Below are 55,868 nucleotides of genomic sequence, written 5' to 3' on the forward strand. Positions count from 1 at the left end.
GGCTGATCGCCCCCGGCGAGCGCACCGGCATCCTGGGCGTCAACGGCGCGGGCAAGTCCACGCTGCTCGGCCTGGTCACCGGGGAGGTGCAGCCCACCAGCGGGCGGGTCAAGCGCGGGAGGACCGTGAAGATCGCGACCCTGACCCAGCAGCTGTCCGAGCTGGAGGACGTGGCGGAGGACCGGGTCTCGGACGTGGTCGCCTCGAGGCGCACCAGCTACCTGGCCGACGGCAAGGAGATGACCCCGGGACAGCTGCTGGAGCGGCTCGGCTTCACCAACGAGCAGCTGGCCACCCCGGTCAAGGACCTCTCCGGCGGGCAGAAGCGGCGCCTGCAGCTGCTGATGATCCTGCTCGACGAGCCCAACGTGCTGATCCTCGACGAGCCGTCCAACGACCTCGACACCGACATGCTCACGGCCATGGAGGACCTGCTCGACACCTGGCCGGGCACCCTCCTGGTGGTCTCCCACGACCGCTACCTCCTGGAGCGGGTCACGGACCAGCAGTACGCCGTGATCGACGGCCGCTTCCGGCACCTGCCGCGGGGCGTGGAGCAGTACCTGGAGCTCGCCTCGCAGTCCCGCACCGGCACGGCCGCCGGGTCCGCGAGCGCCTCGAACCCGCTGGCGGCCACGGGGGCCGCCTCGAACGGGGCGGGCGGGACGACGGCGCAGGGCGGCACCAGGCTCTCCGGGGCCCAGGCCCGCGCCGCGCAGAAGGAGGTGGGCGCGATCGAGCGGAAGCTGGAGAAGCTCACCGCGAAGGTCGAGTCCATCCACGCGGAGATGGCCGCCCACGACCAGTCCGACTACACCGGCCTGGCCGGGATCGGCGCCCGGCTGACCGCGGTCCAGGACGAGATCGAGGAGCTCGAGCTGCGCTGGCTCGAGCTGTCCGAGGACCTGGTCTAGGCCGGCAGCGCGGGACCGGTGCCGGCCGAGCCCGACCGCGCCCGACCGCGCCCGGCCGGGGTCGGCGGTTTCGGAGCGGAACCGCCGCGGGCCGAGCCCGCAGCCGGGGCCGCTGCTCCCCGCCGGGGTCGTCCCCGGCGCGGACGGCCCAGCGCAACGACGGCGGCGGCAGGACCAGGATCCCGCCGCCGCCGCCGTCCCGCTCCTACCCCTCCGCGGGCTCGACCGGATCGACGCGGTAGGCGTCCGAGAAGTCCAGCTCCCAGACCGCGCCGCCGCCGACGGCCGTGCCGACCGGGTTCTCCGGTCCCGCCGCGATGCCCTCGGCCGGGGCCACGCTGTTCACCGAGGCGTAGACGCTGCCGTGCCGGCCGACGGCCAGGCCCGCGGGCAGCGGGACGTCGACCGCCCACCGCTGGGCGTCCTCGTGGTGCCGGTGCAGGACCACCACCTGGCCGGGCACCTCGCCGGAGGCCGGCGGGGCCTCGTCCGCCGGGGTCTCCCCCGGAGGCAGGGGCGGGGTCGGGCCGAACAGCTGCGAGACGTACAGGTGGTGGTCGTCGACCGCCACCCCGGTGATCCCGGTGAAGCCGTCCCACCGGTCCAGCTCGACGCCGTCCGCGGAGAACTTCACCACAGAAGCCTCACCCGGCCGGATCGATCCCAGCCCACCCACGTAGACGTTGCCCTGCTCGTCGGCGGCGATTGACGTCGGCACGAACTCGGCCGGTCCCCCGGGATCGTCCGTGCCGTCGGGCAGGACGGTGGTGGGCCACGTGGCCCACGCGGTGACCTCGTACTCCGGTGGGGCCTCCTCCGTCTGTGTGGAGAAGTCCGGCTCGACCTTCCAGACGGTGTTCGCTCCGGCGTCGGCCACGAGCGCGTAGCCGTCCGGCGACGTCTCGTCGTCCTCGTCCACGTACAGGACGGCGTACGGGTTGGAGTCGACCTGCGCGCCGTCCGGGTTCAGCTCCTCCTCGGCCGCCTGCAGGTCCGCGTAGGCGAGGACGGAGGTCACGTCCGACGCCTCGGCGACCGCCACCAGCAACGATCCGCCCCGCGCCGTGGGCACGGCGGGATCGAACCGCGCCGGGTCGTAGCCCGCGACGATGTGCTGCCCCTCCACGTCCGTGGTGTCAGCACCCGCGGCCCCCTCCGCGAAGGCCCCACCCGGCACCGCCGCGGACAGCAGTCCCTCGACCGGTGTCGAGACCGTGGGCGTGCGGTACCACGGGTTCTCGATCAGCGTGACCGCACCGGTCGGTCCCGTGCATCGGGCGTCGACGCACTCCGGTCCGCCGCGGCCCGCCTCGGCCACGACCAGCGACCTGTGCTTCTGGTCCCAGTTCAGCTGCCGCGGATTGTCCAGGCCCTCCGCGACGACCCGCGGCCCCGGCGGCTGCTCGCCGCCGTGCGCCAGTGCCGCGGGCACCGGTCCCACCAGCACCACGGCCGCCGTGACGACACCTGCTCGGATCTTCTTCATGACCCACCCCCGGTCGGACCCGCCGCGCGCGAGCCGCGCGACAGGCTCAGGCTAGGACCGGCTTTTCGACTCCGACCAGGAGGGACGGGCAACCGTGACGCCCTCGTCACCTACCTGCGGGTATGTGTCGGAGGGCCCGCGCTCCCCGGCGTCCGCCGCCACCGTCACAGCGGGCAAAGTGCTTGACTCCCCACCGCACCGGGCGTCCACTCGAAGGCATGAAGCCCCGAAACCTGCCCCGCACCACGCCCAGCACGGTCCTGCTGCGGCTGGCCCTCGCGCTGGCCCTCGCGCTCGCCGGCCTCCTGCTGGCCGCCCCGGCCGGCGGAGCCGCCGAGGTGCGCGGCGAGGACAGCGTCCGGGTCGCGGAGGGCGAGGTCGTCGACGACGACCTGTACGTGGCCGCGGGCGAGGTCGTCGTCGACGGCACGGTGCGCGGGGACCTCGTGGTCGCCGCGGGCCAGGTGCGGATCAACGGCACGGTCGAGGGCGACCTCCTGGCCGCCGCGCAGACCGTGGTGATCGAGGGCACCGTGGGCGACGACGCCCGGATCGCCGGGCAGATGCTCTCCCTCGGCGAGCGGGCCCGGGTGACCGGGGACCTCGTCGCGGCCGGCTACAGCCTGCAGACCCGCCCCGGCACCGTGGTCGGCGGGGACGTGCTCCTGGGCGCCTACCAGGCCCTGCTGGCGGGCGGCATCGACGGGGACGTGACCGCCGGCGCGGGCGGACTGGCCCTGGCCGGCGAGATCGGCGGGGACGTGGAGGCCGAGGTCGGCAGCCGCGACGAGATGCAGGCCGCCTGGGCACCGGCCACCGAGTTCCCCGTGCCGCAGGTCGAGCCCGGGCTGACGCTCACGGACGGAGCCCGCCTGGCCGGGGACCTCTCCTACCGCTCGGGCACCGAGGCCTCGATCGCACCGGGCGCCGAGGTCGCCGGGAGGATCAGCTACGAGCAGGTCGCCGTGGACGAGGTGGAGCCGGCCGGCCCCACCGGGCCGCTCACCCTGCTGCTGGACGGCCTGCGGAGGTTCGTCACGCTGCTGCTGGCCGGGCTGCTGGCCCTGTGGGTGATCCCCCGGGCCGTGACCGGTGCGGCCTCCGTGCTGCGGGCCCGCCCCCTGCTCAGCCTCGGGTGGGGCGCGCTCGCGATCGCCGGGACCGCCGTGGCCGTCCTCGTGGTCCTGTTCACCGCGATCCTGCTGGGCATCGCCCTGGGTCTGCTCACCCTCGGCGGACTCGCCGCCGCGGTCGTGGCCGGCGGCGTGGTGCTCGACGTCGTGCTCGTGCTGGGCCTGGTCCTGGCGATCGCCCTGGTGGCCCCGGTCGTGGCCGGCCTCACCGGCGGCGGGCTCCTGCTCCGGGACCCCGCGCCGGCCGGTTTCGGCAGGCGCGTGCTGGCCCTGGCGCTCGGCCTGCTGGTCTACGTGCTGCTGCGGTCGGTGCCCTACCTGGGACCCGTGGTCGCCCTGCTGGTGGCGCTGCTCGGCGTCGGGGCCCTCGTGGTGTGGGCCTGGGACGCCGCGCGCCGTGCCCGGGCGCACCGGGGCGGACGCGGAGCGGGTCCGGTGCGCGGCCCGCAGGCCGGCGCCGGCCCGGCGTACCCGCAGACCACCGGCCCGGCGTACCCGCAGGTCGGCGGGCCGGAGTCCCGGGCCGGTTCCGCACCGCGTCCGCAACCGGAGCCGGGCCCGCTGCCGGAGGGGCCCCCGGGCGCGTCGTCGTCGCGCGCGGGCTCGACGACCGCACGGCCGCCGTGGGCCACGGGCGGACCCGGCCCCGAGCCCGGGCCGGACGCCCGTCCCGACGCGCGTCGCTGACCGGTCAGGCAACCGGCAGCGAGAGCACCTCCAGGGCGGCGCGCAGCTTGGTGGAGGAGGTGTGCACCGTGTACGGGAAGTACACGACCTCCACCCCGACCGCCGCGAACTCCTGCTCGAGCCGCTCCCCCTTCGGGGTGCCGCGCCAGTCGTCGCCCTTGAAGAACACGTCGAAGCGCAGCTCCTGCCACGTGTCCAGCTTGTCCAGGAGCACCTCGGCGTGGACCTGGTCCACGTAGCGGATGTGCTCGACGATCTCCATCCGCTCCCGCAGCGAGACCACCGGACGGTGGCCCTTGGTGATCTCGATCAGGTCGTCGGAGACCACCCCGGCGATCAGGTGGTCGCAGTGCTGCCTCGCCTGGCGCAGGATGTTCAGGTGTCCCACGTGGAACAGGTCGAACGCCCCGGCCGCGTATCCCACCCTCGGTGCGGACTGGTTGGTGCTCATCTCGCTCACTCCCCCTCGTAGCTCGCCGGGACGTCCCGCGCCCCGGCCCGGTGGACCGCCCGGCCCCCGCCGGGAGTCCCTGTCGGACTGTCCGCCGCGCACCCTCCCGGTGCGCGGCGCGAAAACTGTGTGCCGGCCCCCGCCGATCCGGTTCCCGCCGGCTCAGCCGGCGGGCTGACCCGCGGGCCGAACCGCGGGCCGGCCGGCGAGCACGGCCGCGGCGGGTGCGGCCGCACGTCCCCGGCGGCGGTGGTGCCAGCGGGCCACGGGCTCCTCCACGAACCACCAGCACGCGATGCCGGCGGCGGTGCCCAGCACCACGTGCACCGCGACACCGCCCGGGCCGGGGAGCTCGCCCACGAGCGCCGTGAGCAGGTGCCGGGTGCCCAGGTGCAGCAGGTAGATGCTGTAGCTGGCCAGGCCCAGCAGCTGGATCGGCCGCCACCGCATCACCGCCAGCGCACGGGCGCCCAGGGCACCGGTGGGCCCGTGCAGGCCCCACAGCACCACCAGGCAGGCGGCGAGCGCCTGGACCGAGTAGCGCACGGTCTCGCGGAACAGCTCGTCGCGGATCAGCAGCGAGCCCAGGTACAGCAGCAGGGCCAGCACCAGCACCCGGTCCCGGCCCCACCACGCCGGGGCGCGAGCGCCCTCCCGGGTGGTGCGGGCGTACCACAGCGCGGCGAGCACGCCGATCGCGATGGCCTCCAGCCGGGTGTCCGTGCCGAAGTAGATCCGGTCCGCGCTCGCCCCGCCCAGGTGCAGCACCAGGCGCGCCGCCGCCGAGGTGACGGCGGCGATCCCGGCCAGCACGGCCAGCGCAGTGGCCGGGCGGCGGCGGCCCACCAGCAGCAGCCAGACCAGCGCGAAGGCCACGTAGAACTGCTCCTCGATGGACAGGCTCCACACCACGATCGAGCCGGGCAGCACGTCCACCTGCGAGTCGACGTAGCGCCAGTTGAAGAAGAAGAAGACCTGGCCCAGGACGTCGCCGAGGTCCACCGGCCGCACCAGCCAGGCGTAGAGCGCGGTGGGCAGCACGAGGGCCACCAGCAGCGGCGGCGCCAGCTTCAGGGCCCGCCGGCGGTAGAACCCGCCGATGTCGAAGCCGCCGGTGCGCCGGTGCTCCTTGAGCACCAGGTGCGTGATGATGAAGCCCGAGATGACGAAGAAGATCGTCACCCCGCTGCCCCCCGGGACCAGCTCCAGTCCCGCATGGGCGAGCACCACGAGCATCACCGCGGCGGCCCGCATCGCATCCAGGTGCGCGAACTGCCGCACGGGCAGCTGCGCCCGTCCTCCTCGGCGCACCGCTGCCGGTTCCGGCACTGCTGTCTCCCCCGCCACCACGCCCCCCTGCGTCACATCGCGGACGAGGCGCTCCCCCGAGCGCCGGCCGTCCCGCTTCCCGTCCGAGCCCCCCGTCTTTGCATCCGGGAACCTCGGTGATCGCCTCACCCTACTCCCGGGATATCCGCGTTTGCATCTGAATGAGCGGGTCACAAAAGGGGACACCGACGATCGTTCCCGATAGTGAATCCCGGGGTTAGACTCCATGCGATCCAATGAATCCGGGCGGGGGGTCGTCCGGAGCACCGCGGGGGTCCCTCGACCCGCTGCCCGCGGAGGATCGCACACGGCACCGGCCGATCCGTGCCGGAGCTCAGATCTGGGGGGAACTGACATGATTCTTGACCCGTCGTGCCCATCGAGCACTCGAGGTCCCACCGTCCACACCGTGCGCGGCGTCCTGGGCGGACTCGTGCTCGCCGGGCTGCTCACCGCCTGCGGCACCGCCGGGGCGACCGACGAGCCGGCGGCCGACGGCAGCCCGTCCGCGGCGGCCCAGGCCGAGCAGAAGGCCGCCGAGCCGAAGGACTCGGGGAAGAAGGACGCCGAGCAGAAAGCCGCCGAGCAGAAGAACGCACCGCAGAAGGACGCCGGTGGGAAGAACGGCACGGACGACGGGAGCAGCGGCGACGCGCGGGACGACAACCGCGCCGTGGAGCTGGAGACACCGCTGGACGTCCTGGCCTCGGACCTGCCCTCGGCGAAGCCCGTGGCCACCGACGCGCCGCAGGTCGAGCAGATCGCGGCCGTCTTCGATGCCCAGGAGGCCTTCGTGCCGTCCGACGCCCCGGTCCGGGAGAACCCGCAGTCCGCGGCCGAGCAGGAGACCACCGAGCTGGACCCCGCCGCGGTCGCGGCCGTCGAGAGGACGGCCGACGGCTCCGCGCTCCAGGAGGTCGTCGCGTCCCTGACCGAGTTCGAGCACCAGGGCTGGGAGCAGCGCGGGGTGCCCGTCGTCGTCGGCGAACCGATCTCCGCCCCTCTGCCGGCCGAGGACGGCGAGGCCGTCCGCGTGACCGTCTGCCTGGACTCGTCCCGGGTCACCGTCGTGGACCGCGACGGCAACGTGGTGCGCGGCGCGCAGAAGGACCGCCGCGCGCTGCACAACTACGACCTCTTCCGCCACCCGGGCCAGTCCTGGCAAGTCGTCCAGCACGGCTTCCCCGGCGACCCGACCTGCTGACCCGTCCGCACGAACCTGTTGAGGAACCAGACCATGGGAAACACGAACACCCCGCCCCCGGCGGACCGGGCCCGGCGCCGCGCGCGCACGGCCCGCGGCAAGGCCTCGCTGGGCATCGGCACCGTGCTGGCCGTCACCGCGACGCTCCTGAGCTTCGCCCCGGTGGGGGCGGCCACGCCGCCCCCGGTGGACGGGAGGACGGCGGCCACGGCCGCGGCCTCCTGCTGGGAGATCAAGCAGAGGGACCCGGCGTCCGCCTCGGGCGTGTACTGGCTGGTCACCCCGGCCATGACCGCGCCCGAGCAGTTCTACTGCGACCAGGTGACCGACGGCGGCGGCTGGGTCATGGTGGGCCGCGGCCGCAGCGACTGGAAGGAGTACTACCAGGGCGTGGGCACGCCCAAGGACGTCTCCTCGACGGTCACGGGCACCGCGGCGTTCGCGCCGAAGCAGCTGTCCTCCGAGCTGGTCGACGACCTGCTCAACGGCCAGCGACCGGACTCCCTCGAGGACGGGATCCGGCTGCGCCGGGCCCGGGACGCCCAGGGCTCCACCTGGCAGGAGGGGCGGATGAAGATCTCCGCCAAGCCGTACTGGAACTGGGCCTTCGGCTCCCGCACCCCGGTGACCTCCTACTCGTTGCGGTACGGCACGAGCGTGGTCTCCGGGACCACCGGCACCACGAACGACTTCGGCACCACCGGCACCGCCCGCGTGCGCTTCGCGGACGTCGCCGAGACCAGCTGGCAGCGGGGCTTCCGCTACGGCGACGAGGTGCTCGGCAGCAACACCTCGACCACCTACCTGTGGTCCCCGGCCACGGGCGGCAAGGGCGCCATGCCCTTCACCCAGATGTACCTGCGGCCCAAGGTCACCCAGCAGGCCTTCGACGGCAAGGCCATCCCGGACGCCGGGACCGCCGCGATCGCCCAGCGGGCCCTGCCCGAGAGCGGGGCCCAGCCGACCAAGTGGGGCGCCGTCGAGCGCGCCGACGGGCAGAGCGGCGAGATGAACACCGAGGTGCAGGCCCTCGAGCAGATCGGGAGCACGGTCTTCACCGGCGGCAACTTCAAGGCCATGCAGCGGACCCAGGCCGGCACCGGGCGCGTGGCCCAGTCCTACCTCGCGGCCTTCGACGTCAACACCGGTGAGCTGCGCACCGACTTCCGCCCGGTCTTCGACGGCCAGGTCAAGGCCCTCGCGGAGCTGCCGAACAACCGGCTGGCGGTGGGCGGGCGCTTCAGCACCGTCAACGGCGTCAGCACCCCGGGCTTCGTGGTGCTCGACGCGACCACCGGCAAGGTGGACACCGCCTGGAAGCTCAAGGTGGAGAACCTGCTCACCAACGGCGTCCTGCAGGTCCGGGCCCTCGACGTGCAGGGCGACTGGCTCTACCTGGGCGGCGCCTTCACCCACGTGAGCGGCGGCACCGAGACCAACCGTCTCTACGCCCGCGGCGGTGCCCGCGTGAAGATCTCCACGCGCACCCCGGACGCCGGCTGGAACCCGGAGTTCAACGGCACCGTGACGAGCGTCGACGCCTCGCCCCAGGGCGACCGGCTCTACGCGGCCGGCTACTTCAACCAGTCCCGGGGCGCCTCCGCGTTCCGCCTCGCCGCGGTGCGCACCAGCGCCGGAGCCGCCGTGGACCCCTGGACCTGGGAGCCGTCGATCGACATCGACTACACGAACCCGGGTGAGAAGGGGTTCCAGCTCGCCGTGCGCGAGCAGGGCGCCACCGTCTGGGCCGGCGGCGCCGAGCACTCGATGTTCGGCTTCGACCGCTCCACCTTCCGGCGCACCTCCGCGGGCATCACCACCTCCGGGGGCGACATCCAGGCGATCACCTCGACCGACGACACCGTCTACGGCGCGTGCCACTGCTTCAACTGGTTCAACGCCGGCGCCACGAAGTGGACCCGGCTCGCGACCCAGCCGACCACGGTCGCGGACCGGATCAACGCCATCGGTGCCTGGGACGCCAGGAGCGGACGCTACGTCCCCGGGTTCAACCCCGAGATCAAGGGCTTCGGCGGCTGGGGGGTCTGGGCCGCGCTGATGGACAGCAACGGGGTCCTGTGGACCGGCGGCGACATCAACCGCAGCATCTCCTCCACCGGCGCCGCCCAGTGGTCCGGCGGCTTCCTCCGCTTCGCCCCGCGCGACGCCAAGGCCCCGGCCTCGCCCACGGGCCTGAAGGTCGCCCTGGACGGCGCCTCCGACGCCCTCACCTGGACGGCGGCCCCCGAGACGGGGGTGAGCTACCAGGTGCTGCGCAACGACCGCCCCATCGGCACCGCCACGGGGACGACCCTGAAGGTCCCGCACGTGGACGGCGCCCGGTACGCCGTGCGCGCCGCGGACCGTGCGGGCAACGTCTCCGCCTCCACCCCGGTGGTCGTGGCCGGCGCGGCACCGGCTCCGGCGCCAGCACCGGCACCGGCACCGGCACCGGCGCCCGAGCCTGCGCCTGCGCCCGCGCCCGCGCCCGCGCCCGCGCCCGGGACGAGCACCCTGATCGCCGAGGGCGCCGTGTGGAAGTACCACCACGACCGCGCCAATCCGCCGGCCGCCGGCTGGTCCGGCACGGCCTTCGACGACGCCGCCTGGAAGCAGGGCTCGGCCGTGCTCGGCTGGGGCGACGCCTCGGTGAAGACCACGCTCGTGGCCGACGGCACCCGCCCGCTGACCACCTACTACCGCCGGACCGTGGACGTGGCCGACGCCTCGAAGGTCGCGAAGCTGACCCTCACCACCCGGGCCGACGACGCCGTGGCCGTCTACGTCAACGGCAAGGAGGTGGTCCGCTCCAACCTCCCCCAGGGCGAGCTGACGTCCGGGACCTACGCCTCGTCGGCGCGCCGGACCGCCACCGCGGTGGCCGAGCCGGTCGTCGTCGAGGTCCCCGGATCGGCGCTGAAGAGCGGCAAGAACGTGATCTCCGCCGAGGTGCACTCCAACTGGGCCAGCACCACCGACGCGACCTTCGACCTCTCCGCCGTCGTGACCGCCGGCACGCAGCCGGCGCCCCCGGCGGAGGAGCCTGCTGCCGAGGAGCCCGCCGTCGCGGACGCGCTGGTCGCCCAGGGGGCGGTGTGGAGGTACCACCACGACCGCGCCAATCCGCCGGCCGCCGGCTGGTCCGGCACGGCCTTCGACGACGCCGCCTGGAAGCAGGGCTCGGCCGTGCTCGGCTGGGGCGACGCCTCGGTGAAGACCACGCTCGTGGCCGACGGCACCCGCCCGCTGACCACCTACTACCGCCGGACCGTGGACGTGGCCGACGCCTCGAAGTTCGTGGAGCTGACGCTCACCACGAGGGCCGACGACGGCGTGGCCGTCTACGTCAACGGCAAGGAGGTGGTCCGCTCCAACCTTCCCGACGGCGCGCTGACGTCCGGGACCTTCGCCTCGTCGGCGCGCCGGACCGCCACCGCGGTGGCCGAGCCGGTCGTCGTGCAGATCCCCGGGTCGCTGCTGCGCAACGGCAAGAACGTGATCGCCGCCGAGGTGCACTCCAACTGGACCAGCACCACCGACGCCACCTTCGACCTCGAGCTGGCGCCCCGCACGGAGGGGAACGCCTGATGAGCACCGCCACCGCCGCACCGCGGCACCGCCCCGACTACCAGGAGGCCCTGGCCGGGCTGCGGGCCGCGCAGAAGCCCGGCCAGGGGGTCCCGGCCTACACCCGGTGGGTCAACCGCCCGCTCGCCCGCTTCGCGGCGGCCCGGGCGGCCGCGGACGGGCTCACCGCCAACGGGGTGACCGGCGTGAGCGCGGCGCTGTCGGCCACGGGCCTGGCCGTGCTCGTCGCGGCCCCGCCCACGCCCCTCACCGGTCTGGTGGTGGCGGTGTTCCTGGCCGCCGGCTACGTCATGGACTCCGCCGACGGCCAGGTGGCCCGGCTCACCGGCACGGGGTCCCCGGCCGGTGAGTGGCTGGACCACGTGGTCGACTCGGTCCGCACCCCGGCGATCCACCTGGCCGCGATGGCCTCCTGGCTGCTGCACGGGGGCCCGGACGGCACGGCACCGGCCCTGCTGGTCGTGCTGCCGGCGCTGTTCGTGCTGGTCGGGACCGGGCAGTTCATGAGCCAGATCCTGGCCGAGCAGCTGCGGCGGCGCGACCGCGTGGCCGGGCCCTCGACCGGGGGCCCGCTGCGCTCCTTCCTCAACCTGCCCACCGACGCCGGGGTCACCTGCTGGATCTTCCTCCTGTGGGGCTTCCCCGCCGTGTTCCTCCCGGCCTATGCCGCCCTGCTGGCGGCCCTGGCCGCGATCAGCGCGGTGTCCATGCGGCGCAAGTACGTCGGGCTGCGCGCCCGGCCCGCCGTCTCCTCCGATCCCATCGCATCCTCAGACGACAGGAGCACCTCCCATGTCCGCTGACGCCCTCGCCCCGGCCGCGACCGCGGCCTCCACCGCCCACCCGTCCGTCTCCGTGCTGGTGGCCACGGCCGGGCGCCCGCAGATGCTGCGCGACGCGGTCCGCGCCATCGTGGAGCAGGACTACCCCGGGCCCCTGGAACTCGTCGTGGTCTTCGACCGCATCGAGGTCGACCCGCTCGAGGACGTGGCGGTCCCCGCCGGGGTGGTACTGCGCACCGTGCCCAACACGCGCACCCCCGGCCTGGCGGGGGCCCGCAACACCGGCATCCACGCCGCGACCGGCGAGCTCGTCGCCTTCTGCGACGACGACGACGCCTGGGCGCCCGGCAAGCTGGCCCGGCAGGTCGGCTTCTGGGCCGAGCACCCGGAGGCCTCCGCCGTCGCGGGCGGGATCCGCATCGTCTCCCACGCCCGCACGGTCGAGCGCGTCCCGCCGGCCGTGGCCACCTTCGAGGACCTCCTGGTCTCCCGGACGGTCGAGATCCACCCCTCCGCGCTGGTCTGCCGCCGCGCCGACCTGTTCGGCGCCGTGGGCCTGGTCGACGAGGACCTGCCCTCCTCCTACGGGGAGGACTACGACCTGCTGCTGCGCCTGGCCCGGCAGGCCCCCGTGCACTCGGTGCCCGAGACGGTGCTGACCGTGCGCTGGGACCGCCCGTCCTTCTTCTCCGAGAAGTGGGAGAACATCGCCGCGGCCCTGACCTACCTGCTGCGCAAGTACCCGGAGTTCGAGACCACGGCGAAGGGCACCGCGGAGATCACGGGCCAGGTGGCCTTCGCCCACGCCGCGCTGGGCCGGCGGCGGGAGGCCGTCCGCTGGGCCGGGACCACGCTGCGCCGCAACCCGGTGCAGCTGCGGGCGTGGGGCGCGCTGGCCGTCGCGAGCGGCGCGGTGAGCCCGCAGCGGCTGCTGGACGCGATGCACAACCTCGGCCGGGGGCTGTGAGGCCGCCGTGGCGCTCCTGACGTCCCCGGTGGCCCGGCCCGCGCCGGCCGGACCCGCCGCCCTGCCGGCCTGGCCGCTGCTGACGCTGTTCTACGGCCTGCCGGTGATCTGGGCGCTCGGAGCCCTGCAGTTCGCACCCACGCTGCTGGCACTGTTCATGCTGGTGCTGCTGGTGCTGCGGCGCAGCGTCGTGGTCCCCGCGCCCGCCTGGATCCTGGCGGTCTTCCTGCTGTGGGCGGCGGCCGGCTCCGTGCAGATCGAGGGCCTCGGCTCCTGGCTGGGGTTCGCGCTGCGGTGGGTCAACATCTTCTCCGCGACCGTGTTCTTCGTCTACTACTACAACGCGCGGGAGCACCTGGACCACCGCCGGGTGCTGCGGGCGGCCGTGGCCGCCTGGACCACCCTGGTGGGCCTGGGCTGCCTGGCCCTCGTGATCCCCGAGGCGCGGCTGACCACCCCGGTGGGCCTGCTGCTGCCGGAGGTGCTCACCGCCAACGAGCTCGTGCAGGACTTCGTGTTCCCGCCGCTGGCGGAGGTCCAGCAGCCGTGGGGCGCGCCGGAGCCGTACAACCGGCCCTCGGCCCCGTTCCCGTACACCAACGGGTGGGGCTCCGGCTTCGTGATCCTCACCCCGCTCGTGCTGGCGTACCTGACCACCGTGCGGTTCCGGGCCCGGCACCTGCTCGTCGTGGCCGGCCTGACGGTCTCGCTCGTGCCCGCCGTGGCCACCACGAACCGCGGGATGTTCCTGGGCATCGGACTGGCCATGGGCTACGTCCTGGTCCGCTGGGCCCTCCAGGGCCGGGTGCTGCCCGCACTGTTCGGGATCGCGGTCGCGGCCGCGGTCGCCGGATGGCTGGTGGCCAGCGGATCCGTCGAGCGGATCCTGGGCCGCCAGCAGTACAGCGACAGCACCGGGGACCGCGGGGAGCTGTACACGGACACGTTCCTCGCGACCCTCGACTCGCCGCTGCTGGGCTACGGGGCGCCGCTGCTGGACGAGACCGTGGGCATCCACATGGGCACCCAGGGCTATCTCTGGACCCTGATGTTCTGCTACGGGTTCGTGGGCCTGGGGCTGTTCATGGCCTTCCTGCACGGCGGCACCCTGGCCACCCTGCGCGTGCGCTCCAGCACCGGCATCCTCGTGCACGCCGTGCCGGTGGCGGCCTGCGTCTTCTTCGCCTACTACGGCCTGGACGCGGTCCAGTTCATCCTGATCTGCCTCAGCCTGGCCGTGCTGCTGCGCGCCCAGCGGTACGGGGAGCAGCTGTGAACCCGCACCGGCTGGCCCGCTCGGGCTCGCTCACCTTCGCCTTCGTGGTGACCGGGGCGGTCCTGGCGTTCACCGCCACGCTGGTGGTCTCCAACGCCTCGGGCGCGGCCGCCGCCGGGCAGTTCTTCCAGGTGGTGGCGCTGCTGGCCATCGCCACCACCCTGTCCACCTTCGGCGCGGACACCGGGCTGGTCCGGGCGGTGCCGGCCCTGACCGCCCGCGGCCGGGCCGGCGGCATCCCGGAGGTGCTGCGGATCGCGGGGAAGCCCGTGCTGGTGCTGGCCACCGCCGTGGCCGGCACCACCGCCCTGGCCGTGGCCGTGCCCGGGCTGGTGCCGGTGCCCGCGGAGGTGCGCTCGGCGGTGCTGCTGGCCACGCCGTTCCTGGTGCTCGGCGCCGCGATGAACCTCGCCTTCGGCGCGCTGCGCGGCCTGCACCGCGTGCCCACCTTCTCGTTCCTGCAGAACGTGCTGCTGCCCTGCCTGCGGGTGCTCGCGGTCGTCGCCGTCGTCGCGCTCGGCGGCGGGCTGCTGTCCCTGACCGCGGCGTGGACCGTGCCGGTGCTCGTCGTCGCGGTCGTGGCCGTGGCGCTGGTGCGCCGCGCCGTGACCGCCCCCGCCGATCCGGCGGCGGCACCGGAGGAGGTGCGGGAGCGGTCCCGGGCGTTCTGGTCCTTCGCCTCCGCCCGCGGGGTCACCGCCGTGGTCGAGGCCCTGCTCGAGTGGCTCGACGTGCTGCTCGTCGCGTTCTTCCTGGGCCCGGCCGCCGCGGGCGTGTACGGGGTGGTGAACCGCTGCATCCGGGTGGGGACCATGCTCGACCACACCGCCCGCATCGTGACCGGCCCGTCCATCAGCGCCGCCCTGGCCGTCGGCGACGTCGCCACGGCCCGCTCCGTGTTCACCCGCACCACCGCCGTGCTCGTGGCCGGTGCCTGGCCCTTCTACCTGACGCTGATCGTCTTCGGCCCGGCGGTCCTGTCCTTCTTCGGCGAGGGCTTCGACGCCGGCTACCCCGCCCTGCTGGTGATCGCCTCGGCCATGCTGCTGGCGGTCTCCGCCGGCGGGGTGCAGTCGCTGCTGCTGATGGCCGGGCGCAGCCGCTGGCAGCTGCTGAACAAGTCCGCGGCCCTGGCCGTCGCCGTGGCCCTGAACCTGTGGCTCATCCCGCAGTGGGGTCTCGTCGGCGCCGCCACGGCGTGGGCCGCCTCCGTGCTCACCGACACCGGCCTGGCCCTCTTCCAGTCCGTGCGGCTGCTGGGCATCGCCCCGCGCTGGTCCGTGGTGGGTGCGATCGCCCTCACGGCCGCGGCCGTGGCCGGCGGCGGGGGGCTGCTGGTCCGGGCCCTGCTCGGGGCCGGGACCACGGGTCTGCTCGTGCACGCCGGGCTCCTGGGCCTGCTGGTGGGCGGCGCCGTCGCGGTCCTCGTCGTCCGCCGACGCGGGGACACCCGGGCCCGGCTGTCAGCCGAAGAGGCCACGGCCGGCCGCGGCCGGACCGTGGTCACTATGAATTTGCACAAGTAACATTCGTATCGATCGACATTCAGGACGCTGCCGCCGGGACGACCCCGGCAGCCGTCCACAGGGGGGACGTGGCCCCGCAGTGCGCGCCGGGGGGCGGGCAGGGGCCACGACCGATCAACGAGGGGGAAGTTCCACATGAGCGACACGCTGAGCACGATCGGCGCCGACCGGCGCAGAACCAGGGCGCACGCCGCGCGGGAGACCGCCCGCCACGCTCCGCCCGCCGACCTGGGCGCGCAGTGGCGCCGGACGCTGCGGCGCTGGCCCACCATCCTCGCGACCTGGCTGGTGGTCGCGGCCCTGGCCGTGCTGGCCGGTCTGCTGTGGCCGCCGTCCTACCAGGCCACCGCCTCCCTGACCGTGACCCCCGCCGCCGTGAACCCGCTGACGGGCGAGTCCGGGGAGGAGAAGATCGAGATGCACACCGAGGCGGCCACGCTGTCCTCGCAGCAGGTCGCGCTGCGCGCCGCGGCGGAGCTGGAGGACGTCCCGTTCGAGCGGGCCGACCCGAAGCTCGCGGAGGAGCTGCTCGAGGCCGCCGACACCGAGGCGCCCTCGCAGAGCCAGGTGCTCCGGGTGACCGTCTCCGACACCGACCCGCAGGAGGCCGCCGACCGCGCCAACGCGCTGGCCGCCGCCTACCTGGAGGACCGCGCCGGGACCGTCACCGCCGCCGCCGAGGCCGCCGTGGAGCGCCTCGACGACTCCATCGCCAGCCTGTCCAAGGACGACACCCAGGACTCCGCCGTCGAGCAGCTGCGCGAGCAGCGCACCGCGGCGTCCCTCATCGCGCCGACGCCCGGGCGGATCATCAGCGACGCGGTGGCCCCCGAGAACCCGTCCTCGGCCGGGCTGCTGCTCTTCACCGCCGGCGGGCTCGTCGGCGGGCTGGTCCTGGGCGTGCTCGCCGGCCTGCTGCGCGAGCGCACCGACCGCAGCGTGCACCGCCCCGAGCGGCTCGCCGAGGCAGGGACCGCCTCCGTGGTGACGCTGCGCTCCGAGGACGACGAGGACGGCGCCCTCGAGCTGCTGCGCCTCCTGGCCCGGGACGGGGAGGGCTCCGTGCCCGGTCCCGGCTCCCGGCTCGCCGTGCACTCCGCGAGGCCGGGCCAGGCCGAGGTCGCCGTCCGCGCCCTGCGCTCCGTGCTCGAGCAGTGGGGCGGGACGGTCGAGCTGGTGGACGAGGAGACGCTCACCAGCGCGGTCGGCCCGCTCGACGACTGGCTGACCCTGCAGGACGCGCCGCCCACCGTGCTGCTGGCCGTGGTGCCGCCGCGCACCAGCACCGCGCAGCTCGCCGCCCTCACCGACCGGATCGACGGCCTGGTGGTCACGGTCGACGCCCGCAGCGAGCTGTCCCGCTCCCGGGGCCTGCTCGACCGGCTGGCCGGGCGCCGCGCCGCCGTGGTCCCCGCGTTCGTCCTCCAGCGCCAGGCGCGGCCCGCCCCGGCCGGCACGACGGGAGCCTGACCGTGCGTCTCATGATGGTCTCCTCCGGCGGCGGGCACCTCGCGCAGCTGATGAACCTCGAGGAACTGTGGCGGGCCCACGAGCGGTCCTGGGTCACCTTCGACCTGCCGGAGGTGCACGCCCTGCTCGAGGGCGAGACCACCCACTGGGCCCACTTCCCCACCACCCGCAACATCCCCAACGCCGTCCGCAACGCCGGGCTCGCCTGGCGGCTGCTGCGCGCGGAGCGGCCCGACGCCGTGCTGACCACCGGGGCCGGCGTGTCCGTCCCGTTCTTCCTGGTGGCCCGGCTGCTGGGGATCCGGACGGTCTTCATCGAGTGCTTCGACCGGATCACGATGCCGACCCTCAGCGGGCGCCTGTGCTACCCCCTCTCGGACGTCTTCGCCGTCCAGTGGGAGGAGCAGCGCAAGCACTTCCCCGACGCCGTCAACATCGGCGCACTGATGTAGCCGCACGGCGCACCGGCACCCACCCAGCACCCCAGGAGGAACCATGGACACCATCGGACCCGACGGCCGGGGCACCACCTACGACGTGGTGGTCTCCCTCGGCACCGACCACCACGTCTTCGACCGGCTCGTCGACTGGGTCGACGACTGGCTCGTCACCCGCCCGGACGTGAGCTGCCTGCTGCAGCACGGCTTCAGCCGGCCCTCGAACCTGGCCGTCTCCGTCCCGCGGCTGCCGCGGGCGGACCTGCTGGAGCACTACCGGCGGGCCTCCGCCGTGGTGGTCCAGGGCGGACCCGGCTCGATCCTCGACGCCCGCGGGCTCGGGCTGATGCCCTTCGCCGTGCCCCGGCTGGCCCGGCTCGGCGAGCACGTGGACAACCACCAGGCCGTGTTCACCGCCTACATGGTGGGCCAGGGCGAGGCCCTGCGCCCGGACACCGGCGACGCGCTCGCCGGTCTGCTGGACGCCGCGCTGGCCCGCCCGGCGGAGTTCCGCACCGAGCCCCGCCGCGCCCACCCCGAGCTGGCCACCCGCCGGCTCGGCTCGGCGCTCAGCCGGGCCGGGCACGGCGCCCGGCACCGCGGGGACGTGCTGCGGCGGCTGCTGTGGACGGCGCGGGAGTCCTTGCCGCAGGCGCAGTGATCGTTCCCGGCGCCACCCGGACCCGGGAGGCCAGCACGAGGCGCTGGCGGCTGGCAGCCGGGGCTCAGGGAGCCCGCACCGCGAGGGCGGGCGCTCCCCGGCCCCTGAGCCGTCCGGCCAGGTCCTCGGCCGCGGAAGCGTCCGCCACCAGGTGCGCCACGGTGGGCCCGGAGCCGGACACGAAGCTCGCCAGGGCCCCGGCCGCCACGCCGGCGGCCAGCACCGGCTCCAGCCGGGGGGCGAGCGAGAGGGCGGCGGGCTGGAGGTCGTTGCGCAGCAGCGGTGCCAGCTCCCGCCGCGCTCCGGCGGCCAGGGCCTCCTCGAGACCCTCCGGCAGCCGGGGCGGCGGGACGTCCTCGTCCGTGCGCAGCCGGTCAAGCTCGGCGTAGGCGGCCGGCGTGGAGAGCCCGGCCGGGGCCGCCACGAGCACCAGGTGCAGCGGCGCCCCGACCGCCGCCGGCCGCAGCCGGGCCCCCGTGCCGGTGCCCACCGCGGCGCCGCCCGTCAGCGCGAACGGCACGTCCGCGCCGAGACCGGCGGCCAGCTCGAGCAGGGCGCCGTCGTCGAGCCCCGGCGCCCTGCAGGCCCGGGCGGCGAGCCGGTTCACGGCGGTCAGCGCCGCGGCGGCGTCCGCGGAGCCGCCGCCCATGCCGCCGGCCACGGGCACGGCCTTGTCGATCTGCAGGTGCAGGCCGCCGGGCAGCTCCGGGAAGCGCTCGAGCACCGCGCGGGCCGCTCGGACGGCCAGGTTGGAGCCGTCCGTGGGGACCGCGTCCAGGCGGAAGGTGCCGAGGCCGATCTGCTGGGCCACGAGCGAGCCGGGGACCGCGGCCACGCCCACGGCGATCCCGGTCCCCGCGGTGAGCGTGGCCGTCACGGTCTCGACGGTGCTCACCGCGCAGTAGAGGCTGGCCACGTCGTGGTAGCCGTCCGGGCGCGGCGGGCCGGCGGCGAAGAAGAGGTTGACCTTGCCGGGGGCCTGGGCCTGCTCCGTGAGCGCCGTCGTGCTCATGCCCCGCGCGCCCCCGCCGTGAGCCCGGCCGCGGCGCCGGCCTGCGCGATCCGGGCGAACTCGGGCACGCCCAGCTTCTCGCCCCGCTCCGCCGGGTCGATCCCGGCGGCCTCGAGCACCTCGCCCGCCGCCGCGGCGGACCCGGCCCACCCGGCCAGCGCCGCGCGCAGGGTCTTGCGCCGCTGGGCGAACGCGGCGTCCACGGCGGCGAAGACCAGCTCCCGGTCCACGTCCGCCACCGGCTGCTCCCGGCGCACGAAGCGCACCAGCCCGGAGGCGATCTTGGGAGCCGGCCAGAACACGTTCTTGCCGATCGTCCCGGCCTTGGTGACCTCGGCGTACCAGGCCGCCTTGACCGACGGCACCCCGTAGACCTTGGACCCGGGCACCGCGGCGAGCCGGTCCGCCACCTCCTCCTGGACCATGACCAGCCCGTGGCGGATCGAGGGGAAGCGGGCCAGCAGGTGCAGCAGCACCGGGACGGCCACGTTGTAGGGCAGGTTGGCCACCAGGGCCGTGGGCTCCGCCGGCAGCTCCAGGACGCGCATGGCGTCCTGCTCGAGCACGCTCAGCCGGTCCGCCAGCTCCGGCCGGAAGCGCTCCACGGTGTGCGGCAGCTGCGCGGCCAGCGGCGGGTCGATCTCCACGGCCACCACCCGCTCGGCGGCGTCGAGCAGCCCGAGCGTGAGCGAGCCCAGGCCCGGCCCCACCTCGAGCACCGTCTCCCCGGCCCCGAGGCGGGCCGCGGCGATGATCCGCCGGATCGTGTTGGGGTCGATCACGAAGTTCTGCCCGAGCGTCTTGGTCGGCCGGATGCCCAGCTGCTCGGCGAGCGCGCGGATCTCCGCGGGCCCGAGCAGGGGGCGGACGGCAGGTCCTGGAGGGGTGGATTCTGTCACCGGGATATCGTATCGGCCGCCCCGCTCCCTCCCCTGCGCCTCCCCTTTGCGTCTCCCATGCACCGAGTCCCCAGTCCCGTGGCAGATCCCCAGCGTCCGTCCTGGGGATCTGCCACGGGACTGGGGACTCGCGGAGGGTTCGGTGTCACTGCCCACGGCAGGCCGGCAACTGTGGGCGCCGGGTCCTCTCCACAGTGGCCGGGCCACCCGGCCCGCCGCTCCGCGAGCACGACTATCCACGAGCCATGACCACGCTGCGCAGCACGGCTGAGCTCCTCGACTCCGGGACCAGCAGCCGCGAGATCCATCGCCTCGTCCGGTCCGGCCGACTCGTCCGCGTCCATCCCGGCTACTTCACGGACGCGGCGCCGTACCGGGAGCTGAGGCCCGAGGAGCGCATGCTGCTCAGGTACGAGGCGTTCTGCCGTGCGGCATCGGTGCCGCCGGTGCTGTGCCTTGCCTCGGCCGCACTGGTCCTCGACCTGCGCCTGCGACGGGTGCCCACCCGGATCCACACGATCTCCGCTCCCGAGCACGGCACGCACAACGGCTACGCCGGTGTGGTCCGGCACCAGGCGATCCTGCCGGAGTCGGACGTGACACAGGTCGAGGGGATCAAGCTCACCTCCGGCGAGCGCACGCTGCTGGACTGCGCCCGCTACCTGCCCTTCGTCGACGCCGTGGTGCTGGCCGATCAGGCACACCGGTTCGGCCTCTCCCGTGCTCGGCTCGAGGGACGACTGACCGAGTGGAGGGGCCAGCGGGGTGTGCGGCGCGCACGGGCCGTCCTCCGGGCCATGGACACCAGGTCCGAGTCCGTCGGCGAGACGCTGGCCAGGCTGATGCTGGCGGAATCAGGGCTGCCCACGCCGGAGCTGCAGTGGGTCGTCAGGGGACGGACGGGTTCGTACCGGGTGGACTTCGCGTGGCCGGAGTGCATGCTCGTCCTCGAGTTCGACGGCGAGGTCAAATACGCGGATCCCGGCACGATCGCCACCGTGATCCGGGCCGAGCGACGCCGCGAGGTCGAGATCCAGGAACAGGGTTGGACCGTGCTCAGGATCGGGTGGGACGACGTCGTGCGCACTCCCCACGACACCGTCGCCAGGATCGAGGCAGCGATGCGACAGGCCGCCGGAGGCCGCTGAAGCCGTGCCGGGTGCCACACCGGGCCCGCATCGGCAACCCGTGTGTGTGTCGCGAGTCCCCAGTCCCGTGCCGGATCCCCAGCGGAGACATTGGGGATCCGGCACGGGACTGGGGACTCGACGCGGGGACGCGAGGGGCCAGGGACCCGGGACCCGAGACCCGAGACCCGGGGTCAGAAGTTGCCGTACACCTCCACCGTGCTGGCCCAGATCCGCTCGCACAGGGGCTCCAGCTCCTGCTCCAGGATCTCGGCCATCCCCCGCACCGTGTAGTTGACCACGTAGCTGGCGTTGGGCCGGCCCCGGTACGGGTGCGGGGTGAGGAACGGGGCGTCGGTCTCGGCGAGCACGAGCTCGGGGCGGGCGGTCCGCAGCGCGGCCTTGAGGTCGTGGCTGTTCTTGAAGGTCACGGTCCCGGAGAAGGACATGTACCAGCCGTGCTCGTTGCAGGTCCGGGCGAGCTCCGCGTTCCCCGAGAAGCAGTGGAAGACGGTGCGTTCGGGGGCGCCCTCCTCGAGCAGGAGCGCGACGACGTCGGCGTGGGCGTCCCGGTCGTGGATCTGCAGTGCCTTGCCGGTCTCCTTCGCGAAGCGGATGTGCTCCCGGAAGGACCGCTTCTGGTGCTCCCGCCCCTCCCCCTCGGTGCGGAAGTAGTCGAGACCGGTCTCCCCGAAGGCCCGCACCCGCTCGTGCTCCCCGAGCGCCCGGATCTCCGCGAGCGCCTCGTCGAGGGTCCCGGCCGCCGCGAGTCCCGGCGCCTCGTTGGGGTGCAGGGCCACCGCGGCCAGGACCCGGGGGTCGGCCTGGGCGGCGGCCACGGCGAAGCGGGAGGACGGGACGTCGCAGCCGACCTGCACGAGCCCGCCCACCCCGGCGAGCGCGGCGGCGTCCGCGGCGTCGCGGACCGAGACCTGGACCTGCCCGTCCTGGAGGTCGAGGTGGGTGTGGTTGTCGGCCACCGGGTGCGGCAGCGGCTCCGGCGCCGGCGGGTGGGCGAGGTTGCGGCGGCGTCCGTCGTCGCCCTGGGCGGAGCGGCGCCGGGTGCCCTCCCCGGCGGGGGCGTCCTCGGGCACGGCGTGGTGCTCGGGCGCGTAGGCGGCGGGGGCCGCGCCGGGAGCCGGTGCGGGCCGGGTCGCGGGGTCGGGCCACAGGGAGGCGGTCAGGAGGGTGGCGTTGGGGTCGGTCACGGGCGGCACCTCGGCAGGGGTCGGGGAAGGGGCGGGAAACACGCGGGCACGGACCAATCTACGAGGTGGGGTCGGACAGACATACTGGGGGCAGAAGCCCGAGCAGGAAGCCGAGGAGCCCATGGAGTCCTTCCCCCAGTACACGCAGGCGATCCTGGACCGGATCAACGCGGTGATCGACGGCAAGCCCGAGGCGGCGCGCACCGCCCTGAGCGTGCTGCTGGCCGGAGGCCACCTGCTCGTGGAGGACGTGCCGGGCGTGGGCAAGACCATGCTGGCCCGCACGCTGGCCACGGCGGTCGGCGGGACGGTGGCGCGCATCCAGTTCACCCCGGACCTGCTGCCCACGGACATCACCGGGGTCTCGGTCTACGACCAGGCGCGGCGGGAGTTCGAGTTCAAGCCCGGTCCGGTGTTCGCCAACGTGGTGATCGGCGACGAGATCAACCGGGCCTCGGCCAAGACCCAGTCCGCGCTGCTCGAGTGCATGGCGGAGGGACAGGTCACCGCGGACGGGACCACCTACCGGCTGTCCACCCCGTTCATGGTGGTGGCCACGCAGAACCCGGTGGAGATGGACGGGACCTTCCCGCTGCCCGAGGCGCAGCGGGACCGGTTCACGGCCCGGATCTCGATGGGCTACCCGGACACCGCCGCCGAGATGACGATGCTCTCCGACCACGGGGGCGGGTCCCCGCTGGAGGGCCTGCGCCCGGTCGTGCCCCTGGAGGAGGCGGCCCGCCTGGTCGCCCACGTGCGCGGGATCCACGTCTCGGACGCCGTGCGCGCCTACGTGGTGGCCCTGGGCCAGGCCACGCGCTCGCACCCGCAGATCCGGCTGGGCGCGAGCCCCCGGGCGCTGCTCCAGCTGCAGGCCGCGGCCCGGGCGGAGGCCGCGCTGAGCGGACGGGAGTACGTCCTGCCCGACGACGTCCGGGCCGTGGCGGTGCCCGTGCTCGCCCACCGGCTCATCCTGGACCGCCGCGCCGGCACCGACTCCGCCGAGGAACTGGTCCGGTCGGTGCTGGACGAGGTCCGGGTCCCGGCCGAGCCCACCTCCCGGTCCCGATGAGCCGTCGGCCGGGACCCGGGCCGGCGGAGGACGGCGAGCAGGCGGAGCAGCCCATGGACTCCCGGGCGCGGTTCACGGGCCGGGGCTGGGCGTTCCTCGGGGCCGGGGCGCTGTGCCTGCTGCTGGCCACCTGGCTGGGCCGCAAGGACGTGCTGGCGCTGGCGCTGTTCCTGGGCGGGGCCCCGCTGTTCGCGGCCCTGTCCCTGTACGTCGTCAAGCCCCGGGTGCTGCTCAAGCGCGGGGTGGACCCCGCGCTGGTGACCGCCGGGGACCCCGCCGTGGTGCGGCTGCGCGTCCGGCACCGGTCCCGCCGCGGCGGGGACGCCTCCGGTGCCGTCGCCGTGCACGAGCGGGTCCCGGAGCCCCTCGGCGGGGACCGGGAGCTGAGCGTGGAGGCCGGCGGGGAGCCGGCCGTCTACACCGTGCGGCCGCGCCGGCGCGGGGTCTACGCGCTGGGCCCGGCCACCGTGCGGGTCGCCGACCCGTTCGGCCTGGCCGCGGAGCTGCTCGACGCCTCCGAGCGCACCTCCCTGCACGTGGCCCCGGACCCCGTGCAGCTGCCGGAGATCGGCGCCGACCGGCTGCGGGACTCCGGCACCGACCCCGCCCGCACCGCGCAGCCGCAGCCCGGGCCCGACAACGTGACGGTGCGCGAGTACCGGCAGGGGGATCCGATGCGACGGGTGCACTGGGCCGCCTCCGCCAAGCAGGGCACGCTCATGGTGCGCCAGGAGGACCCCCGCAGCACCCGGCGGCTGAGCCTGCTCCTGGACCTCGACGAGTCCGCGTGGCCGGGCGAGCGGCGCTGGGCCGGCGTGCTGCCCAGCACGGCGGAGTTCGAGTGGGCCGTGTCCTTCACCGCCGCGGTGCTCGAGCACCTGACGCAGCGCGAGACCGCCGTCCACGCCCTGGACACCCGCGGCCGTCCCCTGCCCCGCGGCGGGGAGGACGACGACGCCCCCGCCCGGGCGCGCGTCACCGCGGTCGACGACGACGGCGCCGAGGACGCCCGGCACGGACTGGCCCGGGTGCGGCCCCTGCCCGCGCCCGGCGGACCGCCGGGCCCCGGCGCGCGCCCGGGTGCGGACGACGGCGACGACGACGGGCTGGCCGACCGGTTCGACCGCGACGGCCTGGTCCACCCGGTGCTGCTGGTCTCGGGGGACCTGGACCGGGCGGGCGCCGAGCGGGTCCTGCGGGGCACACTCCGTGCGGGCGCCGGCAGCGCGGTCCTGGTGGGCGCCTCCCCGGACCGGGTCCCGGAGGCGGCGGCGGTGCTCGAGGCGGCGGGCTGGTCCGTCGTCGTCGCCGGCGCGGCCACCGCCCCCGAGGACGCGTGGGCGCACTTGGGCACCGGGGCCCGGACGGCCGGGGCCGCCCGGTGACCGCCGCGCCCGTGCTCGCCCCGGACTCCCCCGGCGCGCCCCCGGCACCCCGGCGGCGCCTCCCCGTGCAGGCCGTGCTCGGGCTGGCCGGCACGGTGCTGGTGGCCGTCGGACTGTCCTTCGTGGGCCTGGCCGACGTCCTCGACGGCACCGGCTGGGTCCCCGGGTGCCTGCTGGCCGCGCTGGCGGTGCTGGCCGCCACGGCCACGTCGCGGGGGCTGCGGCTGCCCGCCGTGCTCGCGCCCCTGTTCGGCGCCGGCGCGCTGGCGCTCGTGCTCACGGTGCTGTTCCTGCGCGAGCCCGCGCTGCTGGGCTTCGTCCCGACCCCCGGGAGCTTGGCCCGGGCCGCGGAGCTCGGGCGGGAGGCCTCCGGGATCGTCGCGGAGCGCCCGGCCCCGTACCCGGACGCGACGGCGCTCGCGTTCGTCGCGTCCCTCGGCGCGGGACTGGTGACCCTCTTCGTCGACACCGTGCTCGTGGCGCTGCGGCTGCCCGGGGCCAGCGCGCTGGGCGTGCTGGTGCCGCTGCTGGTGCCCGCCCTCGTCCTGCCGGGCAGCGTCGGCGTCGCCGGGACCGCGGCGGCCGTGCTCGCCGCCCTGGTCCTGCTGGCCGGTGCCCGGCGCTGGGGGGCGGTGCGGGAGGCCCGCACCGCCGCGGCCCCGGGCACCTGGCCACGGGCCCTGGTCGTGGGCGCCGGGGTGCTCGCCGTGACCCTGCTGGTCCCGGGGTTCGTGCCGGGCTTCGTGCACGGGGCGTTCCCGCAGGGCAGCGGGCCGGGCGGCGACCGGGCCGCCGGGGTGGGTCCGCTGCGGGCCGTGGGCCAGGACCTGCGCTCGGCCGAGCAGCAGCCGCGGCTGGAGTACACCACGAGCACCGGCGAGCCCGAGCTGCTGCGGGTGCTCGTCCTCGACGACTTCTCCGGGGCCGAGTGGTTCCCGGACAGCACCGGCCTGGAGCCCGGCCTCGACGGCCTCGGCCCCGGTGCCCTCGGTCCCGGCGCTGCCGGCGGCGAGGCCCCCGAGCGCAGCATCGCCGTGGAGCTGCGGAACTGGTCCGAGCGCTGGCTCCCCCTGCCGTGGGCGCCCGTGGGCGTGACCGGGCTCGAGGACGGTGCGTGGGCCTGGAGCCCCCAGGACCTCACCGTGCACGGGGAGCGTGTCCCGTCCGGGGGCAGCGCCTACGAGGTGCGGGCGGTCGCGCCCGGGCCCACGTCCGCGCAGCTGCGCGAGGCCCCCGCCGCCCCGCGGACCCCGGAGCTCGCCCCGTACCGGGAGCTGCCGGAGGACACCCCGGCCGCGCTGCGGGAGGCCGCGAGGGACCGGGCCGGGGACGCGCCCACCGCGTTCGACCAGGCACTGGCCCTGCAGGAGTGGCTGCGCTCGGAGGAGTTCCGCTACGACGTGGACGCCCCGCCGGCGCAGGGCTACGACGCGGGCGGGATGGCCGCCCTCGAGGAGTTCCTCGCCACCCGCACCGGCTACGCCGGGCACTTCGCCCCGGCGATGGCCGTCATGGCGCGCGAGCTCGGCATCCCGGCCCGCGTGGCGGTCGGCTACCTGCCGCCCGCCGAGGCCCCGGGCCAGGAGCCGTTCGGGGACACTGCGGCGGACGGGGGCTCCTTCACCGTCCTGCCGCGGGACGCCCACGCGTGGCCGGAGCTGTGGTTCGAGGGCACCGGGTGGGTGCGCTTCGAGCCGACGCCCGGGACCGGGGACGTGCCCGGCTACGCCGCCGAGGCCCCGGCCGACGGCGGATCGGCGGAGGGCGAGGGCGCGTCCGAGCCCACGGGCGAGCCGACGGCGCCGCCCACCCCGGCGAGCACTGCCGGTCCCGGGGAGAGCGGAGCCCCCTCCGCGGAGCCCACCGCCGTGCCGACCCCGGAGGCCTCCGCGGCGCCCGCGCCGGCGGAGGGGACCGGGCCGGCCCGCTGGCCGCTGTGGCTCGCCGGCGGCCTGGTCGCGGCCCTGCTGGCCCTGCTCGCCGCGCTTCCCCGCACGCTGCGGGCCCGGCGTCACGATCGGCGGATGCGCCTGCTCGGGGACGCCGGTTCCCCCGCGGGGGCCCGCGCGGCGGCGGGCTGGGCGGAGGTCGAGGACCTCGCGGCCGACCACGGGATGGGGCGCACCGCCGCGGAGACCCCGCGGGCCTTCGTGGACCGGCTCGGCGCTACCGTGCCGGCGGCGGCCGCGCCGCTGGGCCGGCTCGGGCGGGACGTGGAGCGGGCCCTCTACGCGCCGGCCACGGCGCGGTGGTCACCCGACGCGGGCCCCGAGGACGTCGCCGCGCTGCGCACCGCGCTCACCGGGCGCGGCGGGCCCGGCGCCCGGCGCGCCCGGTGGCTGCCGCCCTCGGTGCTGCGCCGCCGCTGACCGGGACGGCCGGCCCCGCCGGTGGGGTGGCTCAGCCCTTGCGGGCGGCCAGCACGGTCTCGTACAGCTCGCGCTTGCCCACACCGGTGCGCTCGGCGACCTGCCCGGCGGCGTCCTTGAGCCGGGCGCCCCCGGCCACGAGGCCCTCGACCTCGGCCACGAGGTCCTCGGGACGGGCCGCCTCGGGGGCGGGGGCACCGGCGACGACGACGGCGATCTCCCCGCGCACCTGGCCCTCGGCGCACCAGTCGAGGAGCTCGGCGAGGGAGCCGCGCACGACCTCCTCGTGCAGCTTGGTCAGCTCCCGGGCGACGACCGCCCGGCGCCCGGGCCCGAAGGCCTCCCGCAGCGCGGTGAGCATGACCTCGAGCCGGTGCGGGGCCTCGTAGAACACCATGGTGCGGCGCTCGTGGTCGAGCTCGGCCAGACGGGCGGCCCGCTCGGAGGACTTGCGCGGCAGGAAGCCCTCGAACGTGAACCGGTCGGTGGGCAGCCCGGACACGGCGAGCGCCATGAGGACCGCGGAGGGCCCGGGCACCGCGGTGACGGTCAGGCCCTCCGCCGCGGCGGCCTCGGCCAGCCGGTAGCCGGGGTCGGAGACGGTGGGCATCCCGGCGTCGGACAGGACCAGCACGGTGGCGCCCGTGCGCACGGCGTCGAGCAGCTCGGCGACCCGCCCGGCCTCGTTGTGCTCGTGGTGGGTCAGCACCCGCCCGCGCGTGGTGACGCCGAGGCCGGCGGTGAGCCGGCGCAGCCGCCGGGTGTCCTCGACGGCGAGCACGTCGGCGGTCTCCAAGGCCTCCCGCAGCCGGGGCGGGGCGTCCCCCAGGTTGCCGATCGGGGTGCCCGCCAGGACCACCCGCCCGGAACCCGCGGGACCGCCGGAGGGGTCGGCGGGAGCGGCGGTCGGGGCGTCGTCGTGGGGTTCGATGTGCACGGGTCCACTCTACGGCCCGGTCCCCGGGGCACTCCTCCGGGACGTCCCGGACCGCCGCAGGCCCGTCCCCTACGATGACTTCCGTGAGTTCCTCGGTGCGCGCCCCAGACCTCGCCCCGGTGACGCGGCCGGCGGCGCCGGTGACCACGCTGCGCCGGTCCCTGGCCCCGGCCGCCCTGCGGGAGCGGCTGCTGCCGGCTCCCGCGGTGACGGCCCGCCTCGCCTGGCTGGCGCCGCTGCTCGTGGTCCTGCTCGGCGGGCTGCTGCGCTTCCACCGGCTCTCCCACCCGGACGCGGTCGTCTTCGACGAGACGTACTACGTGAAGGACTCCTACTCGTTGCTGCTGCACGGCTACGAGCGGCAGTGGCCGGAGGGCGCGGACGAGCTGTTCGTGGCGGGCACCCCGCCCGAGGCCCTGGACAGCCCGTCCTACGTGGTGCACCCGCCGGCCGGCAAGTGGCTCATCGCGTGGGGGATGTGGCTGGTCGGCGTCGAGGACCCCGTCGGCTGGCGCTTCTCGGCGGCACTGTTCGGCACCCTGTCGATCGCGCTGGTGTGCGCCGCCGGGTGGCTGCTCTTCCGCTCCGTGACGGTGGCGACGCTGGCGGGGCTGTTCACCGCCGTGGACGGGCTGCACCTGGTGCAGTCGCGGCTCGCGATGCTGGACGTGTTCCTGATGTTCTTCGTCCTGCTCGCGTTCGTGCTGCTCCTGCTGGACCGGCAGGACGCGCGGCGCCGCCTGGTCGCCCGCCTGGGGGTGCCCCCGGGCGAGGCCGTCCCGGAGGCGGAGCTGCTGCGCCGCCTCGCGTGGGGGCCGTGGCTGGGGGTGCGCTGGTGGCGGATCGCCGCGGGCGCGGCCTGCGGCCTGGCGGTCGGCGTGAAGTGGAGCGCCCTGTTCCTCGTCGCGGGCCTCGGCCTGCTCACGGTGCTCTGGGACCTCAACGCCCGCCGCGTGGCCGGGATCCGGCACTGGTTCCCGGCCGGGGTGCTCAAGGACGGGGCGCCCGCGTTCCTCGCGGTGGTCGGGACGGGGCTGGTGGTCTACCTGCTCACGTGGTCGGGCTGGTTCGCCTCGGCCGGCGGCTACGACCGCCGGTGGGCGCAGGAGCACCCGGGCGAGGGCGTGCTGTGGCTGCCCGCCCCGCTGCGCTCGCTGTGGGCCTACCACTCCTCCGCCTACGGCTTCCACAGCGGACTGGGCACCGAGCACTCCTACGAGGCGCTGCCGTGGCTGTGGCTGACCCTGGGCCGGCCCACCTCCTACTTCTACGAGGCCCCCGAGCCGGGCACGGCCGGGTGTGCGGTGGAGCACTGCTCCCAGGCCATCCTCAACATCGGCAACCCGCTGCTGTGGTGGACGGGGATCGCGGCCGTGCTCGTGGCCGCGTGGCTGTGGGCGGTGCGCCGGGACTGGCGCTCCGGGGCGCTGCTCGGCGTGTTCGCGGCCGGGTACCTGCCCTGGTTCCTCTACCCCGAGCGCACCATGTACTACTTCTACGCGCTGCCCGTGCAGCCCGCCCTGATGCTGATGCTGGCCGGGATGCTCGGGCTGGTGCTGGGCCGGCCGGAGGACTCCGTGCGCCGGCGGCGGGCGGGCCTGGCCGTGGTGGGCGTGTTCACGGCCGCGGTGCTGCTGCTGAGCGCCCACTTCGCGCCCGTCTGGTACGCCGAGACGGTCGGCTACGGGCAGTGGCGGGAGCGGATGTGGTTCACCGCGTGGATCTGAGCCGCGGCCCGGTCACCGCCCGGCCAGCCGCTGCTTGAGCTCCTGCCGCCGCCGCACCCGGTCGAGGGCCCGGTGCCGGCGGAAGGCGGTGGGCCAGGTCGCGGCCATGACCGCGAGGGCGCCCAGGAGGGTGAGCGCGCCCACGGCGATCGCGGCGTCCATCCAGAACTGGGTGGGATAGAGCCGGATGAGGGTGTCGGAGGCCCGGAAGGTCCAGCTGCCCTCCGCGAAGAACAGGGAGTGGAACAGGGCGAAGAACTGCTGCCAGCCCAGCACCGCCGCGACGGCCAGCAGGACCAGCAGGACCACGGTCAGCCACGACCCGAAGAACAGGGCGCCCGAGGCCGCCCCCGGGGCCTTCGCCCGCAGGTACAGGGCCGAGACGATCCCCAGGACGGCGAGGACGGCGACCGCCGCGAGGGCGCTCTGCAGCACCACCTTCACGTCGGTCATGTGCGCCACCTCGGAGGCCAGGAACAGCCGGCCGCCGTCCGGGCCCGCGAGCCCGCCGAGGAACTCGGCCGGTGCCCAGTTGAGCACGTAGTCCAGGCCGTAGGAGCCGAAGACCATCCGCTCGTCCGTGGAGAAGCCGTAGACGTCCGCCGGGAAGCCGGGGCGGTGGTACTCCGCCCACAGGAACAGGGGCGTGGCCACGGCGCGCACGGCCGCCGCCAGGAGCGCGAGCGGGAGCAGGACGGTGAGGAGGACCTGCTGCAGGCGCGGGAACCGGGGCTCGTCCGCGAGCGCGTCCCGGCGCAGGGCGGCCCGGCGGCGGGCCTCCGCGTCCGTCTCGTCGTCCCCCGCGGCATCGGCGGCGCCGACGGCACGCGAGCCGCCCGGGGCGCGCCGGGGTGCGTCGTCGCGGGCGGGTCCGTCGTCACGGCCGCGCTCCGGGTCGGTGCCCGGCTCCCGGTCCGGAGCGGGCTCCGCGGGAGCCACGGCGGGCAGCAGGCCCGTCCACACCGGCTCCTCGCTCCGTGCGGCGTCCGCCGCGGTGGAGCCGGCCTGCTGCCAGGGGGCCTTGTCGTTGCTGGTGGGGGGCACGGGCGGTCCTTCGGTCGGCGGAGGTCGGGGGCCCGGCGCGGGCGGGACCGCGCCGGTCGGTCCCGATCCTACCCACCGGGGACCTCAGGCGCGGCGGCTCACCAGTTGCCCCTCCACGACTCGTCCGCGTAGTGCTCCAGCGGGATGTTCCAGTCGCCGTAGCCGTCGTCGGGATCGGCCTGCGGGTACCCGGTGCCGACGACCTCCACGACGTCCCCGGGGCGGAAGACGTCGTGGATGAACTTCGCGCCCTCGGGGGACATGCCCACGCACCCGTGCGAGACGTTGGCCTCGCCGAGGACGGGCATCGCCGAGGGCAGCGCCTGGTGGACGAACTCGCCGCTGGCCGTGAGCCGGGAGACGTTCGAGGCCCAGAAGGTCTCGTACCAGTGCGCGTCCCCGGGCTGCAGGTCCAGGGAGTCGGCCTTGAACAGGTACGTGGGGGCCTGCTCCATGATCACCTTCCGGCCCGTGGTGGAGGGCCAGTCCGGGTTCCCGAGGGTGACGGGGAACCTGCCCGCGACCTCGCCGTCCACGTAGGCCGTCAGCGTCTTCGTCGCATTGTCCACGCGGGCGTAGTGCTCGGCGCCGATCGAGAAGCTGCGGTGCAGGTCGTGGTTGCCGACCATCCCGTTGCCGATGTCCAGGCCCAGGAGGTCGAGGGACACGCTCACCTCCGAGTGCGGCGCCCACGTCTCGGCGGGGCGGTAGCGCAGCACCGTGTCGGAGTACCAGCGGAAGGCACCCGCCCGGTCGCCGCCGCCCTGGACGGTGATCGCCCGCTCGACCTCGTCCTTGTGCAGGACGGGCTCCGAGAAGGAGAGCTGCAGGATCTGCCCGGTGCCGTAGACCCCGTCCTCGGCCACGTTGATCCGGGCATCGACCTCGTGAGCCGCCGACACGGTGCTGAAGGTGCTCGTCCCCGCGCTCGTGCTGCCGCCGGCCGTGGCGCCCCAGTGCAGCGCGTACGCGGTGTCGAAGGCCAGGACCCCGGTGCTGGTCCACGTGCGCCCGTCGGCGGAGCGCTCCCCGGGAACGGGCTCTCCCCCGGCCGCGGGGACCAGGACGACCTCGCCCAGCTCACCGTGGTCGGCGCGCACCACGACCGGGTCCACGGGGTTGTGCTCGACGGCGGCGTCCACGGGCGTGACCGAGACCTCGGCGGGCGCCGCGGCCGGGAGCTCCGTGCCGGTCGGGGCTGCCGTCGCCGAGGACCCGGCGGTGGGGGAGGCCGCGGACGGCTCCCCCGCGGAATTCCCGGCGGCCTGCGCGCACCCGGTGGCGAGCAGGACGGTCACAGCACCCAGCGCGATGAGGCGGCGGGCCGGCAGGCCGCAGGGGACCGGGCCGGGACGGGAGGAAAGGGGCATCATCGTGCGGGCACCTCGGACGTGGATCTGGGGGGCGGGAACCGCTCCGGGACGGACACCACGATAGGCGCACCGGCCCCCGCTCGGCCGGGTCGGACGGCCGGAAAGTGCGAATGTTAACGACTTCGTGACCCCGTCCGGCCCCGGGCGGCCCGCGTCCGGGCACGGACGGTGTCCCGACCGTGGCTCAGCGGACCGGACGCAGGCAGGCGATCCCGTTGCTGATCGGATAGACCGGGTGCACGCCGTCCCGGAACGGACGGTCGCTCATCAGGCGGTCCGCGTCCACGGGGATCAGCGTCCCGCCGGTCAGCGGGCAGCGCAGGATCGCGGCCAGCCCGGGATCCAGCACGCTCGCCGTCGGGGGTCCCGGCTCGGGGTCGGCGCCGGGGGGCGCCCAGGGGGCCGGACGGGGACCGGCCGCGGGCTCCGGGTGGTGCGCGGACCGGCTCCCGTGCGGGATCTCGGCCGGGACGGCGTGCGTCGGCTGCGTCGTTGCAGGGACAGTCATGGGGTCTCCTGGTGCTCCGGGGGGAAGAGCCTCCGTGCCGGACAGGCACGGTCTGCCGCCCATCCTAGGCTCGGAGGAGCACCGCGCCGGGGACCTCGGCCGGGCGCCGCGCCGCGCCGGGGGAAGCCGCCGGGAGCACCGGCGCTCAGACCTCGGGCAGGGCCGCGTCGCCCCGTCCCGCGGTCCGGCGCAGGTGCGCCCGCCGCAGGGACTCGGGCATGGGGACGTCGTGCCAGACCGGATCCGGGACCCGGCGCGCCTCGGGCTCCGGGGGCCCTTCCCGCGGCGCCTCCCGCGGTGCGGTGGTCCGGGGCAGGGAGACGTCGCGCAGCACCGCGCGGGGGCGGTCCCGGACGGGCGCGGGGGGCTCCGGCCCGCTGACCGCCTCGGCCACGGCACCGATGTCCTCGCGGCGCGCCCGCGTCTCCGGCAGCTCCAGCCGGACCACTCGCCAGCCGCGCGGCACGGTGAGCCGGTCCGCGTGCACCGCGCACAGGTCGTAGGCGTGCGGCTCTGCGTGCCCGGCGAGCGGACCGACGACGGCGGTCGAGTCCGAGTACACGTAGGTGAGGGTCGTGACCGCGTCCCGCGTGCAGGTCTGGCGGGAGCAGCGGCGGGTGGCACTGCCGGAGGAGCTCATCGGACGAAACTACCTCAGCGTGCGAGGCGGCGCAGGCGGCGGCGCTCGCGCTCCGAGAGCCCGCCCCAGATGCCGAACTTCTCGTCCTTGCTCATGGCGTAGTCCAGGCACGCGGCCTGGACGGGGCAGGCGTCGCAGACGCGCTTGGCGTCACGGGTGGAACCGCCCTTCTCGGGGAAGAAGGCCTCCGGGTCGGTCTGGGCGCACAGGGCGTCGGTCTGCCACGAGAGCTCCCCCTCGTCCTCCTCCACGGCGTACAGCCCGGCGACGGCGCCCCAGTCCGGGCTCTCGTCGGCGGCGGGGACCTCGAGGAGGTCGACGGCCGGGCCGGTCGATCCGTCCGAGAAGTTCTGCACGGCCTCGTGGGCGGCGAGGTAGGCGGTGGCCCGGTCCTCCAGGCTGCCTCCGGTACGGCGGACGTGGCGCTCGGCGGCCCGAGGGTCGGCCGGGTCCACGAACCAGTCCTCCGGCACCGAGCGCACGCTCCGCCGCAGGGCACCGAGGGGGGTGGAATCGACGAGCTGCTGGCGTGCGGCCTCTCCCATGAATTTCCTTCCATCCGACACGTTGGCTCCGGACTGGCATACTGCGGGGGGTGCCGGTCCGTTGCATCCCGGAGAACGTATCTTTGGTGATCGCCTGCCGGACTCTCTAATTACACTGGTGTAACTCCTGCGGCGTCAACCCTTGCCGGAAGGCCACCCTTGGAACCATAGCCGTCTTGAATTCCTTTGGGAGTAGACGTTTTTCCACGTCACATCCGGTTTCGTGCGCAAGGCGGTGCGGCGGGAAGAATACGCGCCGGCGCATATGCTCCCAGCCCGGATCCCGCACCCCAGCACCTACCAGGAGGACCCATGGACACCCCGTTCCCCACCTCTGTCCCCCGTCTGATGGACAGACTGCGGCCCAGCGCCCACCCTGCCCTCATCTGGTACGGGCAGGACGGCGAGCGCGTGGAGCTCTCCGGCCGCGTCCTGGACAACTGGGCCGCCAAGACCGCGAACCTGTGGGTGGACGAGCTGGACCTGCAGGCCGGCGACGTCGTCGCACTGGGCGACGAGGTGCACTGGCGCAGCCTCGCCGTGGCCCTGGGGACGTGGACGATGGGCGCCGCACTGCGTCCGGTCGCCCCGTCCGGGGACGGTGCGCTCCCCGGCGACCGGGCGGTGGCGGGTCTCGTGGACGCCCGGGGCGAGCTGCCCCCACTGCTCGGCCGGGCGCCGTCCGGGGCGCGGGCGGTCGTGCTGGACCGGCCGGCGCTCTCCCTGGGGTACCGGGGCGAGCTGCCCGGCGGGGACGCCCTGGACTACTGCGCGGAGGTCCGCGCCCACGCCGACGTGTACCTGGGACTCGAGGAGCCGGACCCGGACGGTCCTGCCCTGTGGTCGCCGGGCGCGGACGGGTCCGTCGGCCACGGGCGGCTGCTCCCGGACGCCGCCGAGCTCGTGTCCGGGCGGGAGCAGGTGTGGGGCGGCGCCGCGGCGGTGCACGTGCCGGGCCGGCGGATGGACGCCGAGCACCTGCTGCGCGTCCTCGGCGTGCTGGCGGGCGGCCGGGCCGTGGTGGTCACCGACCGCGCGGCGGACGCCTCCGACGGGTCGTGGCCGTCCGTGCTGGCGGCCGAGAACGCCGTGACGTTCTGACCGGTCCGGGGTCCCCGGACCGCACCGGCGCACGGGACCCCGGACCGGCCGATGTGCCCGGTCGGCAGCCCCGGAGCTCCGGGCGGGCCGCTCAGCGCTCCGCCCGGGCCCCCGGGTCCTCGTGGCCGTCCGCCCGGGAGCTGCCGGCACTGCTCGGCGCGCTCGGGCCGCGCGTCGCGCCGGGGCCGTCCGTGGCGCCGGAGTGCTCCCGCCCGGTCTCCCCGGCCGGGGGGCGGCCCGTGATCAGCGCGATCTCGAGGGCCGCGGTGTCGGCGAAGTTGGGGTCCTCGTCGAGCTCCTCGGCGAACACCCAGAAGCGGTAGGCGAAGTAGCGGAAGACCGTGCCGAGGATGGTCCCGATGATGGTCCCGGAGACGAACGAGGCGTAGGCGCTGGTGAACCCGAGCACGTAGTAGCTGAAGCCGAGGCAGCCCAGCTCGATGGCCATCCCGATGCCGTTGGCCACGAGGAACTGGATCAGCTCACGGCGCTTGTCCGCCTGGCGCTTGTGCCGGAAGGTCCACAGCCGGTTGGCCACCCATGCGAAGACGATGGCCACGGCCGTCGCCACGAACTTGGCCTTGAGGTGGCCGTCCTCGAACACCGTGTGCATCAGCACCCAGGTGAGCGACGCGTTGATGAGGAAGGCGAGCGCGCCCACGACACCGAACTTCATCAGTTCCTTGACGAACAGGTGCCACAGGGCATCGAAACGGTCGACGAGACGGTTCACGCGGCTTCAGGTCTCCCAGGTGGTGGTCGGTGGGCGCCGGCGGGCGCAGCGGTCGACGAGCACGGGAGGACACCCGCGGCGGACCTCGGGTCATCGTACCCCGGCCCTCCCGGGCGTTCCCGGGCGGGCGCCCGGGAACGGGCCGGATGAGGCGCCCGATGACGCGCCGGGCGGATCCGCCCCGCAGCGCCGCCCGCAGGAGCACGCGCACCCGGCGCCGGGGCATCCCCGCGGGCCGGGATACCCTGGACCGGTGAGAGCTTCTGGAACCGCCCCTGTCGTCGGCGTCGTCGGAGGCGGGCAGCTCGCCCGCATGATGGCGCCCTCCGCCACCGCCCTGGGAATCGAGCTGCGCGTGCTCGCCGAGGGCCCCGACGTCTCGGCGGTCGCCGCCGTGCCCACCGCCCCGGTGGGCGACTACACCGATCTGGAGGTGCTGCGCCGGTTCGCGGCGGACGTCGACGTCCTGACGTTCGACCACGAGCACGTGCCCACCGAGCACCTGCACGCCCTGCTCGCCGAGGGCGTCGCCGTGCGCCCCGGGCCCGACGCCCTCGTGCACGCCCAGGACAAGCTGCGGATGCGCGCGGCTGTGGAGCGCCTCGGCCTGGCCAACCCCCGGTGGGCCGCCGTCGGCGACGCCGACGAGCTCGTGGCCTTCGGCGAGCAGGTCGGCTGGCCCGTGGTGCTCAAGACCCCGCGCGGCGGCTACGACGGCAAGGGCGTCATGGTGCTGCGCACGGCCCGGGAGGCCCGCGGCGACGAGCCGGCGCAGTGGTTCTCCCGCACGGCCGGGCCGCTGCTGGCCGAGGAGAAGGTGCCGTTCTCCCGGGAGCTGTCCGCGCTCGTGGCCCGCACCCCGTCCGGCGAGGTCCGGGCGTGGCCGGTGGTGGAGTCCATCCAGGTGTCCGGCGTGTGCGACGAGGTGCTCGCGCCCGCCCCGGAGCTGCTCCCGGAGGTCTCGGCGGCCGCGGCCGCCGCCGCCCGCACCCTGGCCACCGAGCTGGGGGTGACCGGCGTGATGGCCGTCGAGCTCTTCGAGACCCCCGGCCGCGGCGCCGGGTTCCTGGTCAACGAGCTGGCCATGCGCCCGCACAACTCCGGGCACTGGACCATGGACGGGTCCGTGACCAGCCAGTTCGAGCAGCACCTGCGCGCCGTGCTGGACCTGCCGCTCGGGGAGACCGGGCTGATCGGCGGGTCGACGGTGATGAAGAACTACCTGGGCGGTGCCAATCAGGACCTCTTCGGCGCCTACCGGGACGCGATGGCGGCCGAGCCCCGGGCCAAGATCCACAACTACGGCAAGGCCGTGCGGCCCGGGCGCAAGATCGGCCACGTCAACATCACCGGCACGGCCGGCGAGATCCCGGAGCTGCGCCGCAGGGCGTCCCGCGCCGCGGCCGTCCTGCGCGACGGCCGCGCCTGACCCGCGCGCCTCCCACGGCCCGTCCAGCCGGGACGGTTACCGTAGCCCCTGACCGGAGCGCGGTCCCGCCCCATCACCACCCGAGCAGCCCAGGAGTACCAGTGAACGAGAAGCAGCAGCCTGTCGTGGGCGTCGTGATGGGGTCGGACTCCGACTGGCCCGTGATGGAGGCCGCGGCCACCGCGCTCGAGGAGTTCGGCATTCCCTACGAGGCCGACGTCGTCTCCGCCCACCGGATGCCCACCGAGATGATCGACTACGGCCGCCGCGCCCACGACCGGGGCCTGCGCGTGATCATCGCCGGGGCCGGGGGCGCGGCCCACCTGCCGGGGATGCTCGCCTCCGTGACGCCCCTGCCCGTGATCGGCGTCCCCGTCCCCCTGAAGACCCTCGACGGCATGGACTCGCTGCTGTCGATCGTGCAGATGCCGGCCGGCGTCCCCGTGGCCACCGTCTCCATCGGCGGGGCCCGCAACGCCGGGCTGCTCGCGGCGCGGATCCTGGCGGCGGGCACGGACGAGCGCGCGGCCGCCCTGCGCGAGCAGCTGGTGCGCTTCGCCTCCGAGCTGCGGCAGAGCGCCCAGGACAAGGGCGCGGCTCTGCGCTCCCGCCTCGGCGCCTGAGTCCGCCCCGTCCTTCCCCGCCCGACCTTCCCCCGCCGGAGCTGCCCGTGAACGGCCACACCCCCCGCGCCGATCAGGACCCCCGACCGCCGCGCGACCCGTCCGCCGACGACCTCGGGCCCGGCGCGCTGCCCGAGGACGCGGTCACGGCCGTGCGGCGGACCGACGACGACGCGGCGGCCCCGCCCCGGCTCACGGACCCGCTGCGCCACCCCCAGCACGCCGGGGAGGGCACCCGGGCGCGGCGGGCCTGGACGCTGCTGCTGTCGACGCTCGTGGTGCCCGGCAGCGCCCAGCTCGTCGCGGGCCGGCGGGCCACGGGGCGCACCGCCCTGAAGGTGGACGTGGTGGTCTGGGTCGCCGCCGCCCTGGCGCTCGTGAGCCTCCTGCTGTGGCGGACGCCCGTGGTCTGGTTCCTCACGAACTCCTTCACGTCCCTGCTGCTCATAGCGGGGCTGGTGGGCCTGGCCCTGGGCTGGGCGTTCCTCTTCTTCGACACGCTGCGCCTGATCCGGCCCGGGCTGCTCGCGCAGCGCACGCGCCGGGCGGTGGCCGCGGCGACCGTCGCGCTCATGCTCGTCACCTCGGGCGGACTGGCCTACTCCGCCTACCTGCTGTCCGTGGCCCGCGGGGCGGTCTCCGACGTCTTCGCCGGCGGGCTCCCCTTCCGTCCCGCGGACGGCCGGTACAACATCCTGCTCATGGGCGGGGACTCGGGGGAGGACCGCACCGGGCGCCGGCCCGACTCCATGTCGGTGCTCAGCGTGGACGCGGACTCCGGGCGCACCGTGACGATCTCGCTGCCCCGCAACCTGCAGAACGTGCCCTTCCCCGAGGACTCCCCGCTCGCCGAGGTGTACCCCGAGGGCTACAACTGCGGGGACGAGTGCATCCTCAACTCCCTGTACACCGATGTCGTCGACAACCACGCGGAGCTCTACCCGGACGCCGAGGACCCCGGGGCGCAGGCCATCAAGGACGCCGCCGAGGGGATCCTCGGCATCGAGGTCCAGGCCTACGCGATGATCGAGATGAGCGGCTTCGAGCAGCTCGTCGACGCCCTGGGCGGGATCACCGTCGACGTCGGCGGGCGCGTCCCGATCGGCGGCGGCACCGACCTCACCACGGGCCTGCCGAACGAGATCTTCGGCTACATCGAACCGGGCGTCCAGCACCTCGACGGCTTCCACGCGCTGTGGTACGCCCGGTCCCGCGAGGGCGCCACGGACTACGACCGCCAGGCCCGCCAGCGCTGCGTGCAGGCCGCGATGCTCCAGCAGCTGAACCCGGTCAACGTCATGACCCGGTTCCAGGACCTCGCCGAGTCCGGCACCCAGGTCGTCGAGACCGACATCCCGCAGAGCCAGATCGGCTCCTTCGTGGACCTCGCGATCGACGCCAAGGAGCACGAGCTGGTGCAGTTCGCCGCCGGCCCGCCGTACTACGACGCGATGTTCCCCACCTACCCCGACTACGAGCAGCTGCACCAGGACGTCGACCGGGTGCTCGAGGAGGCCACCGACCGCGGGGCCCGCGAGGCGGAGGCCCTCCCCCGCGGCGCCGCCGTCGGCCCGGGCGTCGCCATGACCGTCCCGGTCCCGGCCGCGCGACCCCTGGTCACCGCGCAGGAGCTCACGCCCAACGGCACCTGCTCCGTGCCCTGACCGGGGGCCTCCGGCCGGTCCCGGGACCGGCCGGAGGCCCCCGGACGCACCGGTACAGTGGGGGCGTGTCGAACATACTTCAGTCGAATGCATGGGCCGACTTCCAGCGGAACCTGGGCCACCAGGTGTTCCAGGCCTCCGGGGACGGGTGGCGCTACCTCGCGGTCCTCGAGGGCGGCCGGCTCGGCCGCTACCTGTACTGCCCGTACGGTCCCGTGGCCCGGACCCCGCAGGCCTTCGAGCAGGCGCTCGAGCACCTCGCGCGCACCGCGCAGGACGAGCGGTGCTGGTTCGTCCGGGTCGAGCCCGTCGACGCCGCCGTCACCGACGGGCTGGAGACCCCCGAGGCGTCGCTGCGCCGGCGCGGCCTGCGCCCGGCGCCGCGCCAGGTCCAGCCGGGGCACACCCAGGTGATCGACCTGACCCAGGACGAGGACGCGATCCTCAAGGACATGAAGTCCACCAACCGCAACCTGCACCGCAACATCGCCAAGAAGGGCGTGACGTTCACCACGTCCACCGACCCCGGGGACGTCGACGTCCTGCTGGGCTTCCTGGACGCCACGGCCGAGCGCAAGGACTTCAACCGCCAGCAGGACGCCTACCTGCGCGAGGCGGCGCGCACGCTCATGCCCCTGGGCGCGGCGGCCCTGTACGTGGCGCGGCTGGACGGGGAGCCCATCGGCGCCTCGCTCGTCTACGACTCGGACGACACCCGCACCTACGCCCACGCCGCGATGGACTTCGAGCACCGCCGGCTCTCCGCGGGCATCCCCCTGGTGGTGCGGATGGTGCTGGACGCCCGGCAGAAGGGCCTGCGCCGCTTCGACCTCTTCGGCACCGCGCCCGAGGACGCCGGCCCGGAGCACGAGTGGCACGGCTTCACGAAGTTCAAGAAGTCCTTCGGCGGCCGCCCCGAGGCCTACCCGGGGACCTGGGACCTGCCCGTGAGCCGCAGCCGGTACGCGGCCTACACCGGCCTGCGCGCCGCGCGGGAGACCGCGGCCTCGGCACGCAAGGAGCTCCCGGGCCTGCCGGAGCGGGTCCGCGCGGTCGTCTCCCGCCGCCGGGAGGCCTGACCGGGTCGGCCCGGACGTCCGCCGGCTCGCTCACCTGCCCGGCCGCCGGGCGGGGGCCGGCCGCACCGGCCGGGACCCGCGGCCCGGGCGGGACGCGTGAGCGCGCCACAGGGCCCGTCAGCGTCCCGCCGTGCCCGGCAGGGCCCGTCAGCGTCCCGCCGCGTCGCGCAGGGCGGAGAGCCCCTCCCCGACCACGCGCCGGGTGAGCTCCCGGGTCCGCCGGACCCGCGACCGGCCGGTGGTCCCCGCGCCGTCGCCGTCGGCGGCCGCCGCGTCGGGCTCCCCGGCCTCGGGCGGCCAGGACCTCGCCGGCGCGGGCTCGTCCAGGCCCAGTTCGGCGGCGACCGCCGTGCCGGTGCGCGCGGCCGCGGCGTCGGCCTCGTCCGCCGAGAACTCCCCCGCCGGGCTGCGCCCCAGGGACCTCTCCCACACCCCCAGCACCGGCCGTTCCGTGCCGGCCAGCTCCCGGACGACCTGGGGGACGTCCGCCTCGTCGGGGTCCCCGCCGTCGAGGCGCTGGACGCGGCGCTTCTGCAGCTCCACGATCCCGGTCAGCAGCAGGGCGTCGTCCATGCCCAGGTCACGGCCCCGGCGGGTGAAGCCCAGCCGGTAGATCGTGGCGAGCCCGCGGGTGTGCACGAACCACAGGTAGCCCAGCGCGGTCTCGGCGCCGTCGTCGCCGGACTCCGTGGCGACGAGCAGCAGGGAGTCGTCGCCCAGGTCCTCGAGCAGCTGGCTGATGAGCCGGGTGCGCAGTCCGATGTTCGACAGCGCCCGGCCCTGCGCGGTGGCCTCGCGCACGGCCACGCCCGGGGTGCGCAGCGCGGCGCGGGACCGCTCGAGGGTCGCCTCGGAGAGCCGGCAGGAGAGGTCCCGCTCGGTCTCCCCCAGCTGCACCTCGAGCCGGCGCGGCTCGTCCGCGCCGGCGCCCGCGGCCGAACGCGCGAAGCCGGCGGCGCCCAGCGCCTCGGCCGTGCCCGGGGTGCGCAACGTGTCGGGCTGGAAGCGCAGCAGGGCCGCCCCGTGCTCCTCCCGCGCCCAGACGGCGAGGGCCTCGGCGACCACCGGCAGGTCCTGGGACCGGTGGACGTGGGCGTGGACCGTCCCGGCGACCACGCGCTCGGCCTCGGAGCGCAGGTAGAGCTGGGCGTAGCCCACGGTCCGGTGCTCGGCGTCGTGGACCATGACCCGGTCCACCCGCAGACCGGGGCCCTCGGCGGAGACCTGCGCCTGGCCGATGCCCCACAGCTGCTGGGGGTGACCGCCGGTCACCCGGACGGTGGCGTCCCAGGTCTTGCGGTTGGGGCACGGGCTGACCGTGGTGCTCACGATGGAGTCCTCCTCATCACCCGGGCGCTCCGCCCCGGTGGGGGGACCGCGGTCGGCGCCCGCAGTTCGGCACCAGTCTAGGTCCGACGGGGGCCGCGGGAGCGGCCGGACACGGCCCGACCGGGACGACGAGGACCCCCCGTTCCGGTGGGCCGGTCCGAGGGGTCCTGCGTCGTGGCCGCGGGGGCCGGTCGCACCGGGTCAGCGGGCGTACTTCTCCCACTTGGAGGCGAGGTGCTCCGCCTCCACCATGCGCACGGTCCCGGAGCGGGAGCGCATCACGATGGACTGGGTGGTGATCCGGGGGCCGCGGTAGCGCACGCCCCGCAGCAGGTCGCCGTCGGTGATGCCGGTGGCGGAGAAGAAGCAGTTGTCGGAGGTCACGAGGTCGTCCGTGGAGAGCACCGCGTCGACGTCGAGCCCCGCGTCGACGGCCTTCTGGCGCTCGTCGTCGTCGACCGGCGCGAGCCGGCCCTGGATGATCCCGCCCGTGGCCTTGACGGCGCACGCGGTGACGATGCCCTCGGGGGTGCCGCCGATGCCCATCATGACGTCCACGCCGGTGCCCTCGCGGCACGCCGCGATCGCGCCGGCCACGTCCCCGTCGAGGATCATCCGGGTGCGGGCGCCGGTGGCCCGGACCTCGTCCACGAGCTTCTGGTGGCGCGGGCGGTCGAGCACGCACACGGTGAGCTGGTTGATGTTGATGCCCTTGGCCTTGGCCACGAGGTGCAGGTTCTGCTTGACCGGCAGGCGCAGGTCCACGAAGTCCGCGGCCTCGGGGCCCACCACGAGCTTGTCCATGTAGAACACGGCGGAGGGGTCGAACATCGAGCCGCCGTCGGCCACCGCGATGACGGCCAGGGCGTTGTTCATGCCGAGGGCGGTGAGGCGGGTGCCGTCGATGGGGTCCACCGCGACGTCGGAGGCCGGCCCCGACCCGTCGCCCACCTGCTCGCCGTTGAACAGCATGGGGGCCTCGTCCTTCTCGCCCTCGCCGATGACCACGGTGCCGTTGAAGTGCACGGTGGAGAGCAGGGTCCGCATCGCGTCGACCGCGGCCCCGTCGGCGGCGTTCTTGTCGCCGGCGCCGACCCACTGGCCCCCGGCGATCGCCGCGGCCTCGGTCGTGCGCACCAGCTCCATGGCCAGGTTGCGGTCGGCCACGTTGTTCATGCGCGCCTTGGTCGTTCCGGTGGATTCTTCGGCCACGATGTTCCTCACCTTCGAGTTTCCGGTCTGCGGGCCTCCGGGCCGAGGATCGGCCGAGGCGCGGTCCGCGTCCCGCCCAGCATATCGCCCGGCCGTCCCGTGGCTGCGAGGCGGCTCACACAAACTCCCCGCGGTGCGCCCGGACGGTGCGGACAGGGCACAATGGACGCGTGAGTTCCTCGACCCCCGACCGTTCCGCCGAGCCGCCCGTGGACGCGCGCGCCGACGCCGCGCCCGGGACCGCGCCCGAGGCGCAGCCCCTGCCGCAGATCACGGAGAAGCAGGCGCGGCGGCTCAACGCGCCCGTGCAGGGGATGATCATCTCGATGGCCGTCCTGCTCCTGCTGGTCCTGCCGTTCGTGTGGCTCCAGCCGCGCCCGGACGCCCAGCCCTACCGGCCCGACGTCGACGTGGCCCAGGAGGCGTCCTTCGTCGCCGACGACGCGCCCTTCACGCCGGTCGTGCCGGAGCCCGGCGAGGGCTGGACCGCCAACTACGCCCGCTGGAACGCCGGCGCCGCGGAGGGCGTGCCCTTCTGGGAGATCGGCTACGCCACCCCGCAGGGCAGCTTCATCGGCCTCGTGCAGACGTCGCTGTCCAACCCCACGTGGCTGGCCCAGCAGACCGAGGCCCTGCCCGTCTCCGCGGCCGTCGAGGCCGGGGGCGTGCAGTGGGACGTCGGCGTCCGCGAGGAGTCCCGGAACCAGGACGCCCTGACCGTGTACACCGGGGAGGTCAACGGCTCCACCGTGGTGCTCAAGGGCGACGCGCCCGGCGCCGAGCTGGACCACCTCGCCACCGCCGTGACCTCGGCCCTCGCCGAGGCCCCCGCCCCCGAGCCCGATCCCGCACCGAAGGAGCTGCCATGACCGCTGAGACCCTCCCCCAGGACTCCTCGCCCCGCACCCCCGCCGCCGCGTGGCAGCGCCTGCGCGACGGCAACGCCCGCTTCGTGGCCGGGGAGTCCGAGCACCCCAACCAGGACGCCTCCCGCCGGCAGTCCGTGGCGGCGGGGCAGGACCCCTTCGCCGTGATCTTCGGCTGCTCGGACTCCCGGCTGGCGGCCGAGATCATCTTCGACCTCGGCCTCGGGGACGCGTTCGTGGTGCGCACCGCCGGGCAGGTCATCGACGACGCCGTCCTGGGCTCCATCGAGTACGCCGTGGCCAACCTCGGCACCCCCCTGGTCATGGTGCTGGGCCACGACTCGTGCGGCGCGGTCAGCGCCACGCACGGGACCGCGCAGTCCGGGGACATGCCCCGCGGCTTCCAGCGGGACCTCATCGAGCGGATCCTGCCCTCCGTCCTCGAGGCCCGGCGCAGCGGCGGCACGGACGTCAACTCGGCCGTGGTCGAGCACACGAAGCAGACGGCGTCCCGGCTGCTCGAGCAGTCCCGGATCATCAACGAGGCCGTCTCGCGCGGCGAGGTCGCCGTCATCGGCGTCTTCTACCACCTCGAGGACGGACAGGCCGAGCTCGTGCACGGCCACGGGACCTGGCTGCCCTCGCGCTGAGCACGCCCGTCGCGGCGGGTCACCGTGCCGGACGTCACCGCCGGCTGACCTAGACTGACGCCATGGCAAACACCACGGCAGACAGCACGGCAGAGACCACCGAGTACCGCATCGAGCACGACACCATGGGCGAGGTGCGGGTGCCCGCGCACGCCCTCTACCGCGCCCAGACACAGCGCGCCGTCGGGAACTTCCCGATCTCCGGCAAGGCCCTGGAGCCCCAGCACATCGTCGCGCTGGCGCAGATCAAGAAGGCCGCGGCCAAGGCCAACGCGGAGCTGGGGGTGCTCGACGGCGAGCGCGCCCGGGCCATCGCCGAGGCCGCGGACCAGGTCGCCACGGGCCGGTACGACGAGCACTTCCCGATCGACGTGTTCCAGACCGGCTCCGGGACCTCCTCGAACATGAACACCAACGAGGTCCTGGCGACCCTCGCCAACCAGGTCCTCGAGGGCCAGGACGTCGAGGTGCACCCCAACGACCACGTCAACGCGTCCCAGTCCTCCAACGACGTCTTCCCGACCTCCGTGCACGTCGCCGTCACGGGCGCCCTGGTCAACGACCTGGTCCCCGCCATGACGCAGCTGGCGGAGTCCCTGGAGCGGAAGGCGGCCGAGTTCCGGGACGTCGTGAAGTCCGGGCGCACCCACCTCATGGACGCCACCCCGGTGACCCTCGGCCAGGAGTTCGGCGGCTACGCCGCGCAGGTGCGCTACGGCATCGAGCGCGTCGAGGCCGCGCTGCCCCGCGTGGCCGAGGTGCCGCTGGGCGGGACCGCCGTGGGCACCGGCATCAACACCCCGGAGGGCTTCTCCGCCCGCGTGATCGAGCTGCTCGCCGAGGAGACCGGCCTGCCGATCACCGAGGCGCGCAACCACTTCGAGGCCCAGGCCAACCGCGACGGCCTGGTCGAGGCGTCCGGCCAGCTGCGCACCATCGCCTACAGCTACATGAAGATCAACAACGACCTGCGCTGGATGGGCTCCGGGCCCAACACCGGCCTGGGCGAGATCCTCATCCCCGACCTGCAGCCGGGCTCCTCGATCATGCCGGGCAAGGTCAACCCGGTGATCTGCGAGTCCACGATCCAGGTCTGCGCCCAGGTGATCGGCAACGACACCACGGTGTCCCTGTCCTCGACCAACGGGGCCTTCGAGCTCAACGTGGGCATCCCGGTGATGGCCTCCAACCTGCTGGAGTCGATCCGCCTGCTCGCCAACTCCTCCCGGGTGATGGCGGAGAAGATGATCGACGGCATCGAGGCCAACGTGGAGCGCTGCCGCTTCCTCGCCGAGGCGTCCCCGTCCATCGTGACCCCGCTGAACAAGGCCATCGGCTACGAGGCCGCCGCGAAGATCGCCAAGCACGCCGTGGCGAACAAGATGACGGTGCGCGAGGCCACGATCGCCCTGGGCTACGTGGAGAACGGCTCGCTCACGGAGGAGCAGCTGGACCGGGCACTGGACGTCACCACCATGACGGGCCCCAACGCCTGACCCGCGGCTCTCCGCGGGCCGCCCCGCACGAGCTGCCCGCGCACGACGAGGGGCCGGGTCCGTCCGGGAAGGAAGTTCCCCGACGGACGCGGCCCCTCGCGTCGTGCGGTGGCCGCTCGTGCCCCCGGACCGGTGCTCCGGGTCAGGAGGTCACGGCGGGGCCGGACTCGTCGGACTTGGAGAGCTCCTTGATGAACTCGTGGCACTGCTTGGCGCGTGCGGAGTCCTCGGACATCACCTTCTCGAAGAAGTCGGCGATGTCGTCGCGGCCGGCGTTGCGGGCGTCCCGCACGTACTGGCCGTAGTCGTGACCTGCCTTGAGCGCGTGGTACTGCACGGACACCAGGTCGTAGGTGACGTCGTCGAAACCGGTTTCACCTGTAGCCATGTTGTTCCTCCTTGCTCGTGGTGCTCGTCGGATGGACGCTTCCGAGTCTAGGAACATGTGACGCCGCCTACAAGTAAGTACGCTGTGTTCTTACGAGCGTTCTCGGCGGCGGGCTCAGACCACGAAACGGGCGCGCCCGTCGTGGGCGAGGGCCGCCTCGAGCCGGGCGCGCTGGTGCACCGGCAGCGGCGGGGTCCCGGCGGGGTCGTACCAGCCGACCTCGAGGGACTCGTCGTCGTTGACGCGGGCCTCCCCTGAGACCCACCGGCAGCGGAAGGTGTGGTCGAGGAACTGGCACCGGTCCCCGTTGGGGTACTGCACCGGCTCGCCCGCCTTGATCGCCACGAGGTCCTCCACGACGGCGACGACGCCGGTCTCCTCCAGGCACTCCCGCACCGCCGTGACCGCGGGCTCCTCGCCGGGCTCCACGATCCCGCTCACCAGCCCCCAGTTGCCGTTGTCGCTGCGCCGGGCCAGCAGCACCCGGCCGTCCTCGCGCAGCACCACGGCGGTGACGGCGGGCAGCCAGAGCAGGTCGTGGCCGATCTTCTCCCGCAGGGAGAGGACGAACTCGGGGACGGGCATGCGCGCTCCTTGTCCGGCGGTGGGCGGCCCGGGACCGGACCCCCGCCCATTCTGGCAGGACCGGCGGGCTCAGAGCAGCAGGAGCACCCCGAGGGCCCCGGTGATCATCGCCGGGCCGAAGGCCACGCGGGAGCGGGCGCCGACCCGCCCCGCGACCAGGAGCAGGGCCCCGGCGAGACCGCCCACCACGAACCCGGCCACCGCCCCGAGCACCGCGTGCCAGACCGAGGCGAAGCCCAGGCACATGCCGAGCAGCCCGGAGAGCCGCACGTCCCCCATCCCCATGCCCGCGGGATGGAGCAGGCGGAGCAGGACGTAGAGCCCGCCCATCACCGCCAGCCCCCACAGCATCCACAGCAGCCGGGCGGGCTCACCGGCCACGAGCGCGGCGGCCCCCAGCAGCGCGCCGCACACGGGATAGAGCGGGCGCACCACGCGGCCGGGCAGCAGGTGCTCCCGCACGTCCGTGCGCCACAGCCACGCGCAGGCCCCCGCCAGCACGAGGACCCCCGCCGCGGCGAGCACGGCGGCGGCCCACCCGGCGGCGTCGCCGCGGGCGAACTGGTCGGTCAGGAAGGCGCGCACACGGGGCATCGTAGCCGCCGGGACCGCCGGCGGTCCCGGGCCTGTGGACCCGCACCCCCGTCCCTAGACTGGGTCCATGCACAGCCTCCCCGCCCCCGCGCCCACCGACCCGGAGGAATTCGCCGCGCTGTGCCGCTCCTCGCCGTGGCGCTGGGACACCCTGCGCTTCGTCCTGTCCTGGCTCGACCCCGGGACCGCCGCCCCCCGCGAGCCCGTGCGGGCGTGGGTGCGCCGTCCGTCCGAGCTACGGGTGGAGACCCTCGACCGCGTCCCGCTCTACACGGCCACCTCCCTGGAGCGCTCGCGCGACGACTTCTACGTCGCCTCGACCCCGTCCTCGTGGCTGCTCGCCCCGTCCCTCGTGGCACCGGTGTTCACCGACTCCGGGCTGGTGGAGCGCCGGCCCGAGGCCGCCTACGGGGACCCCGTCTTCGGGGGCGGGCGGTGGCAGGCCATCCTCGACCCGGTCGAGCTGGCCGGGGACGCCCCCGTGCCGCCCTATCTGCCGGAACGGCGCCCGTGCACGGTCGAGGACGTCGCCGTCGGCACCCACCACGGGCGCCGCGCGCGCGGCGCGGTGGTCGTGCCGGGCTCCGCCTACGCGCCCACGACGCCGGGCCACCCCTTGGCCCCGGCGCGCACCCGGGTGCTCCTCGACGAGCGGACCGGGGTCTGCGTGCGCTCGGAGGTGCTCGAGGGACCGTCCGCGGGCACCGGTCACGACCTGCGGATCGAGGCCGTCGACGAGTACTTCATCGACGACCTCTTCAGCTCCGTGCGCCTGGATCTCACCGACGTGAGCAAGCACCTGCCCTGGCCGGTCGGCCCCTGATCCTGCCCCGGCCGAGCGCCGCGTCCGTGGCGGACGCGGCCCTCGGTCCGAAGCCTCGGTCCGGGGCCTCGCCCCGGCGCCCGGGGCGAGGCCCCGGGACGGGCGGGGCTCAGCCGTCCAGGTCGCCCAGCACCTCGGTCACCAGGGCGGCGATCGGCGAGCGCTCCGAGCGGGTGAGGGTCACGTGGCCGAACAGCGGGTGACCCTTGAGCGCCTCGACCACGGCGGTGACCCCGTCGTGGCGGCCCACCCGCAGGTTGTCGCGCTGGGCGACGTCGTGGGTCATGATCACCTTGGAGTTCTGGCCGATGCGGGAGAGCACGGTCAGCAGCACGTTCTTCTCGAGGGACTGGGCCTCGTCGACGATCACGAAGGCGTCGTGCAGGGAGCGGCCGCGGATGTGGGTCAGGGGCAGCACCTCGAGCATCCCGCGGTCGAGCACCTCCTCGACGACCTCCGGCGAGACGAGCGCGCCGAGGGTGTCGAAGACGGCCTGGCCCCACGGGTTCATCTTCTCCTCCTCGGAGCCGGGCAGGTAGCCCAGCTCCTGCCCGCCCACCGCGTAGAGCGGCCGGAAGACCATGACCTTGCGGTGCTCGCGGCGCTCCATGACCGTCTCCAGGCCCGCGCACAGGGCCAGGGCGGACTTGCCGGTGCCGGCGCGGCCGCCGAGGGACACGATGCCCACCTCGGGGTCGAGCAGCAGGTCGATCGCCAGCCGCTGCTCGGCGGAGCGCCCGTTGACGCCGAAGACGTCCCGGTCCCCGCGCACCACGCGTGCCGCTCCGTCCGCGCGGACCCGGGCCAGGGCGCTGCCGCGCGTCGAGTGCAGCGTCAGGCCCGTGTTGACCGGCAGGCCGTCGGTGCCCGGGACCATGACCGACTCGCCGTCGTAGAGGCGGTCCACGACGTCGTCGGGCACGTCGACGGACGCGGTGCCCGACCACTCGATGTCCGAGCCGACCCACTCCGCCCGGTACTCCTCCGCCTCCAGGCCCAGCGCCGAGGCCTTCACGCGCATCGGCAGGTCCTTGGAGACGATGCACACGTCCCGGCCCTCGTTCGCGAGGCTCAGCGCCACCGCGAGGATCCGGGAGTCGTTGTCCTTGAGCCGGAAGCTCACGGGCAGGACGGTGTCCGAGACGTGGTTGAGCTCCACCACGAGGCTTCCGCCCTCGTCCCCGATCGGGACGGGGCGGTTGAGCCCGTTGTGCTCCACGCGCAGGTCGTCGAGCAGCCGCAGGGCCTGCCGGGCGAAGTAGCCCAGTTCCGGGTCGTGCCGCTTGCCCTCGAGCTCGGTGATCACGACGACGGGCAGCACCACCTCGTGCTCGGCGAAGCGCAGGAGCGCCCGTGGATCGGAGAGCAGGACCGAGGTGTCGATCACGTAGGAGCGCACACCGGTCCGCCGGTCCGCGGCCGCGGCGCTGCCGGCGGCCAGGGGGGCGGAGATGTCGACGATGCGCTCCTGGTTCTTGGAGATGCTCATGGCGGCCCTTCCTGCTCTGTCCGGCGGGCGGCGTCCTCGCCGCCCGCCTGAGGACAACGTACGCAGACCGGACCCGCTGCGCGAGCAGAAACGGTGAACGGCGCGGAAATTGCCCGCGACGAGGAGGGATCAGCCGCCGAAGCGCCGCTGGCGGGACGCGTAGTCGCGCAGCGCCCGCAGGAAGTCCACGCGCCGGAAGTCGGGCCACAGCGCCTCACAGAAGTAGTACTCGCTGTACGCGGACTGCCACATGAGGAAGCCGGACAGCCGCTGCTCCCCCGAGGTGCGGATGAGCAGGTCCGGGTCCGGCTGCCCCCGGGTGTAGAGGTGCTCGGAGATGTGCTCCACCGACAGCTCCTGCGCCAGCTCCCGCACGTCGGTGCCGGCGTCGAGGGCCTCCGTGAGGACCTCGCGCACGGCGTCCACGATCTCCTGCCGGCCTCCGTAGCCCACCGCGATGTTCAGGTGCGGACCGGCGTTGTCCGCGGTGCGCTCGGTGAGGTCCGCCAGGCACGCGGCGAGCCGCGGCGGCAGCATCTCGAGGGCGCCGACGGGCTGGACCCGGCAGATGCCGGCCTCGCGGAGGGTGTCCATGAGGTCGGAGATGATCTCGAGCAGGGGCTCCAGCTCGGCCGCCGGGCGCTTGAGGTTCTCGGTCGAGAGGATGTAGAGGGTGACCACCTCGATGTCCAGCTCCCGGCACCAGCCCAGGAACTCCACGATCTTCTGCGCCCCGGCCTTGTGCCCGTCCGCGGTCGAGGCGCCGAACTGCCGGGCCCACCGCCGGTTCCCGTCGACGAGGACGCCGACGTGCTTGGGCAGCCGCCGCGGGTCGAGGCCGGAGGCCAGCCGGCGCTCGTAGAACCGGTAGAGCGGCCGTGGCTTGGGCATCGGTGGGTCCTCCGGGGGTGTCGCCCGCGGCGCGGGCCGCGGGATCGGGTCGTGGTGGGGGTCGTGGTGCAGGACGTGGCGTGGTCCGTGGTGCCGGTGGCGGCGGTCCCGGGGGTGGCGGGGGCCGCGGTCCCGGGGGTGGCGGCGGTCACGGGCCCACCCGTCCGCCGGGGACGCCTCCTAAACTACCCGGTGGAGGATCGTTCGGATCCCCGCCCAGCACGCCGGAAGGAACACCATGAAGCACTCGCACGGCGGGCCCGGCCACGTCGCCGGAGAGCTCGGGGAGGCGGTCGGGAACCGGCTCGAGGACCTCGCGGAGCACAAGCCCGCGTGGCGGGGCTGGATCCACGCCAGCTTCACGCCCGTCGCCGTCGTCCTGGGGCTCGTGGCGATCCTGCTGGCCCCCACCGCGGAGCTGCGGATCGCGTGCGCCGTGTACGGCGTCACGGGGATCCTGCTCTTCGGCGTGTCGGCGATCTACCACCGCGCCTACTGGCCGCGCCGGATGCACATGGTCCTGCGGCGGATGGACCACTCGAACATCGCCCTGCTGATCGCGGGGACCTACACCCCGCTGGCCGTGGCCCTGCTGTCCCCGGGCCAGTCCCGGGTGCTGCTGAGCGTGATCTGGGGCTGCGCCGCCGGGCTGGTGCTCTTCCGGCTGCTGTGGACGTTCGCGCCCCGCTGGCTCTACACCCCGCTGTACGTGGTGATGGGCTGCCTCGCCCTCTTCTACCTCCCGCAGTTCTGGCAGACCAGCCCCGCCGCGGCCGTGCTCACCGCCGCCGGGGGCGTCGCCTACATCGCCGGTGCGGTGTTCTACGGCACCAAGCGCCCGCGGCTGCTCCCCGAGGTGTTCAGCTTCCACGAGGTCTTCCACGCCTGCACGGTGCTCGGCTTCGGGCTGCACTACGTGGCGATCATGGTCGCGATGCTCGGCTGAGCCCGCCGTCCCCCTCCAGCTGCTCGCGCAGCTCCGCGGCCGAGTGCACCGGGGCTCGGCAGGCGAAGTCGCGACACGCGTACACCGTGAACCTCCCCCCGAGGGCCTCCTTGCCGCGGGCGGCCCCCGGCGCGCCCGGGGCGTCGGCGTCGACCACGTGGACGCCGAGCACGGCCGCGGCCCCGACGGCGCGGCGCGCCTCCAGCTTGTCCTCGGCGGTCCCGCCCGCGAGCACCACGTGGGCGGGCGGGGAGCCCAGCTCGGCCCGCACCGTCAGGGCCCGCCCGGCGCCGCGGGGTGAGCGGTGGGCCAGGAGCTCCAGGGGCCCGAGCAGGGACGGGACGAGCCGGGCGCGGCGCTCGTCCTCGTCCAGGGCCCACAGCTGCACGAGCACCGCCGCGAGCACCGCGGTGCCGGACGGCGTGACGTCGTCGAGGGGGACGGCCCGTCCTGAGCTGCCGGCCGCGAGCAGCGGCGCGGGGACGTCGGCCAGGTCGGACCAGACCCGTTCGGGCGCCTCCTCCCCGCCGTCCGCGGCCGGGTGCGAGAAGCGCTCCTCGGCGACGCCGGCGAGCTCGCGCGCCCGCTCGAACCAGGTGGTCGCGCCGGTGGCCCGGTAGAGGGCCAGGAACGCCTCGGCCAGCATGGCGTAGTCCTCCAGCAGGCCCTCGATCGAGCCCCCGGCCGAACCGGCGTGGCTGGTGCGCGCCAGACGGCGGCCGTCCCAGTGCACCTCCCACAGGTGCCCCGCGGCCTCCTCGGCCGCGAGCACGAGGGCGGGGTCCTGCAGCAGCACCCCGGCCTCGGCGAGCGCCGTGACGGTCAGGCCGTTCCAGCCGGCCACGACCTTGTCGTCCCGCGCGGGTGCCGTGCGGGACGCACGGGCCGCCGCGAGCCCGGGCCGGACCGCGTCCCACAGGGCCTGCTCCTCGTCGCCGAGGACGCGTCCCGGGTGCAGCGGCCGGGGACGGCCGGCGGCCACCCCCATGAGGTCGGCCACGGCCGTGCCGCGGCCGGAGCCGAGCACCTCGACCAGCTCGGCGCGGGTCCACAGGTAGAAGGCGCCCTCGCCGCTGTGCACGTCCCCGTCGGCGGACGGCGTGTCCGCGTCGAGGGAGGAGGCGAACGCCCCGCCGGGCAGGCGCAGCTCGCGCAGCAGGAACCCGGCCGTGTCCGCGGCCGTGCGGTCGTAGCCGCGGCCGGGCTCCCGGGCCGCGGCGCGGGCGTAGGCGCGCAGCAGCTGGGCGTTGTCGTAGAGCATCTTCTCGTAGTGCGGCAGGGACCACTCCCGGGTCACCGAGTAGCGGTAGAAGCCGCCGCCCACCTGATCGAACACTGCGGAGGCCCGCATGGTGTCGAGGGTGCGGACCAGCAGGTCGCGGGCCCGTCCGGCGACCTGCTCCTCGGTCCCGGTCGCGGCCAGCTCCAGCAGCGGCAGGACCGTGGCGGGCGGGAACTTCGGGGCCCCGCCGAAGCCCCCGTGCTCGGGGTCCTCCTTCTGCAGGAGCACCTCGAGCGCCACGGCCGTGAGGTCCGGGCCGCCCTCGGCCGCCGGCACGGGCACGGCACCGCCGGACAGGGCCGTGCGCAGGTCCTCCGCCTGCCCGGAGACGGCCCGGGCGACGGCGTCCGCGGCCTGCTCCAGCTCGTCGCGGCGGTCGGTCCACGCCTCGGTCACGGCCTCGAGGAGCTGCCGGAAGGACGGCATGCCGTGGGCCGGGCGCGGCGGGAAGTAGGTGCCCGCGTGGAAGGCCCGGCCGTCCGGGGTGAGGAACACGCTCATCGGCCAGCCGCCCTGGCCGGTGAGCAGCTGCGTGGCGCTCATGTAGGCGGCGTCCACGTCGGGGCGCTCCTCCCGGTCCACCTTCACGGGCACGAAGTGCTCGTCGAGGTAGGCGCCGACCTCGGGGTCCTCGAAGGACTCGTGGGCCATGACGTGGCACCAGTGGCAGGCGGCGTAGCCCACCGAGAGGAACACCGGGACGTCGCGGCGGGCGGCCTCCGCGAACGCGGCGTCGTCGAACGGCTGCCAGTCCACGGGGTTGTCCGCGTGCTGGCGCAGATAGGCGGAGGACTGTCCGGTCAATCGGTTGGGCACTGGTGCTCCTCGGATCTCGGGTCCTGCACACGGGCCCCGGCGTCCGGGGCCCCGGTCTCAGCCGCGCCGGTCGGGCCCCTCCGGGTCCTCGGCCGGTGCTCCCGGGCCGTCGTGGGCTCCCGGGGAGGCCTGGTCGCCCCGGTCGTCCTGGGCTCCCGGGGCGTAGCCGCCCACGTGCTCCTCGGCGGCACGGCGCTCGGCGTACTCCGCGCGGTAGCGCATGCGCCGGTTGCGGCGGTTGAAGTCGAGGACGAGCAGGATCACGGCCACCGCGAGCACCAGCGACATGAGGAACCCGGCCATCCCGGGGGTCACCTGGCTCGGGTCGAGACCGGGCCGCAGCGTGCCCTCGTCGATCGGGTTGGGCACCATCGCGGGCAGCAGGGCCAGAGCGGTCAGCACGGCGGTCATCTCCTGGCTCAGCCCCCGATCCCGGCGAACAGGTCGTTCTCCGGCAGGGAGGTCTCCACCCGGGACTCGGCCAGGACGTAGTCCTCCCACGGCCACACCTCGGCCTGCATCTCGGCGGACACGGCGAAGAACATGCCGTCCGGCGCCACCTGGGTGCGGTGGCTGCGCAGCGCCTCGTCCCGGTGGGCGAAGGTGGCCGGGCACTCGATCTTGGTGGTGGTGTCCTGGCGCGGGACCGGCGGGCGGTGGCCCTCCGGGTCGGTCTCCTGCCAGGCCGCGATCCGCGCCGCGTACGGGGACTGCAGCCCGCGCTCCTCGAGGGCCTCGTGCAGGGCGACGAAGCGCTCGAGGTTGAACGCCCGGTCGTAGTAGAGCTTCAGCGGCGTCCAGGGCTCGCCGAGGCCCGGGTACCGCTCCGGGTCGCCCGCGGCGCGGAACGCCTCGACGGAGACGTTGTGCGTCTGGATGTGGTCGGGGTGCGGGTAGCCGCCGTTCTCGTCGTAGGTGAGGATCACGTGCGGGCGGAACTCGCGCACGAGCTGCACCAGCGGCGCCGCGGCGCGCTCCAGCGGCTGCAGGGCGAAGCAGCCCCACGGCAGCGGCGGCAGCGGATCGCCCTCGGGCAGGCCCGAGTCCATGAACCCCAGCCACCGGTGCTGGACGTCCAGCGCGGCCGCGGCCTGCGCCATCTCCAGCCGGCGCAGACCGGTCAGGTCGCGCTCGGCGTAGGGGTGGCCCTCCATCTCCGCGTTGAGGATCGAGCCCCGCTCCCCGCCGGTGCACGTGGCCACCATGACCTCGGCCCCCTGCCGGACGTAGTGGGCCATGGTCGCAGCCCCCTTGCTCGACTCGTCGTCGGGGTGGGCGTGGACGGCCAGCAGGCGCATCTTGGGCAGGGAGGTCACTCGGGAGGTCCTCTCGGGAACGGTCGGGGGTCCATGGGATCGGCCGGTGCGGGCACGGGCCGCCGTCCATTTTACGCGCCCGCCCGGCCCCGGCGTGCCCGGGCCGCTCCCAGCCTGCTCCGCTACAGTGGTCGGGCGGTCGCCGGGCCCGGCGCCGCCTTCCCCGTTGCCGAGACCCGAGGCCGCCGTGTCCACCGACTCCCCCGACCTGCTCCGCGACCGCTACGGAGCGACCCGCCGTGCGCGCCGCCTCGGCCCGCGCGGCTGGATCGGCGTCGTCGCGCTGGCCACCCTGCTCGCGGCGGGCTTCGCCGTCTGGGTGCTCGCCGGCCGGAGCGCGGCGCCCACGTTCAAGGACATCGGCTTCCAGGTCATGTCCGAGGCGCGGGCGACCGCGGACTTCGACCTCACGAAGCGTCCCGACGACGTCGTGACCTGCGCGGTGACCGCCCTCAACCACGAGTACGCCGTGGTGGGCTGGACGGAGGTGACCGTCGGCGCCGTGCCCGAGGACGAGCTCGGCGACGGCGGGACGAGCGCCCACCGGGTGTCCGTGCGCACCACGAACCTCGCCACCACCGCCGTCGTCGACTCCTGCTGGGTCGAGGACCGCGGGGCGCAGGCGGCCGGCGCGGGCGCGTCGTAACCCCCACCGTGCTTTGGGCTTGCCCACCCGCCCCGCCTAGACTGGGTCACCAGGACTCCCCGTCCCCGGCCGCCGGGCACCGTCCGAAGGGACAGCCCGGCACCGGGACGGGGTCTTTGCGTTATTCGGATCCCCGCACCGACGACGGCGTCC

50 protein-coding genes (1 of these 50 only partly in view) are annotated in these 55,868 nt (G+C 74.9%); 27 read left to right on the plus strand and 23 right to left on the minus strand.

Annotation, left to right across the window (positions count from 1 at the left end; all coding sequences use genetic code 11):
• On the plus strand, positions 1 to 914 hold the end of the coding sequence (locus RE027_RS03675; protein ID WP_368806884.1) for an ABC-F family ATP-binding cassette domain-containing protein. Its footprint begins 934 nt before the window's first position; the window shows 914 of its 1,848 coding nt (coding positions 935-1,848); the start codon falls outside the window, past its left edge; its stop codon occupies positions 912 to 914.
• 205 nt (positions 915 to 1,119) lie between these two features.
• Here the strand turns inward: RE027_RS03675 and RE027_RS03680 are convergent, their stop codons facing one another.
• A complete protein-coding gene (locus RE027_RS03680) occupies positions 1,120 to 2,400 on the minus strand; it encodes a ScyD/ScyE family protein (protein ID WP_368806885.1) in 1,281 nt (426 codons plus the stop codon).
• A 218-nt stretch (positions 2,401 to 2,618) separates the two neighbouring features.
• Here RE027_RS03680 and RE027_RS03685 point away from each other — a divergent pair, with 218 nt between their 5' ends.
• Entirely contained in the window at positions 2,619 to 4,220 is a 1,602-nt protein-coding gene (locus tag RE027_RS03685) for a bactofilin family protein (protein WP_368806886.1), read from the plus strand.
• Positions 4,221 to 4,224: 4 nt separating this feature from the next.
• Here RE027_RS03685 and RE027_RS03690 read toward each other — a convergent pair whose 3' ends face one another.
• Complete coding sequence (locus tag RE027_RS03690; protein ID WP_368806887.1) at positions 4,225 to 4,671, minus strand: FAD synthase family protein; 447 nt, start codon at positions 4,669 to 4,671, stop codon at positions 4,225 to 4,227.
• Between the two features lie 162 nt (positions 4,672 to 4,833).
• Entirely contained in the window at positions 4,834 to 6,000 is a 1,167-nt protein-coding gene (locus RE027_RS03695; protein WP_368806888.1) for an acyltransferase family protein, read from the minus strand.
• A gap of 409 nt (positions 6,001 to 6,409) precedes the next feature.
• Here RE027_RS03695 and RE027_RS03700 point away from each other — a divergent pair, with 409 nt between their 5' ends.
• The 9 genes from RE027_RS03700 (at position 6,410) to RE027_RS03740 (ending at position 17,911) form a co-directional block, all read left to right on the plus strand.
• Positions 6,410 to 7,204 carry a hypothetical protein gene (locus tag RE027_RS03700; RefSeq protein WP_368806889.1) on the plus strand — a complete coding sequence of 265 codons (795 nt, stop codon included), beginning with the start codon at positions 6,410 to 6,412 and terminating at the stop codon, positions 7,202 to 7,204.
• Positions 7,205 to 7,237: 33 nt separating this feature from the next.
• Positions 7,238 to 10,792: a fibrinogen-like YCDxxxxGGGW domain-containing protein gene (locus RE027_RS03705; protein ID WP_368806890.1), complete on the plus strand. Its 3,555-nt coding sequence runs from the start codon at positions 7,238 to 7,240 to the stop codon at positions 10,790 to 10,792.
• Positions 10,792 to 11,595: a CDP-alcohol phosphatidyltransferase family protein gene (locus RE027_RS03710; RefSeq protein ID WP_368806891.1), complete on the plus strand. Its 804-nt coding sequence runs from the start codon at positions 10,792 to 10,794 to the stop codon at positions 11,593 to 11,595. Before RE027_RS03705 ends, RE027_RS03710 begins: the two co-directional genes overlap by 1 nt.
• A complete protein-coding gene (locus tag RE027_RS03715) occupies positions 11,585 to 12,541 on the plus strand; it encodes a glycosyltransferase family 2 protein (RefSeq protein ID WP_368806892.1) in 957 nt (318 codons plus the stop codon). The genes RE027_RS03710 and RE027_RS03715 overlap by 11 nt, the downstream gene beginning before the upstream one ends.
• Positions 12,542 to 12,548: 7 nt before the next feature.
• Positions 12,549 to 13,817 (plus strand): O-antigen ligase family protein, encoded by a 1,269-nt coding sequence (locus RE027_RS03720; protein WP_368806893.1) that lies wholly within the window; start codon positions 12,549 to 12,551, stop codon positions 13,815 to 13,817.
• Positions 13,814 to 15,343, plus strand: coding sequence for a lipopolysaccharide biosynthesis protein (locus tag RE027_RS03725; RefSeq protein WP_368806894.1), 1,530 nt, complete (start codon positions 13,814 to 13,816; stop codon positions 15,341 to 15,343). Before RE027_RS03720 ends, RE027_RS03725 begins: the two co-directional genes overlap by 4 nt.
• A 135-nt stretch (positions 15,344 to 15,478) precedes the next feature.
• A complete protein-coding gene (locus RE027_RS03730; protein WP_368806895.1) occupies positions 15,479 to 16,813 on the plus strand; it encodes a GumC domain-containing protein in 1,335 nt (444 codons plus the stop codon).
• Positions 16,814 to 16,824: 11 nt separating this feature from the next.
• A complete protein-coding gene (pssD, locus tag RE027_RS03735) occupies positions 16,825 to 17,265 on the plus strand; it encodes a PssD/Cps14F family polysaccharide biosynthesis glycosyltransferase (protein WP_368806896.1) in 441 nt (146 codons plus the stop codon).
• A 43-nt stretch (positions 17,266 to 17,308) separates the two neighbouring features.
• Positions 17,309 to 17,911 carry a glycosyl transferase gene (locus RE027_RS03740; protein WP_368806897.1) on the plus strand — a complete coding sequence of 201 codons (603 nt, stop codon included), beginning with the start codon at positions 17,309 to 17,311 and terminating at the stop codon, positions 17,909 to 17,911.
• A 64-nt stretch (positions 17,912 to 17,975) separates the two neighbouring features.
• Here the strand turns inward: RE027_RS03740 and RE027_RS03745 are convergent, their stop codons facing one another.
• Together RE027_RS03745 and rsmA are read right to left on the minus strand one after the other, a co-directional pair.
• On the minus strand, positions 17,976 to 18,923 hold the full coding sequence (locus RE027_RS03745; protein WP_368806898.1) for a 4-(cytidine 5'-diphospho)-2-C-methyl-D-erythritol kinase: 948 nt from the start codon (positions 18,921 to 18,923) through the stop codon (positions 17,976 to 17,978).
• The gene (gene rsmA, locus RE027_RS03750) at positions 18,920 to 19,822 is read right to left on the minus strand and encodes a 16S rRNA (adenine(1518)-N(6)/adenine(1519)-N(6))-dimethyltransferase RsmA (RefSeq protein WP_368806899.1); all 903 of its coding nucleotides are present in this window, start codon (positions 19,820 to 19,822) and stop codon (positions 18,920 to 18,922) included. Before rsmA ends, RE027_RS03745 begins: the two co-directional genes overlap by 4 nt.
• Positions 19,823 to 20,067: 245 nt before the next feature.
• Between rsmA and RE027_RS03755 the strand changes: the two genes are divergently transcribed.
• Positions 20,068 to 20,970, plus strand: a complete 903-nt coding sequence (locus tag RE027_RS03755; protein WP_368806900.1) for a type IV toxin-antitoxin system AbiEi family antitoxin — start codon at positions 20,068 to 20,070, stop codon at positions 20,968 to 20,970.
• Positions 20,971 to 21,143: 173 nt separating this feature from the next.
• On the opposite strand, the gene RE027_RS03760 is transcribed toward RE027_RS03755, so the two are convergent.
• Positions 21,144 to 22,157 carry a TatD family hydrolase gene (locus RE027_RS03760; protein ID WP_368806901.1) on the minus strand — a complete coding sequence of 338 codons (1,014 nt, stop codon included), beginning with the start codon at positions 22,155 to 22,157 and terminating at the stop codon, positions 21,144 to 21,146.
• Between the two features lie 121 nt (positions 22,158 to 22,278).
• Here RE027_RS03760 and RE027_RS03765 point away from each other — a divergent pair, with 121 nt between their 5' ends.
• The 3 genes from RE027_RS03765 to RE027_RS03775 are packed head-to-tail and all read left to right on the plus strand — an operon-like array spanning position 22,279 to position 26,983.
• Complete coding sequence (locus RE027_RS03765) at positions 22,279 to 23,229, plus strand: AAA family ATPase (RefSeq protein ID WP_368806902.1); 951 nt, start codon at positions 22,279 to 22,281, stop codon at positions 23,227 to 23,229.
• Positions 23,226 to 24,614, plus strand: a complete 1,389-nt coding sequence (locus RE027_RS03770) for a DUF58 domain-containing protein (RefSeq protein ID WP_368806903.1) — start codon at positions 23,226 to 23,228, stop codon at positions 24,612 to 24,614. The genes RE027_RS03765 and RE027_RS03770 overlap by 4 nt, the downstream gene beginning before the upstream one ends.
• Positions 24,566 to 26,983, plus strand: coding sequence for a transglutaminase TgpA family protein (locus tag RE027_RS03775; protein ID WP_368806904.1), 2,418 nt, complete (start codon positions 24,566 to 24,568; stop codon positions 26,981 to 26,983). The genes RE027_RS03770 and RE027_RS03775 overlap by 49 nt, the downstream gene beginning before the upstream one ends.
• A gap of 31 nt (positions 26,984 to 27,014) precedes the next feature.
• Here RE027_RS03775 and rsmI read toward each other — a convergent pair whose 3' ends face one another.
• A complete protein-coding gene (rsmI, locus tag RE027_RS03780) occupies positions 27,015 to 27,920 on the minus strand; it encodes a 16S rRNA (cytidine(1402)-2'-O)-methyltransferase (RefSeq protein ID WP_368806905.1) in 906 nt (301 codons plus the stop codon).
• Positions 27,921 to 27,994: 74 nt separating this feature from the next.
• Here rsmI and RE027_RS03785 point away from each other — a divergent pair, with 74 nt between their 5' ends.
• Positions 27,995 to 29,647 (plus strand): dolichyl-phosphate-mannose--protein mannosyltransferase, encoded by a 1,653-nt coding sequence (locus RE027_RS03785; protein ID WP_368806906.1) that lies wholly within the window; start codon positions 27,995 to 27,997, stop codon positions 29,645 to 29,647.
• A 12-nt stretch (positions 29,648 to 29,659) separates the two neighbouring features.
• On the opposite strand, the gene RE027_RS03790 is transcribed toward RE027_RS03785, so the two are convergent.
• The 5 genes from RE027_RS03790 to RE027_RS03810 form a co-directional block, all read right to left on the minus strand.
• On the minus strand, positions 29,660 to 30,691 hold the full coding sequence (locus RE027_RS03790; RefSeq protein WP_368806907.1) for a TIGR01906 family membrane protein: 1,032 nt from the start codon (positions 30,689 to 30,691) through the stop codon (positions 29,660 to 29,662).
• Positions 30,692 to 30,789: 98 nt separating this feature from the next.
• Positions 30,790 to 32,064, minus strand: coding sequence for a L,D-transpeptidase (locus RE027_RS03795; RefSeq protein ID WP_368806908.1), 1,275 nt, complete (start codon positions 32,062 to 32,064; stop codon positions 30,790 to 30,792).
• A 184-nt stretch (positions 32,065 to 32,248) separates the two neighbouring features.
• A complete protein-coding gene (locus tag RE027_RS03800; RefSeq protein ID WP_368806909.1) occupies positions 32,249 to 32,572 on the minus strand; it encodes a hypothetical protein in 324 nt (107 codons plus the stop codon).
• A gap of 145 nt (positions 32,573 to 32,717) precedes the next feature.
• Positions 32,718 to 33,212 carry a DUF3499 family protein gene (locus RE027_RS03805; protein WP_368806910.1) on the minus strand — a complete coding sequence of 165 codons (495 nt, stop codon included), beginning with the start codon at positions 33,210 to 33,212 and terminating at the stop codon, positions 32,718 to 32,720.
• A gap of 14 nt (positions 33,213 to 33,226) precedes the next feature.
• Positions 33,227 to 33,757, minus strand: coding sequence for a WhiB family transcriptional regulator (locus tag RE027_RS03810; protein WP_368806911.1), 531 nt, complete (start codon positions 33,755 to 33,757; stop codon positions 33,227 to 33,229).
• A 312-nt stretch (positions 33,758 to 34,069) separates the two neighbouring features.
• Between RE027_RS03810 and RE027_RS03815 the strand changes: the two genes are divergently transcribed.
• Positions 34,070 to 34,858 carry a TIGR03089 family protein gene (locus RE027_RS03815; protein ID WP_368806912.1) on the plus strand — a complete coding sequence of 263 codons (789 nt, stop codon included), beginning with the start codon at positions 34,070 to 34,072 and terminating at the stop codon, positions 34,856 to 34,858.
• A gap of 91 nt (positions 34,859 to 34,949) precedes the next feature.
• On the opposite strand, the gene RE027_RS03820 is transcribed toward RE027_RS03815, so the two are convergent.
• The gene (locus tag RE027_RS03820; protein WP_368806913.1) at positions 34,950 to 35,591 is read right to left on the minus strand and encodes a GtrA family protein; all 642 of its coding nucleotides are present in this window, start codon (positions 35,589 to 35,591) and stop codon (positions 34,950 to 34,952) included.
• A 313-nt stretch (positions 35,592 to 35,904) separates the two neighbouring features.
• Between RE027_RS03820 and RE027_RS03825 the strand changes: the two genes are divergently transcribed.
• The 4 genes from RE027_RS03825 to RE027_RS03840 all read left to right on the plus strand — a co-directional run bounded on the left by RE027_RS03825 (position 35,905) and on the right by RE027_RS03840 (position 40,386).
• Positions 35,905 to 37,020, plus strand: coding sequence for a 5-(carboxyamino)imidazole ribonucleotide synthase (locus RE027_RS03825; RefSeq protein ID WP_368806949.1), 1,116 nt, complete (start codon positions 35,905 to 35,907; stop codon positions 37,018 to 37,020).
• 137 nt (positions 37,021 to 37,157) lie between these two features.
• Positions 37,158 to 37,643 (plus strand): 5-(carboxyamino)imidazole ribonucleotide mutase, encoded by a 486-nt coding sequence (gene purE, locus RE027_RS03830; protein WP_368806950.1) that lies wholly within the window; start codon positions 37,158 to 37,160, stop codon positions 37,641 to 37,643.
• 47 nt (positions 37,644 to 37,690) lie between these two features.
• Positions 37,691 to 39,307, plus strand: a complete 1,617-nt coding sequence (locus RE027_RS03835; protein ID WP_368806914.1) for an LCP family protein — start codon at positions 37,691 to 37,693, stop codon at positions 39,305 to 39,307.
• A gap of 65 nt (positions 39,308 to 39,372) precedes the next feature.
• Positions 39,373 to 40,386, plus strand: a complete 1,014-nt coding sequence (locus RE027_RS03840; RefSeq protein ID WP_368806915.1) for a lipid II:glycine glycyltransferase FemX — start codon at positions 39,373 to 39,375, stop codon at positions 40,384 to 40,386.
• Between the two features lie 147 nt (positions 40,387 to 40,533).
• Here the strand turns inward: RE027_RS03840 and RE027_RS03845 are convergent, their stop codons facing one another.
• The gene (locus RE027_RS03845) at positions 40,534 to 41,715 is read right to left on the minus strand and encodes a hypothetical protein (protein WP_368806916.1); all 1,182 of its coding nucleotides are present in this window, start codon (positions 41,713 to 41,715) and stop codon (positions 40,534 to 40,536) included.
• A 201-nt stretch (positions 41,716 to 41,916) separates the two neighbouring features.
• Complete coding sequence (gene glpX / locus RE027_RS03850; RefSeq protein ID WP_368806951.1) at positions 41,917 to 42,891, minus strand: class II fructose-bisphosphatase; 975 nt, start codon at positions 42,889 to 42,891, stop codon at positions 41,917 to 41,919.
• A gap of 206 nt (positions 42,892 to 43,097) precedes the next feature.
• On the opposite strand from glpX, the gene RE027_RS03855 reads away from it, so the two are divergent.
• The 3 genes from RE027_RS03855 to RE027_RS03865 all read left to right on the plus strand — a co-directional run bounded on the left by RE027_RS03855 (position 43,098) and on the right by RE027_RS03865 (position 45,939).
• Positions 43,098 to 43,796, plus strand: coding sequence for a DUF4245 domain-containing protein (locus RE027_RS03855; RefSeq protein ID WP_368806917.1), 699 nt, complete (start codon positions 43,098 to 43,100; stop codon positions 43,794 to 43,796).
• The gene (locus RE027_RS03860; protein ID WP_368806918.1) at positions 43,793 to 44,443 is read left to right on the plus strand and encodes a carbonic anhydrase; all 651 of its coding nucleotides are present in this window, start codon (positions 43,793 to 43,795) and stop codon (positions 44,441 to 44,443) included. The genes RE027_RS03855 and RE027_RS03860 overlap by 4 nt, the downstream gene beginning before the upstream one ends.
• Positions 44,444 to 44,505: 62 nt before the next feature.
• A complete protein-coding gene (locus tag RE027_RS03865; RefSeq protein ID WP_368806919.1) occupies positions 44,506 to 45,939 on the plus strand; it encodes a class II fumarate hydratase in 1,434 nt (477 codons plus the stop codon).
• Between the two features lie 142 nt (positions 45,940 to 46,081).
• Here RE027_RS03865 and RE027_RS03870 read toward each other — a convergent pair whose 3' ends face one another.
• The 3 genes from RE027_RS03870 to RE027_RS03880 all read right to left on the minus strand — a co-directional run bounded on the left by RE027_RS03870 (position 46,082) and on the right by RE027_RS03880 (position 47,506).
• Positions 46,082 to 46,327, minus strand: a complete 246-nt coding sequence (locus RE027_RS03870; protein ID WP_368806920.1) for an acyl carrier protein — start codon at positions 46,325 to 46,327, stop codon at positions 46,082 to 46,084.
• A gap of 114 nt (positions 46,328 to 46,441) precedes the next feature.
• Complete coding sequence (locus RE027_RS03875) at positions 46,442 to 46,912, minus strand: NUDIX hydrolase (protein ID WP_368806921.1); 471 nt, start codon at positions 46,910 to 46,912, stop codon at positions 46,442 to 46,444.
• Between the two features lie 69 nt (positions 46,913 to 46,981).
• A complete protein-coding gene (locus RE027_RS03880) occupies positions 46,982 to 47,506 on the minus strand; it encodes a prepilin peptidase (protein ID WP_438612411.1) in 525 nt (174 codons plus the stop codon).
• A 67-nt stretch (positions 47,507 to 47,573) separates the two neighbouring features.
• Between RE027_RS03880 and RE027_RS03885 the strand changes: the two genes are divergently transcribed.
• Positions 47,574 to 48,329, plus strand: coding sequence for a hypothetical protein (locus tag RE027_RS03885; protein WP_368806923.1), 756 nt, complete (start codon positions 47,574 to 47,576; stop codon positions 48,327 to 48,329).
• A gap of 109 nt (positions 48,330 to 48,438) precedes the next feature.
• Here RE027_RS03885 and phoH2 read toward each other — a convergent pair whose 3' ends face one another.
• Both phoH2 and RE027_RS03895 read right to left on the minus strand, forming a co-directional pair.
• Complete coding sequence (phoH2, locus tag RE027_RS03890; protein WP_368806924.1) at positions 48,439 to 49,818, minus strand: RNA 5'-3' helicase PhoH2; 1,380 nt, start codon at positions 49,816 to 49,818, stop codon at positions 48,439 to 48,441.
• Between the two features lie 129 nt (positions 49,819 to 49,947).
• The gene (locus tag RE027_RS03895) at positions 49,948 to 50,709 is read right to left on the minus strand and encodes an isoprenyl transferase (protein WP_368806925.1); all 762 of its coding nucleotides are present in this window, start codon (positions 50,707 to 50,709) and stop codon (positions 49,948 to 49,950) included.
• Between the two features lie 238 nt (positions 50,710 to 50,947).
• Between RE027_RS03895 and trhA the strand changes: the two genes are divergently transcribed.
• The gene (gene trhA, locus RE027_RS03900) at positions 50,948 to 51,655 is read left to right on the plus strand and encodes a PAQR family membrane homeostasis protein TrhA (RefSeq protein WP_368806926.1); all 708 of its coding nucleotides are present in this window, start codon (positions 50,948 to 50,950) and stop codon (positions 51,653 to 51,655) included.
• On the opposite strand, the gene RE027_RS03905 is transcribed toward trhA, so the two are convergent.
• The 3 genes from RE027_RS03905 to mca are packed head-to-tail and all read right to left on the minus strand — an operon-like array spanning position 51,633 to position 55,051.
• Positions 51,633 to 53,753 (minus strand): thioredoxin domain-containing protein, encoded by a 2,121-nt coding sequence (locus tag RE027_RS03905; RefSeq protein ID WP_368806927.1) that lies wholly within the window; start codon positions 53,751 to 53,753, stop codon positions 51,633 to 51,635. The two genes, trhA and RE027_RS03905, sit on opposite strands and share 23 nt — an antisense overlap.
• Before the next feature lie 57 nt (positions 53,754 to 53,810).
• Positions 53,811 to 54,164 (minus strand): hypothetical protein, encoded by a 354-nt coding sequence (locus RE027_RS03910; protein WP_368806928.1) that lies wholly within the window; start codon positions 54,162 to 54,164, stop codon positions 53,811 to 53,813.
• A gap of 8 nt (positions 54,165 to 54,172) precedes the next feature.
• On the minus strand, positions 54,173 to 55,051 hold the full coding sequence (gene mca / locus RE027_RS03915) for a mycothiol conjugate amidase Mca (protein ID WP_368806952.1): 879 nt from the start codon (positions 55,049 to 55,051) through the stop codon (positions 54,173 to 54,175).
• 184 nt (positions 55,052 to 55,235) lie between these two features.
• Between mca and RE027_RS03920 the strand changes: the two genes are divergently transcribed.
• A complete protein-coding gene (locus RE027_RS03920) occupies positions 55,236 to 55,715 on the plus strand; it encodes a DUF4307 domain-containing protein (protein ID WP_368806929.1) in 480 nt (159 codons plus the stop codon).
• Positions 55,716 to 55,868 lie beyond the last annotated feature (153 nt).

Origin of the sequence: Kocuria sabuli (assembly GCF_040981185.1) — a bacterium.
Taxonomy (GTDB): Bacteria; Actinomycetota; Actinomycetes; order Actinomycetales; family Micrococcaceae; genus Kocuria; species Kocuria sabuli.

What these genes read in the sequence shown, in the direction of transcription:
- RE027_RS03680 (WP_368806885.1), bottom strand. Translation starts at nt 2,400, where the DNA reads ATGAAGAAGATCCGAGCAGGTGTCGTCACGGCGGCCGTGGTGCTGGTG.
- RE027_RS03685 (WP_368806886.1), top strand. Translation starts at nt 2,619, where the DNA reads ATGAAGCCCCGAAACCTGCCCCGCACCACGCCCAGCACGGTCCTGCTG.
- RE027_RS03690 (WP_368806887.1), bottom strand. Translation starts at nt 4,671, where the DNA reads ATGAGCACCAACCAGTCCGCACCGAGGGTGGGATACGCGGCCGGGGCG.
- RE027_RS03705 (WP_368806890.1), top strand. Translation starts at nt 7,238, where the DNA reads ATGGGAAACACGAACACCCCGCCCCCGGCGGACCGGGCCCGGCGCCGC.
- RE027_RS03710 (WP_368806891.1), top strand. Translation starts at nt 10,792, where the DNA reads ATGAGCACCGCCACCGCCGCACCGCGGCACCGCCCCGACTACCAGGAG.
- RE027_RS03715 (WP_368806892.1), top strand. Translation starts at nt 11,585, where the DNA reads ATGTCCGCTGACGCCCTCGCCCCGGCCGCGACCGCGGCCTCCACCGCC.
- RE027_RS03730 (WP_368806895.1), top strand. Translation starts at nt 15,479, where the DNA reads ATGAGCGACACGCTGAGCACGATCGGCGCCGACCGGCGCAGAACCAGG.
- pssD (WP_368806896.1), top strand. Translation starts at nt 16,825, where the DNA reads ATGATGGTCTCCTCCGGCGGCGGGCACCTCGCGCAGCTGATGAACCTC.
- RE027_RS03740 (WP_368806897.1), top strand. Translation starts at nt 17,309, where the DNA reads ATGGACACCATCGGACCCGACGGCCGGGGCACCACCTACGACGTGGTG.
- RE027_RS03745 (WP_368806898.1), bottom strand. Translation starts at nt 18,923, where the DNA reads ATGAGCACGACGGCGCTCACGGAGCAGGCCCAGGCCCCCGGCAAGGTC.
- RE027_RS03755 (WP_368806900.1), top strand. Translation starts at nt 20,068, where the DNA reads ATGACCACGCTGCGCAGCACGGCTGAGCTCCTCGACTCCGGGACCAGC.
- RE027_RS03765 (WP_368806902.1), top strand. Translation starts at nt 22,279, where the DNA reads ATGGAGTCCTTCCCCCAGTACACGCAGGCGATCCTGGACCGGATCAAC.
- RE027_RS03770 (WP_368806903.1), top strand. Translation starts at nt 23,226, where the DNA reads ATGAGCCGTCGGCCGGGACCCGGGCCGGCGGAGGACGGCGAGCAGGCG.
- RE027_RS03785 (WP_368806906.1), top strand. Translation starts at nt 27,995, where the DNA reads ATGACTTCCGTGAGTTCCTCGGTGCGCGCCCCAGACCTCGCCCCGGTG.
- RE027_RS03795 (WP_368806908.1), bottom strand. Translation starts at nt 32,064, where the DNA reads ATGATGCCCCTTTCCTCCCGTCCCGGCCCGGTCCCCTGCGGCCTGCCG.
- RE027_RS03800 (WP_368806909.1), bottom strand. Translation starts at nt 32,572, where the DNA reads ATGACTGTCCCTGCAACGACGCAGCCGACGCACGCCGTCCCGGCCGAG.
- RE027_RS03805 (WP_368806910.1), bottom strand. Translation starts at nt 33,212, where the DNA reads ATGAGCTCCTCCGGCAGTGCCACCCGCCGCTGCTCCCGCCAGACCTGC.
- RE027_RS03810 (WP_368806911.1), bottom strand. Translation starts at nt 33,757, where the DNA reads ATGGGAGAGGCCGCACGCCAGCAGCTCGTCGATTCCACCCCCCTCGGT.
- RE027_RS03815 (WP_368806912.1), top strand. Translation starts at nt 34,070, where the DNA reads ATGGACACCCCGTTCCCCACCTCTGTCCCCCGTCTGATGGACAGACTG.
- RE027_RS03825 (WP_368806949.1), top strand. Translation starts at nt 35,905, where the DNA reads ATGATGGCGCCCTCCGCCACCGCCCTGGGAATCGAGCTGCGCGTGCTC.
- purE (WP_368806950.1), top strand. Translation starts at nt 37,158, where the DNA reads ATGGGGTCGGACTCCGACTGGCCCGTGATGGAGGCCGCGGCCACCGCG.
- glpX (WP_368806951.1), bottom strand. Translation starts at nt 42,891, where the DNA reads ATGAACAACGTGGCCGACCGCAACCTGGCCATGGAGCTGGTGCGCACG.
- RE027_RS03860 (WP_368806918.1), top strand. Translation starts at nt 43,793, where the DNA reads ATGACCGCTGAGACCCTCCCCCAGGACTCCTCGCCCCGCACCCCCGCC.
- RE027_RS03865 (WP_368806919.1), top strand. Translation starts at nt 44,506, where the DNA reads ATGGCAAACACCACGGCAGACAGCACGGCAGAGACCACCGAGTACCGC.
- RE027_RS03870 (WP_368806920.1), bottom strand. Translation starts at nt 46,327, where the DNA reads ATGGCTACAGGTGAAACCGGTTTCGACGACGTCACCTACGACCTGGTG.
- RE027_RS03875 (WP_368806921.1), bottom strand. Translation starts at nt 46,912, where the DNA reads ATGCCCGTCCCCGAGTTCGTCCTCTCCCTGCGGGAGAAGATCGGCCAC.
- RE027_RS03880 (WP_438612411.1), bottom strand. Translation starts at nt 47,506, where the DNA reads ATGCCCCGTGTGCGCGCCTTCCTGACCGACCAGTTCGCCCGCGGCGAC.
- RE027_RS03885 (WP_368806923.1), top strand. Translation starts at nt 47,574, where the DNA reads ATGCACAGCCTCCCCGCCCCCGCGCCCACCGACCCGGAGGAATTCGCC.
- phoH2 (WP_368806924.1), bottom strand. Translation starts at nt 49,818, where the DNA reads ATGAGCATCTCCAAGAACCAGGAGCGCATCGTCGACATCTCCGCCCCC.
- RE027_RS03895 (WP_368806925.1), bottom strand. Translation starts at nt 50,709, where the DNA reads ATGCCCAAGCCACGGCCGCTCTACCGGTTCTACGAGCGCCGGCTGGCC.
- trhA (WP_368806926.1), top strand. Translation starts at nt 50,948, where the DNA reads ATGAAGCACTCGCACGGCGGGCCCGGCCACGTCGCCGGAGAGCTCGGG.
- RE027_RS03910 (WP_368806928.1), bottom strand. Translation starts at nt 54,164, where the DNA reads ATGACCGCCGTGCTGACCGCTCTGGCCCTGCTGCCCGCGATGGTGCCC.
- mca (WP_368806952.1), bottom strand. Translation starts at nt 55,051, where the DNA reads ATGCGCCTGCTGGCCGTCCACGCCCACCCCGACGACGAGTCGAGCAAG.